Source organism: Mycolicibacterium llatzerense (genome assembly GCF_025331195.1).
Lineage (GTDB): Bacteria > Actinomycetota > Actinomycetes > Mycobacteriales > Mycobacteriaceae > Mycobacterium > Mycobacterium llatzerense.
In genome coordinates this window covers 1-57,671 of sequence record NZ_LXOV01000013.1, presented here as the reverse complement: position 1 = coordinate 57,671, position 57,671 = coordinate 1, and the positions used below count along the sequence as shown (strand labels likewise).

At 62.5% G+C, this 57,671-nt stretch carries 47 protein-coding genes and 7 pseudogenes (1 of these 54 running past the window's edge); 30 read left to right on the top strand and 24 right to left on the bottom strand.

All coding sequences use genetic code 11. The annotated features are described in order from the left end of the window. The 8 genes from A7G45_RS20210 to A7G45_RS20175 form a co-directional block, all read left to right on the top strand. Positions 1-938, top strand: partial view of a cytochrome P450 gene (locus tag A7G45_RS20210; protein WP_061001200.1) — the 3' portion only. It extends 517 nt beyond the left edge of the window; 938 of the gene's 1,455 nt are visible here — the last part of the coding sequence; the start codon falls outside the window, past its left edge; the stop codon is at positions 936-938. Continuing rightward, entirely contained in the window at positions 935-1,588 is a 654-nt protein-coding gene (locus A7G45_RS20205; RefSeq protein ID WP_071289743.1) for a transglutaminase-like domain-containing protein, read from the top strand. The genes A7G45_RS20210 and A7G45_RS20205 overlap by 4 nt, the downstream gene beginning before the upstream one ends. A gap of 26 nt (positions 1,589-1,614) precedes the next feature. Further along, entirely contained in the window at positions 1,615-3,228 is a 1,614-nt protein-coding gene (locus A7G45_RS20200) for a fatty acid--CoA ligase (protein ID WP_110797519.1), read from the top strand. Between the two features lie 66 nt (positions 3,229-3,294). Next, complete coding sequence (locus A7G45_RS20195) at positions 3,295-4,416, top strand: acyl-CoA dehydrogenase family protein (RefSeq protein WP_204354881.1); 1,122 nt, start codon at positions 3,295-3,297, stop codon at positions 4,414-4,416. Positions 4,417-4,458: 42 nt separating this feature from the next. Further along, a complete protein-coding gene (locus A7G45_RS20190; protein ID WP_071289740.1) occupies positions 4,459-5,538 on the top strand; it encodes a BtrH N-terminal domain-containing protein in 1,080 nt (359 codons plus the stop codon). Between the two features lie 76 nt (positions 5,539-5,614). Next, on the top strand, positions 5,615-6,025 hold the full coding sequence (locus A7G45_RS20185; protein ID WP_071289739.1) for a sterol carrier protein: 411 nt from the start codon (positions 5,615-5,617) through the stop codon (positions 6,023-6,025). Positions 6,026-6,180: 155 nt separating this feature from the next. After that, a complete protein-coding gene (locus A7G45_RS20180) occupies positions 6,181-7,287 on the top strand; it encodes an NDMA-dependent alcohol dehydrogenase (RefSeq protein WP_071289738.1) in 1,107 nt (368 codons plus the stop codon). Positions 7,288-7,317: 30 nt separating this feature from the next. Next, the gene (locus A7G45_RS20175) at positions 7,318-8,376 is read left to right on the top strand and encodes an acyl-CoA dehydrogenase family protein (RefSeq protein ID WP_260939861.1); all 1,059 of its coding nucleotides are present in this window, start codon (positions 7,318-7,320) and stop codon (positions 8,374-8,376) included. Positions 8,377-8,478: 102 nt separating this feature from the next. On the opposite strand, the gene A7G45_RS20170 is transcribed toward A7G45_RS20175, so the two are convergent. The 3 genes from A7G45_RS20170 to A7G45_RS20160 all read right to left on the bottom strand — a co-directional run bounded on the left by A7G45_RS20170 (position 8,479) and on the right by A7G45_RS20160 (position 11,121). Beyond that, positions 8,479-9,759, bottom strand: a complete 1,281-nt coding sequence (locus tag A7G45_RS20170) for a PucR family transcriptional regulator (RefSeq protein WP_260939860.1) — start codon at positions 9,757-9,759, stop codon at positions 8,479-8,481. Positions 9,760-10,814: 1,055 nt separating this feature from the next. Further along, positions 10,815-11,024: a TetR-type transcription factor C-terminal domain-containing protein gene (locus A7G45_RS20165; protein WP_061002722.1), complete on the bottom strand. Its 210-nt coding sequence runs from the start codon at positions 11,022-11,024 to the stop codon at positions 10,815-10,817. Further along, positions 10,972-11,121, bottom strand: coding sequence for a TetR family transcriptional regulator (locus A7G45_RS20160; RefSeq protein ID WP_260940101.1), 150 nt, complete (start codon positions 11,119-11,121; stop codon positions 10,972-10,974). Before A7G45_RS20160 ends, A7G45_RS20165 begins: the two co-directional genes overlap by 53 nt. Before the next feature lie 313 nt (positions 11,122-11,434). On the opposite strand from A7G45_RS20160, the pseudogene A7G45_RS20155 reads away from it, so the two are divergent. Further along, positions 11,435-11,751 (top strand): annotated as a pseudogene (locus A7G45_RS20155) (IS481 family transposase); the annotation flags it as partial. A 74-nt stretch (positions 11,752-11,825) separates the two neighbouring features. Here A7G45_RS20155 and A7G45_RS20150 read toward each other — a convergent pair. From A7G45_RS20150 to A7G45_RS20140, 3 genes are read right to left on the bottom strand one after another with little or no spacing between them, the layout of a single operon-like run. Then, positions 11,826-13,025: an NAD(P)/FAD-dependent oxidoreductase gene (locus A7G45_RS20150; protein WP_260939859.1), complete on the bottom strand. Its 1,200-nt coding sequence runs from the start codon at positions 13,023-13,025 to the stop codon at positions 11,826-11,828. Next, complete coding sequence (locus A7G45_RS20145; protein ID WP_061004584.1) at positions 13,022-14,410, bottom strand: cytochrome P450; 1,389 nt, start codon at positions 14,408-14,410, stop codon at positions 13,022-13,024. Before A7G45_RS20145 ends, A7G45_RS20150 begins: the two co-directional genes overlap by 4 nt. Before the next feature lie 21 nt (positions 14,411-14,431). Then, on the bottom strand, positions 14,432-14,752 hold the full coding sequence (locus A7G45_RS20140) for a 2Fe-2S iron-sulfur cluster-binding protein (protein ID WP_061004586.1): 321 nt from the start codon (positions 14,750-14,752) through the stop codon (positions 14,432-14,434). A 130-nt stretch (positions 14,753-14,882) separates the two neighbouring features. Here A7G45_RS20140 and A7G45_RS20135 point away from each other — a divergent pair, with 130 nt between their 5' ends. From A7G45_RS20135 to A7G45_RS20080, 12 genes and pseudogenes are all read left to right on the top strand, one after another. Next, on the top strand, positions 14,883-15,860 hold the full coding sequence (locus tag A7G45_RS20135; protein ID WP_276555457.1) for a helix-turn-helix domain-containing protein: 978 nt from the start codon (positions 14,883-14,885) through the stop codon (positions 15,858-15,860). 1,418 nt (positions 15,861-17,278) lie between these two features. Then, positions 17,279-18,445 carry a thiolase family protein gene (locus tag A7G45_RS20130; RefSeq protein WP_260939856.1) on the top strand — a complete coding sequence of 389 codons (1,167 nt, stop codon included), beginning with the start codon at positions 17,279-17,281 and terminating at the stop codon, positions 18,443-18,445. Beyond that, entirely contained in the window at positions 18,442-18,879 is a 438-nt protein-coding gene (locus A7G45_RS20125; protein WP_061003883.1) for a Zn-ribbon domain-containing OB-fold protein, read from the top strand. Before A7G45_RS20130 ends, A7G45_RS20125 begins: the two co-directional genes overlap by 4 nt. Then, positions 18,876-19,919, top strand: a complete 1,044-nt coding sequence (locus A7G45_RS20120) for an LLM class flavin-dependent oxidoreductase (RefSeq protein WP_061003881.1) — start codon at positions 18,876-18,878, stop codon at positions 19,917-19,919. The genes A7G45_RS20125 and A7G45_RS20120 overlap by 4 nt, the downstream gene beginning before the upstream one ends. After that, a complete protein-coding gene (locus tag A7G45_RS20115; protein ID WP_061003879.1) occupies positions 19,912-20,367 on the top strand; it encodes a MaoC family dehydratase N-terminal domain-containing protein in 456 nt (151 codons plus the stop codon). Before A7G45_RS20120 ends, A7G45_RS20115 begins: the two co-directional genes overlap by 8 nt. Then, on the top strand, positions 20,364-20,795 hold the full coding sequence (locus tag A7G45_RS20110) for a MaoC/PaaZ C-terminal domain-containing protein (RefSeq protein ID WP_061003876.1): 432 nt from the start codon (positions 20,364-20,366) through the stop codon (positions 20,793-20,795). The genes A7G45_RS20115 and A7G45_RS20110 overlap by 4 nt, the downstream gene beginning before the upstream one ends. 32 nt (positions 20,796-20,827) lie before the next feature. Continuing rightward, positions 20,828-21,319: an FAS1-like dehydratase domain-containing protein gene (locus tag A7G45_RS20105; protein ID WP_204158393.1), complete on the top strand. Its 492-nt coding sequence runs from the start codon at positions 20,828-20,830 to the stop codon at positions 21,317-21,319. Beyond that, the gene (locus A7G45_RS20100) at positions 21,316-21,786 is read left to right on the top strand and encodes a hotdog family protein (protein WP_061003872.1); all 471 of its coding nucleotides are present in this window, start codon (positions 21,316-21,318) and stop codon (positions 21,784-21,786) included. Before A7G45_RS20105 ends, A7G45_RS20100 begins: the two co-directional genes overlap by 4 nt. A 45-nt stretch (positions 21,787-21,831) precedes the next feature. Then, on the top strand, positions 21,832-22,599 hold the full coding sequence (locus A7G45_RS20095) for an enoyl-CoA hydratase/isomerase family protein (RefSeq protein ID WP_061003870.1): 768 nt from the start codon (positions 21,832-21,834) through the stop codon (positions 22,597-22,599). A gap of 1 nt (position 22,600) precedes the next feature. Next, complete coding sequence (locus A7G45_RS20090) at positions 22,601-23,413, top strand: TIGR03084 family metal-binding protein (RefSeq protein ID WP_061003868.1); 813 nt, start codon at positions 22,601-22,603, stop codon at positions 23,411-23,413. Beyond that, a complete protein-coding gene (locus tag A7G45_RS20085; protein WP_061003866.1) occupies positions 23,410-25,041 on the top strand; it encodes an acyclic terpene utilization AtuA family protein in 1,632 nt (543 codons plus the stop codon). Before A7G45_RS20090 ends, A7G45_RS20085 begins: the two co-directional genes overlap by 4 nt. Positions 25,042-25,091: 50 nt before the next feature. Further along, positions 25,092-25,917, top strand: a pseudogene (locus A7G45_RS20080) (SDR family NAD(P)-dependent oxidoreductase). Between the two features lie 6 nt (positions 25,918-25,923). Here A7G45_RS20080 and A7G45_RS20075 read toward each other — a convergent pair. From A7G45_RS20075 to A7G45_RS20055, 5 genes and pseudogenes are all read right to left on the bottom strand, one after another. Beyond that, positions 25,924-26,517 (bottom strand): annotated as a pseudogene (locus A7G45_RS20075) (TetR/AcrR family transcriptional regulator). Between the two features lie 202 nt (positions 26,518-26,719). Next, a complete protein-coding gene (locus tag A7G45_RS20070; protein WP_061003864.1) occupies positions 26,720-28,273 on the bottom strand; it encodes an acyl-CoA synthetase in 1,554 nt (517 codons plus the stop codon). 25 nt (positions 28,274-28,298) lie between these two features. Further along, entirely contained in the window at positions 28,299-29,453 is a 1,155-nt protein-coding gene (locus A7G45_RS20065) for an acyl-CoA dehydrogenase family protein (protein ID WP_061003862.1), read from the bottom strand. Positions 29,454-29,509: 56 nt separating this feature from the next. Next, positions 29,510-31,540 carry an acetyl/propionyl/methylcrotonyl-CoA carboxylase subunit alpha gene (locus A7G45_RS20060; RefSeq protein WP_260939851.1) on the bottom strand — a complete coding sequence of 677 codons (2,031 nt, stop codon included), beginning with the start codon at positions 31,538-31,540 and terminating at the stop codon, positions 29,510-29,512. Between the two features lie 5 nt (positions 31,541-31,545). Then, positions 31,546-33,147, bottom strand: a complete 1,602-nt coding sequence (locus A7G45_RS20055) for an acyl-CoA carboxylase subunit beta (protein WP_082763686.1) — start codon at positions 33,145-33,147, stop codon at positions 31,546-31,548. Between the two features lie 118 nt (positions 33,148-33,265). Here A7G45_RS20055 and A7G45_RS20050 point away from each other — a divergent pair, with 118 nt between their 5' ends. From A7G45_RS20050 to A7G45_RS20040, 3 genes and pseudogenes are all read left to right on the top strand, one after another. Next, positions 33,266-34,441, top strand: coding sequence for an acyl-CoA dehydrogenase family protein (locus A7G45_RS20050; protein WP_260939849.1), 1,176 nt, complete (start codon positions 33,266-33,268; stop codon positions 34,439-34,441). A gap of 777 nt (positions 34,442-35,218) precedes the next feature. Then, positions 35,219-36,575, top strand: a pseudogene (locus A7G45_RS20045) (IS481 family transposase); the annotation flags it as partial. A gap of 387 nt (positions 36,576-36,962) precedes the next feature. Further along, positions 36,963-37,322 carry a DUF732 domain-containing protein gene (locus A7G45_RS20040; RefSeq protein ID WP_234785398.1) on the top strand — a complete coding sequence of 120 codons (360 nt, stop codon included), beginning with the start codon at positions 36,963-36,965 and terminating at the stop codon, positions 37,320-37,322. 508 nt (positions 37,323-37,830) lie between these two features. Here A7G45_RS20040 and A7G45_RS20035 read toward each other — a convergent pair. Next, positions 37,831-38,061 carry a hypothetical protein gene (locus tag A7G45_RS20035; protein WP_162563499.1) on the bottom strand — a complete coding sequence of 77 codons (231 nt, stop codon included), beginning with the start codon at positions 38,059-38,061 and terminating at the stop codon, positions 37,831-37,833. A gap of 327 nt (positions 38,062-38,388) precedes the next feature. Between A7G45_RS20035 and A7G45_RS20030 the strand changes: the two genes are divergently transcribed. Then, on the top strand, positions 38,389-39,888 hold the full coding sequence (locus A7G45_RS20030; protein WP_260939844.1) for an FAD-dependent oxidoreductase: 1,500 nt from the start codon (positions 38,389-38,391) through the stop codon (positions 39,886-39,888). A 553-nt stretch (positions 39,889-40,441) separates the two neighbouring features. On the opposite strand, the gene A7G45_RS20025 is transcribed toward A7G45_RS20030, so the two are convergent. From A7G45_RS20025 to A7G45_RS20015, 3 genes are all read right to left on the bottom strand, one after another. Next, on the bottom strand, positions 40,442-41,548 hold the full coding sequence (locus A7G45_RS20025) for an NDMA-dependent alcohol dehydrogenase (protein WP_260939843.1): 1,107 nt from the start codon (positions 41,546-41,548) through the stop codon (positions 40,442-40,444). A gap of 118 nt (positions 41,549-41,666) precedes the next feature. Continuing rightward, positions 41,667-42,077 carry an SCP2 sterol-binding domain-containing protein gene (locus A7G45_RS20020; RefSeq protein WP_061003262.1) on the bottom strand — a complete coding sequence of 137 codons (411 nt, stop codon included), beginning with the start codon at positions 42,075-42,077 and terminating at the stop codon, positions 41,667-41,669. Between the two features lie 504 nt (positions 42,078-42,581). Further along, positions 42,582-43,991 (bottom strand): aldehyde dehydrogenase family protein, encoded by a 1,410-nt coding sequence (locus A7G45_RS20015; protein ID WP_061003261.1) that lies wholly within the window; start codon positions 43,989-43,991, stop codon positions 42,582-42,584. Between the two features lie 720 nt (positions 43,992-44,711). On the opposite strand from A7G45_RS20015, the gene A7G45_RS20010 reads away from it, so the two are divergent. The 3 genes and pseudogenes from A7G45_RS20010 to A7G45_RS20000 form a co-directional block, all read left to right on the top strand. Beyond that, a complete protein-coding gene (locus A7G45_RS20010) occupies positions 44,712-45,395 on the top strand; it encodes an Rv1363c family protein (protein ID WP_061003258.1) in 684 nt (227 codons plus the stop codon). Between the two features lie 362 nt (positions 45,396-45,757). Continuing rightward, complete coding sequence (locus tag A7G45_RS20005; RefSeq protein ID WP_234785556.1) at positions 45,758-46,087, top strand: hypothetical protein; 330 nt, start codon at positions 45,758-45,760, stop codon at positions 46,085-46,087. A gap of 4 nt (positions 46,088-46,091) precedes the next feature. Further along, a pseudogene (locus A7G45_RS20000) lies at positions 46,092-46,571 on the top strand (CAP domain-containing protein); the annotation flags it as partial. A gap of 314 nt (positions 46,572-46,885) precedes the next feature. Here the strand turns inward: A7G45_RS20000 and A7G45_RS19995 are convergent. From A7G45_RS19995 to A7G45_RS19990, 3 genes are read right to left on the bottom strand one after another with little or no spacing between them, the layout of a single operon-like run. Continuing rightward, positions 46,886-48,118, bottom strand: a complete 1,233-nt coding sequence (locus A7G45_RS19995; protein WP_082762236.1) for an IS110 family RNA-guided transposase — start codon at positions 48,116-48,118, stop codon at positions 46,886-46,888. A 51-nt stretch (positions 48,119-48,169) separates the two neighbouring features. Beyond that, a complete protein-coding gene (locus A7G45_RS32735; protein ID WP_407667541.1) occupies positions 48,170-48,475 on the bottom strand; it encodes a hypothetical protein in 306 nt (101 codons plus the stop codon). Next, complete coding sequence (locus tag A7G45_RS19990) at positions 48,366-48,908, bottom strand: IS3 family transposase (protein WP_260939838.1); 543 nt, start codon at positions 48,906-48,908, stop codon at positions 48,366-48,368. Before A7G45_RS19990 ends, A7G45_RS32735 begins: the two co-directional genes overlap by 110 nt. 335 nt (positions 48,909-49,243) lie before the next feature. Between A7G45_RS19990 and A7G45_RS19985 the strand changes: the two genes are divergently transcribed. Next, positions 49,244-49,774, top strand: a complete 531-nt coding sequence (locus A7G45_RS19985; RefSeq protein ID WP_061010137.1) for a PaaI family thioesterase — start codon at positions 49,244-49,246, stop codon at positions 49,772-49,774. A gap of 473 nt (positions 49,775-50,247) precedes the next feature. On the opposite strand, the pseudogene istA reads toward A7G45_RS19985, so the two are convergent. Then, positions 50,248-51,667: pseudogene (gene istA, locus A7G45_RS19980) on the bottom strand (IS21 family transposase); the annotation flags it as partial. A 42-nt stretch (positions 51,668-51,709) separates the two neighbouring features. Here istA and A7G45_RS19975 point away from each other — a divergent pair. Next, positions 51,710-51,974: pseudogene (locus tag A7G45_RS19975) on the top strand (ATP-binding protein); the annotation flags it as partial. 569 nt (positions 51,975-52,543) lie between these two features. On the opposite strand, the gene A7G45_RS19970 reads toward A7G45_RS19975, so the two are convergent. The 5 genes from A7G45_RS19970 to A7G45_RS32730 all read right to left on the bottom strand — a co-directional run. Then, positions 52,544-54,148: a class I adenylate-forming enzyme family protein gene (locus tag A7G45_RS19970; RefSeq protein ID WP_061001026.1), complete on the bottom strand. Its 1,605-nt coding sequence runs from the start codon at positions 54,146-54,148 to the stop codon at positions 52,544-52,546. 31 nt (positions 54,149-54,179) lie between these two features. Next, positions 54,180-55,073 carry an SDR family oxidoreductase gene (locus A7G45_RS19965; RefSeq protein WP_061001030.1) on the bottom strand — a complete coding sequence of 298 codons (894 nt, stop codon included), beginning with the start codon at positions 55,071-55,073 and terminating at the stop codon, positions 54,180-54,182. 298 nt (positions 55,074-55,371) lie between these two features. Then, entirely contained in the window at positions 55,372-56,514 is a 1,143-nt protein-coding gene (locus tag A7G45_RS19960) for a thiolase family protein (RefSeq protein ID WP_110917514.1), read from the bottom strand. Next, positions 56,514-56,939, bottom strand: coding sequence for a Zn-ribbon domain-containing OB-fold protein (locus tag A7G45_RS19955; RefSeq protein ID WP_061009849.1), 426 nt, complete (start codon positions 56,937-56,939; stop codon positions 56,514-56,516). The genes A7G45_RS19960 and A7G45_RS19955 overlap by 1 nt, the downstream gene beginning before the upstream one ends. A 600-nt stretch (positions 56,940-57,539) precedes the next feature. Then, on the bottom strand, positions 57,540-57,671 hold a 132-nt coding region (locus A7G45_RS32730), incomplete at its 5' end, for an IS3 family transposase (protein WP_407667540.1).

The following is a 57,671-nucleotide window of genomic DNA, read 5'->3' as shown; positions in this document are numbered from 1 at the left end:
CAGTGCCCGCGTGGCCGACGGGCTCGTCGACTCGAATCTATCCACTGCTGAAGGAACTCACCCTCGATGTAGCCACCGACGTTTTCATGGGTGGCCGCGGCAAGGAGGAGAGTGATGCTGTCAACAAGGCGTTCGTCGCTGCGGTGCGTGCAGCGAGCTCCCTTGTGCGTGTTCCGCTTCCGGGAACTAGATTCCGCGCTGGTGTGCGAGGCCGGCGCGTCTTGGAGGACTACTTTTTCCGGCATCTGTCGGCCGCGCGAGCCGGTGAAACGGACGATCTGTTCGCTGCTCTTTGTCAAGCCACCACCGAAGACGGGGAGCGGTTCTCCGACGAGGATGTGGTGAGTCACATGATCTTCTTGATGATGGCGGCTCACGACACATCGACGATCACCACTACTGCGGTCGCCTATTTCCTCGCCAAGAATCCGGTGTGGCAGGAGGCGGCGGCGGCGGAAGCCGAGGCCGTCGGTGACGGGTTGCCAGACATCGAGGCCCTAGAGAAGATGGCGGTTATCGACCTTGTGATCAAGGAAGCGCTCAGATTGGTTGCACCTGTTCCGCTGGTGATGCGCAAGACGGTTCGAGATGTCGCCATCGACGGATATCACATCCCAGTGGGCACCGTTTGTGCCATAACAGCTGCGGTGAATCACTTCGATCGAACGATCTGGAGTGATCCTGAGCGGTTCGATCCTTCACGTTTTGACGAGCCTCGGCGCGAGGATCAACACCACCGATTCGCCTGGGTACCTTTCGGGGGAGGAGCGCATAAGTGTATCGGCATGCAATTCGGAACTCTTGAGGTCAAAGCGATCCTGCACCGGATGCTGCGGTCGTTCATCTGGACGGTTCCGGAGAACTATCAGGTCCGGTGGGACAACACCTCGCTTCCTATTCCGGTGGACGGACTTCCGTTGGAGATGAGACGCCGATGACTGACGATTACAGGCGTTATCTCGAAACCACGGAATTTCTAGATTGGCAACATGATGCGGTACGTGGCTTCGTGTCGTCGGCGATCCGGGGCGCCGCTGACGACATTACGAAAGCGATAGGCATCTTTACCGCGGTCCGTGACTCCATTTGGTATGACCCCTACACAGTCACCGATAACCCGGACGCGTATCGCGCCAGTACCGTCGCGACATCCGGACGCGCCTACTGCGTCCCGAAGGCCGTGCTGTTGACGGCAGCGTGCCGAGCGGCTGGAATTCCGGCGCGGCTGGGGTTCGCCGACGTTCGAAACCACCTCCAAACCAAGACATTGCGCGAGCGGATGGGTGGTACAGACGTCTTTGTCTATCACGGTTACAGTCTCATGTTTCTCAACGGTGCCTGGGTGAAGGCCACTCCGGCGTTCAATCGTGAGTTGTGCGCGCGTTTCGGTGTCTCGCCGATAGATTTCGATGGTCGTAGTGACGCACTGCTACATGGGTTTACGGGTGACGGCACCCAGCACATGGAGTATCTGTGCGATCGGGGAGCCTACGACGATCTACCCCTAGCAGACATCCTGCAAGCACTGAAATCGCATTATGGCAGTTTCATCGACCAGCCGAACAGCAGTCCCGACCTCTTCGCCTGAAAGGGCACTACACGATGCAAAGCACTATGCAAGATGTTCCCCTCACGGTCTCGGCAATCGTTCAGCATGCGGCAGCCATACACGGTGATAGCGAGGTCATAACTCAAACCGGAGCTGGCTATCGCAGGACTTCCTATCGCGGAATGCTGCCGCGAGTAGCTCAACTCGCCAACGCTCTGCGCAGCCTTGGCGTCACTGCAGATCAACGCGTGGCCACCTTCCAATGGAGCAACCAGGAACATTTGGAGGCCTACTGTGCGGTTCCCTCCATGGGTGCGGTCCTGCATACCTTGAACATTCGTTTGGCCCCAGAGCAACTCGCGTACATCGCCAATCATGCGAACGACCAGATTGTGATAGTAGACGCGTCGGTCGCGCCGTTGCTGGCTGCCGCGCTCCCTGCAATGACGTCGGTGCACACCGTCATCGTTACAGGACAGGGCGACCTTGCCCCGTTGCAGGGAAGCGGAAAAACAGTTCTGTGTTACGAGGAAGTGCTTGCCGGCCAGGAAGAGTCATTTGAGTGGCCGGTTCTCGACGAGTTGTCTGCCGCGGCCATGTGTTACACCAGCGGCACCACGGGAGATCCCAAAGGCGTCGTCTACAGTCATCGTTCCACCTACTTGCACTCCCTGACCGCGTGCACCGCTAATGCGTTGTCGATCAGCGAGGCCGACCGTCTGTTGGCCATCGTCCCAATGTTTCACGCCAATGCGTGGGGGCTTGTCTATGCAGCGTTGATGTCCGGTGCGGATCTGGTGCTGCCTGACCGGTATCTCCAAGCCGAACCATTGGTATCGCTCATCGAAAACACCGGGCCGACCGTCGCTGGTGCGGTGCCGACGATCTGGAATGATGTCGACCGATATCTGGATTCGCATCCTGGGCGGGATATATCTTCGCTACGTTTGGTCGCTTGCGGAGGATCGGCTGTTCCGATTTCCCTGATTCGTGGGTTTGAAGAAAAGTACAACGTGCCCATCGTGCAGGCATGGGGCATGACCGAAACGTCTCCGCTGGCTACCGTTGCACGTCCGAATCGCGACGCTGACGAGACGAGACGATGGGAGATGCGGGCCAGTCAAGGTCGGCCGATCTGCGGTGTCGAAATCCGTCTGCGGGACGACGACGGTAAAAACGTGCCGTGGGACGGACAATCAGTTGGGGAGATTCAGGCGCGTGGGCCGTGGATAACCGGCTCATATTTCGGTGACTTCGACTCGGACAAATTTGACGAAGGATGGTTGCGTACCGGTGACGTCGGCCGCATCGATCCGGACGGATGTCTCACCCTGACGGACCGTTCAAAGGACGTGATCAAATCTGGCGGCGAATGGATCTCGTCGGTAGAACTGGAAAACGCGCTTATCGGTCATCCCTCAATCTACGAAGCAGCGGTCATCGGAGTTCCTGACGACAAATGGCAGGAGAGGCCCTTGGCTCTTGTGGTAGTTCACCCGGGCTCTGAGGTGAACATTGACCAACTCCAGGTCTTTATCTCGCAGAAGGTTGCAAAGTGGTGGATTCCGGAGCGATGGTGTTTCGTTGCTGACATACCACGTACAAGTGTTGGAAAGTATGACAAAAAAGCGATCCGTGCGAAACATGCGTCTGGACATTACAAAGTTCAGTACGTTTGATTCCTCTGAATAGTTGCAAACTCGAGTTGTTGAAAGGAAATTGTGTCCATCTCAATGTCCCCATGGATGAATGCCGAATTGGTAGAGCTTCGTGACCTCGCAGCGAAGTTCTTCTCGGCCGAATTGGCGCCGCATGCGCAGCGCTTTGCCGACCAGCACCACGTCGACCGAGAACTGTGGAACCGGGCGGGTGAGCTGGGCTTGCTCTGCATGTCTATACCTGAGGAATACGGCGGGGGCGGTGGCACGTTCGCGCACGAAGCGGTCGTGCTCGAAGAGCAGGCCCGCATCGGTGACAGTTCATGGGGCGCTGGGCTGCACAGCGGAATCGTCGCGCACTACATCCTGCAGTACGCGACTGAAGAGCTGCGACGAGAATGGTTGCCCAAGATGGCATCCGGCGAACTCGTTGGAGCCATAGCCATGACTGAACCAGGTACCGGCTCGGATTTGCAGGGTGTCAAAACCAAAGCTGTACTGGACGGAGACGAGTACGTCATCTCGGGCTCGAAGACCTTTATCACCAACGGCCAGCAAGCCGATCTGATAATTGTCGTTGCCAAAACCGACTCCAGTAAGGGCGCGGCCGGAATATCTCTCTTCGTAGTCGAAGCTGACCGGGCGGGGTTCCGGCGTGGCAAGGTTCTCGACAAGATCGGCCAACGCGGTCAGGACACCTCTGAGTTGTTCTTCGACGAAGTGAGGGTTCCGCGCTCGCATCTACTGGGCCAGACCGAGGGTCAGGGCTTCATTCAGCTCATGAACCAGTTGCCCCAAGAACGACTTATCGTGGCGGTGGGTGCAGTCGCGGCGATGGAGCTTGCCCTGGAGCAGACGCTTAAGTACACGCGTGAGCGCGAGGCGTTTGGTCGGCCGGTCTTTGGCTTTCAGAACACCAAGTTCGTCCTGGCTGAAGCTGCGACCGAAACGCGCATCGCAAGAGTGTTCCTCGACTACTGCATCGACCTGCACCTTGCGGGTCAACTCGACGTGCAGACCGTCGCTATGGCGAAGTGGTGGACCACGGAACGGGCTATGAAGGTCCTTGATGACTGTATGCAGCTGCACGGCGGCTATGGCTACATGACTGAGTACCCCATCTCGAGATTGTGGGTGGATCAGCGCGTGCAAAAAATCTATGCCGGCACGAACGAGGTTATGAAGGAAATCATCTCTCGATCGCTGTGATCGACCGATAATTGACTTTTCTAAACAAATCTAGGAGCTCGAATGGCAACGGTGATTCTGCCCTATCGACATGAAGTTGCGGGCCATTGTGGTTCGGGTGCGCTACGTGACTTGACTGAGTGGGCGGGTATTCGTTTCGCCGGACACGTACCGGATGAAGGATTGGTTTTTGTGCTTGGCGGCGCATTGGACTTCTCCTACATCCGATCAGCGAAACTTCAACCGCCGGTCTATCTCGTTGGGCGTAGCGCCGATCTTGAAGACGAATACTTGAACCGATTGGGTGCGCAGTTGGAGACTCGCGCGACCGACGACGCTGACCTTGGATGGAAATGGGTGACCGAGCAGCTCGACGCGGGCACGCCAGTCATGGTGTGGACGGACATCGCCGAATTGCCTTATCTGCGCGCGCGGCTGAACATGAGTCGGCATGACGTCGTGGTCGTCGGGTATGATGATGCCCGGGAAGTCGCTTATGTCGTAGATAATGATCGCGATACTGTCCAGGCGGTTCCGTATGCAAATCTACGGCGCGCCCGTGCTTCGACTGGATTTCCAGTCCCGACCCGCAATACGACTTACATCGTCGAGTGGCCGGAGTCTGCACCCGACCTCAGGGTAGCTGCGTGCTCGGCGTTTCTTCGCAGCGCTGAAGCCATGGAAGGCGCCTACATTGGCGCGCCCATTGCGTCGCTTTCCAGTTCCGAAATGCAGGTGAACGGACTGGCTGGAATTTCTTCTTTCGTTGAGGATTTGAACCGGTGGTCGGACCTTTTCGATGATGATTGCCTCGAAGCGGCATTGTTTGCGCTAAGCGCCCTTATTCAAAAGGCTGGAACGGGAGGCGGCCTGTTCCGGAGCCTCCAGGCGCAGGGTTGCCAAAAGGTGGCGGAACTACTCGATTTCGAACCTGCACAAGAAGCTGCCGACGCCGCTGCGGCCGCATCCCGACTTTGGACGGGCTTGGCGGCGATCGCTTATGACCCGGAGACCGACCCCCGCCGTAGGGCCGCAGATGCTGCTTCTTTGGCGGCGCAGCTGCCGAGTGCCGAATGGGAGTTGGCGACCGCGCTGAGGGCTGCGGGAAATTCGCTTCGTCGAAGACGAATCACGAGCGGATAAGGCTGCGGCAAATATGGTCGCGTGAGGATTCGCGGAACAACCATTTAGTCAATATGTCAATAGATGGAGGAAAGCAATGTCCGTTTTCGCTGATGAGGATGAGGTCTACCGCTACTTGGGTGGAATTTTCCGGCGAGGTTTAGAAAACGCAGAGCTTGCGACAAAGCTTGCTCGGTCCGGGGTGGTATTGCGCATTCACTACACCGATCCTGATGCGATAGTAACCGTGGATATGCCAAACAAATTGATCGAGACTGGAGCCACCAGCGCCGCTACGCCGAACGTCGAACTATTCATGACTGCCGACACTGGCAATAGGTTTTGGCTGGGCAAGGTGAATCTGACGGTGGCCATGGCTAAAGGGAATGTCAGGGCTAAAGGCCCTGTAGCCAAGTTGGTGAGACTAATACCGCAGGCCAAGAATCTCTTTCCGGAGTACCGTGCAATGCTGGAGGCGGAGAGACGTCGAGATCTTTTAAGTGCTTGATATGGCAAGTCAATCGGCGCTGTCGTAGCTTCAACCGTATTCCTCGGTGAGATTCGCCGTGATCGCCGTCGCATAGTAACCCCGCTTTAGGGTAGTGCTCAACGTTAAATTCTGTATTTACTAAGCATTTTTACCACCGAAAGGACATATTCAACGTGAAGACACGTGCTGCGGTTTTGTGGGGTCTGGGTCAGAAATGGGAGGTCGAAGAGATTGAGCTCGACCCTCCGGGTGCTGGCGAGGTACTTGTGCGCCTTGCGGCCACGGGACTGTGCCATTCTGATGAGCATCTCGTAACCGGTGATCTGCCAATCCCGCTGCCGGTTGTCGGTGGCCACGAAGGTGCCGGCACAGTTATTGAGTGTGGCGTGGGCGTTGATGAGTTCGCCGAAGGCGATTCCGTCATCTTGACCTTCCTGCCCTCGTGCGGTCGGTGTTCCTACTGTGCCCGCGGTATGGGGAATCTCTGCGAACTCGGAGCAGCGCTGATGATGGGGCCGCAACTTGATGGCACCTACCGGTTCCATGCTCGAGGCGAAGATGTCGGACAAATGTGCTTGCTGGGGACGTTTTCCGAGTACACCGTGGTGCCGAAATCGTCACTGGTAAAAATAGACAGTGGAATTCCCCTTGACAAGGCAGCATTGATCGGTTGCGGCGTTACGACCGGCTATGGCTCGGCTGTACGGACCGGAGAGGTGCGCGCCGGCGATACGGTTGTGGTCGTTGGTGCAGGCGGTATCGGAATGAATGCGATTCAGGGTGCGCGCATCGCTGGAGCGCTCACGATCGTGGCGGTCGATCCCGTGGAATTTAAGCGGCAGCAGGCCCGGGATTTCGGCGCGACACACACCGCAGCTTCAATGGACGAAGCGTGGTCAGTCGTTAGTGACATCACGTTCGGCAAATTGGCCGATGTATGTATTCTCACCACGGACATCGCCGAAGTATCCTACACGGGCGAGGCGCTCGCTTTGGTTGGAAAGCGCGGGCGCGTTGTGGTTACGGCCATCGGGCACCCTGACGACACGTCGATAAGTGGATCCCTGCTTGAGATCACGCTCTACGAGAAGCAAATTCGTGGTGCGCTCTATGGTTCATCAAACGCGCCCCACGATATTCCGCAGTTGGTTGAACTTTATGCCGCCGGGCAGCTGAAGCTTGATGAGCTGATTACCCGGGAATACTCATTGGATCAAATTAACGATGGGTACGATGACATGCGATCAGGAACAAATATTCGCGGACTGATCCGATTTTGACATCTGACCGTACGGGATTGGGTCACGTCGTTGCCGCTGCGGATTTTCACGCAAGGGCTTGGTCTCGGGCTCGGTGAAGATCGCCACGACTGGCCTGGTGAAGCCGCAGCGGGTAAACACTCACGCAACCCACCGTTCGCGGGAGGCATGTCTGCGCACCATTTCGGAGCGCAAGGTGAAATTCCGCGCAACCTGCACGTAAAGGCGCAGAAGCTGGGCTATCTGGAGCCGGGTTTTCGAAGTCACGTCCTGGACTGGAAGGTCCACGCCACCCCGACCGAAGTCGGTGGCTATCGCTTCGATGGCATAAAACACTTCAGCAGCGGGGCCAAGGGGTCCGACCTGCTCCTCGTGTTCGGCGTCGTTCAGGACGACTCCGACCAAAAGGGGGCGATCATCACCGCGGTTATCCCCACCGACCGGGCCGGTGTCGTCATCAACGATGACTGGCAAGCATTGGGCATGCGCCGAACCGACAGCGGCACCACCGAATTCCATGACGTCGAAGTACGCCCAGACGAGGTGCTCGGCGGTCCGAACGCCGTGCTGAGCGCCTTATTCCAGTTTCAGCGAGGCAGTCTGTTTGGACCGCTCGTCCAGCTCGTCTTCGTCAACGTCTATCTCTGCATCGCGAGAGGGGCTCTCGACGCAGCCGCTGAGTACACGCGCACACAGGCCAGGCCGTGGACGCCGGCGGGCGTGACCCAAGCCGTTGAGGATCCATACGTTATCCGCACCTACGGCGAGTTCGGCATCGCATTGCAAGGCGCCGATGCCGCCGCGCGCGAGGCCGCGCGAGTTTTTGAGACGGTGTGGAACAAGGGCGATCAACTGTCGGCGGAGGATCGAGGAGAACTGATGGTTCTGGCGGTGGGCGCCAAAGCGCTGGCATCGCAAGCCGCACTTGACATCACCAGCCGGATCTTCGAGGTCATCGGAGCCAGGGGGACGCATCCGCGTTACGGCTTCGATCGCTTCTGGCGCAACATCAGGACCCACACCCTGCACGATCCGGTGGCGTACAAGATCGCCGAGGTGGGGAATCATGTGTTGAACGGCGCCCATCCGTTACCGGGATTTACATCATAGGTGCGGCCACCGCGTCGCGATGTTTGCCGGGCAGACAAACGTGATTCCACGCGGTTGTAGCTTGGAGACAGATGACCTCAAGGGAATCGCGTGACTCCCAAGCTAATGGGTATGACCATCCGAGTTGAGCACCGCTGCTCCGAACAACTCGCACATTTCTAAGGCGATCTCGACATCGAGCCGGTCGTCGGTTAGGGGTCGGCCCCGTCGCTGGGCTGCACGCCCTACTCGGTACTTGACCGTATTGCTGTGCAGGTGCAGTTCTTCTCCCGCTGACTTAAGGCTAGCTCCCGAACGGAGAAAGACTTTGGCTGTTTCACGGAGTTTTAGGTCGGCTACAGAGTTGCAAGCGAGGGGCCCGAGGGTATCGCGGACGAACATGCTCATCGCATCAATGTCATTGACGAGCAGAGAGCCAAGCGCAACCCCCGGATCGGCCGCGCTAATGAAGCGGTGCTCCGCACCTTCGGCCGCAATAGCGACTAGACGAGCCCGTTCCGCCTGGCGATGTGATCGCCGAAATCCGTCGATACCGGCGAGCGGTGTTCCTACGGCGACGTTGGGCACGTCCTGCTCTGACTCTATGAACCTGCGGAGGTGGGCCACCGCAGTCTCGTCGTTCACCGCAATCCAGGCCCACCCCACCAAACGGTCCACGGACAGATGCAGGGCGGACACGGCCCCCACCGCACGTGATGCACGTTTCAGGAGTCTCTTGGTCGTCTCCGGTTGTGCATCGTGGTCCTCTCGCGGGCGATCCCACCACAGGACGATCGCGGTATGCAGGGCGTCCAGTGGATACTGGATCATCTCGGACGTCGTGGCGATGTTGACGTCCATGCCTGCGAGAACGTCGCGTACTACCTGTGTGCGAGCTCCGCGACGATGCTCTTCCCACACCGTGTGCTCTTCTTGATACGTGCTCAGTAGCTGTTCGGAAACGCAGTCAATGTAGCCGAACGACACTCGCGTGATGTGTTCGTAGAGATCGAGCTTCAGTTCTGGTGACAGATTCGACCGTCTGATCTCGTCGATCACGAATCGCAGTCCTTGCTGATGACCCAGTCGATAAGCCCGCAGCAGGGAATTGGCCGGTACTCCACGCTGTGCCATCCTGCGGGCATGTTCAAGCGCCGCTGCGGGTGGTTCCACAATTGCGATCGGGATGTCGTAACGGAGGGTCGAAAACCAGGTTTCGACGTTCGCCGCGACAGTCTCGATGAGAAGATCTTCGAGCTGACCGTCCCCACTTAGCTCTGCGACCTCGGCCGCCAGAAGCCTCTGGATCAGATCCGGTAGATCGCGCAATTGCTGCCCCAGGCCACCGAGTACCTCGGCGACGTGAACGGGCATCGCCCTGTCAGAAGCGGGGTGAACCACCATGGGTCCATGGTAGGCGCTACCTTTGTCTACTGGCGACAAACATTTCCTCGGCATTCATCGATAACCTACGTAGCTCTAGTTGAGCCACCGCGTTAATGTGGAAATCGCTGTTCCCGGCGGTGACCGGCGGATTTCAGTAATCGATATCGTGCGGCTCGCCTCATCGTAGGAGGACCTTTATGTCATTCATCGCAGCTTTCACTGTGTTGGCATGCGTTGCCGGCATAAGTCGGCCTGTTGTTGCCTATGTTGGCTCGCGTCCGGATGTCGGGCGAGCACTCGCTTCGATCGATGACGACTGGTTGGCAGTCGACCATGCTCGGGACAACCCACCGTTGTAGACGGAGACTGCCCACTGATCAACGGCCGGCAATCGGCTTGTAGTAGTCAGCTCTTGCGCAGCGTCAAGCGAGTGCGCCTTCGCCACCATCTGAGCCGTGCGCCGGGCTACTTGCAGTGCCAGGTGGTCTCTGACATGCGTTGAATCTGAAATCGAATTAGTGCCAGTGATGACCCGACGTGCGGTCACGGCCGAGTATGCGGCAGCTGGTGCACGGCGTTCCCGCGCCGACTCGCATCGCTATAATTTACGGCCGCACGGTTCAGCCAATGATTTCACGCAAAGCAACGCTCTGGCTCGCCCACCTGGTGCAGCTGGCACTGACCGGTCTGGCCATGCTCATCAACTATGTCGCGCGACATCGCTTTTCGCACCCGCAGCCTACCAGCGGGTGATCGATCAACTGACATAAACTCATTTGGTGAAGTAGACCCTCGTTGCTTCGCCGACGATCGCCGCTGTTGCAAGAACTTCCGGCGGGTCGGGAAAATTGAGCATCACGGTTCGGGCACGCAGTAATGGCTTTCATCATCTAAACTTGAGCGACACCAAGAACGGCATGCCCCAAATCGGCGAGTAGAACCGAAATGCGTTCGGCGGCCATACCGGTTTCGCGGTATGGCAACGTCGACTGAATCGCTCCAATTGCGCCGTGGACTACAGCGCGTAATCCTGTCTCGTCAAGTTCGGGGCGGAGCTCACTGAGGACGTGCACCTACTCCTCGAGATATAGACGCTGTTTGCGACGTAACTGACTGCGCTGCTGCGCGGCCAGATTGTGAAATTCGCGGTAGTAGACGATGGCGAGCTCGCGTTGGTCCAAAACGAGCGCTACATGGTCCGCGACGAGGGCGGTCAGTGCCTCGGCGTCGTCACGGCTCTGTTCGACGATCGAGGAAGCACGCTGCAGCAGCGTGTCGATCACTTTGCTCGAATAGCGCCGCCAGCAAGCCTGCCTTGCTTTCGAAGTGTCGGTAAATCGCTGGACCGACGACGCTGGCGGAATCGCGGATATCGGCCAGCGATGGGGAATGATATCCGCGGTCCGCGATAATCTGCGCGGCCGCCGTCAGAATCCGCGCTCGACGTTCACCGCCTCTTCTGCGACCGTCGGACTCATAGCCGACCTTCCTTTCGCGGAAAAGGGTGGTTGTCTGGACCGTGCACGACGCCTGCGGAGTCGAAGCACAGCCCGTGATGTTAGCGTTGACTCACTTACTCAAGCTGAATCTCCCGACATCAGCACCGAACGTGAATTGTGCTCCGAAAGACTGGCCTGCGAGTCTTTCTCGTCTGTCAGAAGCGCGCTACTTGCAATTCGCGGACGGGCCAGCGCGAATCATCAAGGTGCGTTTCAGATGTCGCTGGGACCGCATCACATCGCCGTAACATCTAGGCATGTAGCGCTCGACGGTCGAAGCGGTCCTTGGCCGCTACCGGATGGCTCCGGACCAGAACACCAGGTTTGGTGGTGCGCCGAACCACACCACATCGCTATGAGCACTCCGAGCCCGGGACCTGGTGCATCTCGATGATCAAAAAGCCGGCCGCCAGGTCAGCGCAACCACAGCGGCGTGGAATACGCCAACATCAATCACGCGGTCGATGACCACTCGCGGGTGACGTATAAGGAGACCGGGACCGCCCCCCGGATTGGTTGACTCCCCATCTGTGAGGAGTCGTCCTTGCTGAGCTGATCAACCCCCGTTCCGAGACGTTTGGCGGTTCAGGCTGAACCGGCGAGCAGTTCGGCGCGGTCGGTGGGAAGACATTTGGTGATGGCCCGTTTAGCAAGCATGAAATCGCGTGGTCGATTGACGCAGTCGGCGGCGATGAGTTCGCCATCACGGAAGTAAAAGCAACTGAATTCTCTATGGCGCGACGGATCGCCGCTGAGCACGACTTCGTCGTATCCGGTGTTCAGACCGGCGATCTGGAGTTTGAGATCGTACTGGTCGGACCAGAACCACGGTAGCGCAGCGATGGCGCTGCGCTTCCCGCAGATGGTCGCCGCGGCGATCTTGGCCTGCTCGCCGGCGCTCGGCACCGATTCCAGCCGAATGCGTGAACCGTATCGGGCCATCACGTGGCTGGTGCAGTCGCCGGCGGCCACGATGTCCGGATCGCTGGTGCGGGCCTGGTCATCGATCACGATGCCATTATCGACGGATAATCCTGCGGCTGAAGCGAGTTCGGTGTTGGGTACCACGCCGACACCGACGATCACCACATCGGCAGGAAGTAATGCGCCGTCCGCCAGCACTACCTCTCGCACGTTGCCGTTGCCGGTGAAGGCTTCGACGAGGGCCTGAGTCCTAATGTCCACGCCCGCGTCGCGGTGGATCCGCGTGAAGAACGCCGACACCTCCGGCGCGGTAACCCGTTCAAGTACACGATCCGTCGCCTCCAGCACGGTGACCTGCATGCCCAGCGAATACAACGAGGCCGCTGTCTCCAACCCGATGTAGCCGCCCCCCACGATTACGACCCGACGGCCGGGTACAGCAGCTGCTCGGATCGATTCGACGTCAGCCGCGGTGCGCAAGTAGTGAATCCCGCGAAGGTCCGCCCCCGGAATCGGCAGTTGCCTAGCCCTCGCGCCGACACACAACGCGAGCTTGGTATAGCTCACCGTGTCGCCGGTATCCAATAACACGCGCCCCGCAGCCCGGTCGATCGAATCCACGGTCGAGTGCACAAGCTTAATGTCCTGCTTGGGGTAAAAATCGGCACTGCGGATCAGGAGTTCGTCGAGGTTGCTCTTGCCGGCCAGGTAGGCCTTCGACAACGGCGGACGGTGATACGGCAGTTTCCCCTCATCCCCGATCAGGACGATCTCGCCGGCCCAGCCGTCACGCCGGAGATTGCCCGCCAGCTGCGCGCCGGCGTGGCTGGCCCCGACGATCACCGCCCGTTCGGTCGTCATGCACTCTCTTTGGGGGTGAGGCGGACCATCAACTTGCTGATGCCCCGAATGAAATTCGATTGCACGTACTCAGGCTCGCCGATGACCTCGATGTTCTCGAAGCGTGGGAGCAGTTCCTCCCACAGGATCCGCAGCTGAAGCTCGGCGAGCCGGTTGCCCATGCACCGGTGCACGCCGAACCCGAAGGCGATGTGATTGCGGGCGTTGCTTCGATCGATGATCAACTCGTCGGGCCGCTCGAAGACACGCTCATCCCGATTGCCTGAGGCGTACCACATCACCAGCTTGTCGCCCTTGCGGATGAACTGCCCGTTCAGCATGGTGTCCTTCTTCGCGACTCGCCGCATGTACGCCAAGGGGGTCTGCCACCGGATGATCTCGGGAACCATTCCGGGGATCAGGTCGGGGTTCGCCTTCAGTTTCTCGAACTGGTCGGGGAACTCGTTGAGGGCCAGCACCCCTCCACTCATCGAGTTACGCGTGGTGTCATTGCCCCCGATGATCAGCAGCAGCAGGTTGCCCAGAAACTCCATCGGGCGGTCGATGAGATCTTTCGTTTCGTCGTTGCTCTGCAGCATCGTGATCAGATCGAATCCGGGCTCTTCCCCGCTGGCCGTTCGAGCTGCCTTGTCGCGCCAGAGCGCACCGAGCCCCTGCGCCATATCAACCATGCCGCGGAAAATCTCGTCGTTGTCGGACGGACCACCGTTGGCCTGCTCCATGGAGCCGGCCAGATCCGACCACTCCACCAGCTTGCGGCGCCGCTCGTACGGGAAGTCCAACAGCGTCGCCAGCATGCGTGCGGTCAGCTCGACAGAGACGTTCTGTACCCACTCGAACGGCTCGTTCACCGGCAGGTCGTCCAACACCTCCCGAACGCGTGAGCGGATCAACCCCTCCATCTCACGCAGGTTCTTCGGCGCCACAACTCCCTGGACGGTGGCGCGCTGGCGGTCGTGGCGCGGCGGGTCCATCGCGATGAACATCGCGACGTCCATGAAGCGGGGCGGAGTGCCAATGATGATGAACGGTTCCGCCGAGAACACCTCGTGGTTCTTGTCCACGGCGATGATGTCCTCATGCCGGGTCACCGACCAAAACGGACCGAACGGACTCTTCGCCTGGTAATGCACCGGAGCCTCGTTGCGCACCCGCTCGAAGTAGGACTGCCAGCGACCCTGACGGTAGAGGAACGGGTTGCTGAGATCGATATCAGCCAAGTCGACGTCCTCGACCGGCGGGATGGGGGTCTCGGTGAACATCTTCTGGCCGTTCGTCCCGGTGATCAACCGGCGCATCTTGTCGTAGCCGTGAGCGCCCCTCAGTTGCATCTTCACGGGCAGCGTGGACTGTACTTTCGCGGTGACTGCTGAGGAAATACTCATCTTTTATTCCGCTCTCGTGGTTTACAGTTGGAATTCGGGCAGTTCGACGGTCAAGCCGTCCCAAACCTCAGACGCGGCCATCTGGCACGACAGTCTCGAAGTTGGTTGACGCTCGGGATGCATGCTGAGCATGTCTTCTTCGATCGCTCCCGAGCTACCCACCTTGTCTGACCACTCGTGGTCCACGATCACGTGGCACGTGCCGCAGGCGGCTTCCCCGCCGCAATCGCCGTCGATTCCGGGTACCGCGTTGTTCAGCGCGATCTGCATTAACGATTGACCCTCGACAAGGGTCGCTTCGTACGACTCACCATCGTGAGAGACAAAGGTTACGACTGCCATGATCAGCTCTCCTCCATATCGGACCTCTCCGAGTGTTGTCGGCAAAAACCGGGGTCGCTAGGATCGGACGAGTCAAAGAGTTGTGTTTTTGGCTCATGTAAGGGGACACGTGGAGTTCGGTGACGCAGGTATGCCGGCACTGGCCTTCCTGCAGATGCTCGACGGTGAGGCGCTGGGGCGCGACGCGGTCGATGCTCTCCGTGACATCATGGTTCGAGAGCACGTCAACGAGTCGATGTTGGTCGGACCCGACGCGCAGGTCCCCTTAAGATGGTTTAAAGAGATTTATCCCGATTTCAACGTTGATCACGGCACCCGTCTGGGTTTCGCATTCGCTGAACACGCCAAACTGACGTCATTCGGGGCACTCAGCGTTCCACTGGTCAGTGCGGGCTCCGTAGCCGAGGTCGTCGAGTTGCTGGCCTATCTGCCGGTGATCACAACAGCCCTGAGCCCGTCGTTCCACTCGAATCAACGCGGACTCACAATCGGGCTCACGGGCCGCACAGGTGACGTTGGCCTGAATTGTCTGGCCGTCACCTACGGCGGACTCGCATTGCTGCGCATGCTCGACATGCTAGCCGGTGTTGTACCGAGTGTTGAACTGCATCTAAGTCATTCAGCCCCGGCTGGGCGGGTGTTGGACGCGGAAACGCTGACTGGGCGCCTCTTCTTCGGCGCCCCTACCTCGTTTATTCACGTACCCGTGGATACGCTTGACGAGGTCTGTCGCTTCTCGGATCCTGTTGCGTATCGGATTGCCGTCGCCGATCTGCGGCGAGTTCTAGAGCGGCGACGTGACGCGTCGTTCACCGAGCAAATAAGGCAGCTTCTGGAGAAGGATCCCGCACAGGCGAGCAGCAGCCGTGCCGCAGGCGAGTTCTCGATGTCCACGAGCACCTTGAAACGGCGCCTCTCGGAGGAGGGGACCACCTTCCGCGAGTTGCGTCAGACCTTCATGCAGGAGCGGGCGATCGTGCGACTCCTCGACCGATCGGTCTCTATCAGCGAGGTCGCTGCAGAGCTCGGCTATAACGACCTCACAAACTTCACACACGCCTTCAAACGCTGGACCGGTCGGTCTCCGAGCTATTTCAGACGCCCTTGAATTGTTTGGCTTCCACATGCTCGCCGATCCCGACGGGAACGCGGCTCTCAGCGACTTCCCTTTCATCGCAACGGTTTCGAGGCAATGGTCCGTTTTGCGGGACAGCTGCCTCACCCAGGCAAACGACTCGGACGAGCCAGTGGACATCTGGTGCACTCCTGATGCCCAGTTCGTTGTGTCCGGCCCGTTCGTCGACCACGGCCGCATCGGCGAGTCACGGCCCCCTTTTCCGCCGCGGCAGGAAACGCCGCGTAACCAACGACGGAATGGCCGAGTCCGGAGGCGTTCCGAAGTACTAGAACCACGGTGGGCGCAAACAGGCGGGAGACTTCACCGAACTGACCAATGGCTTATGCCTGTCAATGGGATTCAGCGATGTTGACGGCTATCTGGCCCCCTTCGGCGGCGGTTCGCGCTGCGCCTTGTGAGTCGCGGCGTGAACTCGTTTCACCCGAAAATGGCCATTGAGTGCTCGTCACCCAAGTAGCGGGCGCACCTCGGAAACAACGGCGCCGCAAGGTCGAAAGTGGTGACGAGTCCCGGCCTATCCACGCCGGCCGGGACACCCGTGCCCTGTGCGTGAGCATCCGCTCCCGTTTCGATTTTCAGCGTCAAACCGCCCTAGTTTAGATCGGCGTCCCGGCAGATGTCTTCGATGACTGACGCGAGGAGGAGTGCACCTGGTCGGCTTCTGCGCCGCCGCCGCCGTACGAGTGCGTGAGGATTTCGAGCTTGTGGCCGTACAGTCGTCGAAGTAGCCGCCCTTCAGTTGTCGCAGCGATCGGTCAAATTCGGATCGTCGTGCATCGGCTCGGACCGGTAGGGTTGGTCGCGAGCCTGGACGAGAGATAAGGATCTCGTAGAACTGCTCTTTGGTCACGAGGAACCCATCGTGTTGCCCGTTGAAATCGATACTCGCGTCGACCAAGTCGAGCGTGGTGTCGCCACCTACTTTGACGACCGCGAAATGTCCCAATTTCATCTGGCTCGGAACTGAGTACGCGGCAGTAGTAGCGCTCTCGACTCGCTGTCAGTCGCGAAGCGATGTGCTGGTTCAGCATCGGCATGGGTATTGCGTTTCCCCGCACCTGGGCGCAGCTAAACGCAGCTCACATTCTGGGGAATCTCTCGCTAGCTAGCCGGCACTTCCGGCAGTTTCGGGCCCCGCACTTGTCCGCGTCGATCTGAAAGATGGCTGACCACGGACCCGGGCCGCGCACGTTTTCAGACACACTGAACCCGCGCGTGAGCCGAGTCCTCATCGAGCCCCTTAGTTAAGGGGCGCAACAATTTTCGCAAAAATCCGCTGCTGGGCATGCGAGAGGCGAGAAGGGTTTACCTGGACGACTTGAGAACGCTATGCTAACCATTGTTAACATTGGGACCGTCGCTGAGTGCGGGGGTTGAGAGGAGTGCGGGTGTCTTACGATCAGCCGGCCATCATCGGCGCCGCCGAGCTCACTCCGGGCAGGAAAGTCCCTTACACATCCACCGAAATGCACGTGCGCGCCGCGGTGGCGGCGCTTGCCGATGCGGGTGTTTCGGCGGATGAGGTCGACGGACTCGTGTGCGCTGGGCCGATGACGAACGAAGGCTCGATCTTCCTGTCCGAGGACCTTATGGACTACCTTGGTCTGCACAATCTGAAGCTCCAGATGACTTGTCAACTCGGCGGCGGGACCCATCTCGCCATGACCCGTGTGGCGAGTAACGTCATCGCCCGAGGCGAGGCTGAAACGGTACTCGTCGTATCGGCGGGCAAGTTCCCGCCGATACGCGACGGCGGACGCGAACTCATGTCGCTGGTGTGCGACCACGCGTTCGAAATGCCCTACGGGCCATCAGTTCCCGCGCTCTACGGCCTGATCGCGCAGGCGTGGATGCACGAAACCGGCCAGGGCAAGGCCGACATCGCCGAGGTAACCGTGTCGCAAGACCGTTGGGCTGCGTTGAACCCCGCGGCGATCGCTCATGACGCTGAGCGCCTCAGCGTCGACGACGTGATGTCGTCCCGGCCGATCGCAGGACCGTTTCACTTCTACCACTGTTCGATTCCCTGCGAGGGTGGTGGCGCGCTGGTGCTGGGCTCTGCCCGTCGAGCCCGCGAGGGCAAGCACCGGCCCGTCCATGTTTTGGGCTTTGGAGAGGGCCACACTCACGGCTTCCTGACGTCGTTGGCCCGGCCGGGTCGCACCGGGGCCGCTAGGTCGGGTCCGATGGCGTTCGAGCGCTCCGGACGGGCGCCGGCCGACGTCGACATCGCTCTGCTCTACGACGCCTTCGCCTCCAACCCGGCGATGATCCTGGAGGAGGCGGGCTTCGTGAAGCCCGGCGGGGCGGGCGGTTTCTACCGTGACGGGCGCGCCGATCCGGGCGGCGACCTGCCGGTGAACACCGACGGGGGTCTGATCCGGTTCGGGCACACCGGGACCTCCTCTGGCATTTCGCAGATCCTTGAGGGTTACTGGCAGTTGTCCGGTCGCGCCGAGGGCCGTCAGGTGCTCGGCGCGGATACTGCGTTCGTACACAGCTACGGCTCGATGCTGTGCAGTCACGTCAGCATGGTGATGGAGGGGGCGTCATGACCACGGTTTCGAGTTTCCTCGACGGTCTGCACGATCCGGAGGCATTGCCGCCGCTGACCGACGTCAACCGACGCTATTTCGCCGCGGCGGCCTGCGGGGTACTTGTCTTCCAGCGGTGCGCGAACGGTCACCCGTTCCTGTACCCGCGGCTGGTGTGTCCGGTCTGCTATGAAGCCGAGTTGGCCTGGGAGACTGCGGCGGGCACCGGCGAGATCATCAGTTTCGCGCCGGTGTACCGCCGTCCGTGGGATTCGTTTCCGCGGAGCGAGCCGTACGTGGTCGTGCTCGTCCGACTCGACGAGGGGCCGCAGTTGTTGGCAAGTCTCGAGGGCGTGGCACCCGACGACGTCGTCATCGGCGCGCGAGTGCGCGCAGTGTTCGAGCGCGTGAGCGAGGACCTAGGGCTGGTGCGATTCCGGCCGGCGGCGTCTTGAGTACGTACGGCGTCTCCGTGCTCGGCGCGGAGTTGGCGACCCTCGTCGATACAGCCGTGGCCGCCGACCGCGCCGGATTCGACGCCGCCTGGGCATCCGAGTTCTACTCGCGCTCCGGCTCTATCTCGATGGCCGCGATGGCCGCGCGAACACGGCACTGCCGCCTGGGGTCGTCGATCCTGTACGGCGTTGGGCGTAGTCCAATGGTGCTGGCCACCGAAGCGCGCGACCTCGACGAGCTTTCAGACGGGCGTGTTGTCCTCGGCCTCGGTAACGGCACACGCCGCATGATGAGCGACTGGCATGGTGTCGCGGACACCTCGTCACCCGCCGTGCGCATGGAGGAGCTGGTCCCGCTGATCCGACGGATCTGGAACCTGCACGAAGGCCCAGTGAACCACGAGGGGCGCTTCTACCGGCTCAACCTTGTTCCCACGGGAGACCTCACGCCGCCGAAGCGAGCGATCCCGATCATCACTGCGGGCGTGCGTCCGCGGATGTGCGAGGTGGCCGGACGCGTCGCCGACGGCTTGGCCGGTCATCCGCTATTCACCACGGCCTACGTCGAGGAGGTCGCCCGCCCCGCTGTCATCCGCGGTGCCGAACGCGCCGGACGCGATCCCGCCGACGTGGAGATCGTCTCCATGGTCATCTGCTCGGTGCACGACGACGCTCAGATCGCACGTCGTGAGGCCGCGCAGCAGATCGCGTTCTACTCGTCCGTGAAAAGCTACCAGCACGTGCTTGACGTGAGCGGCTTCGCTAGGCAGGGGGCGGCGATCCGCGAGGCGTTCGCACAGCGCGACCTGCCCGCCATGTTCGCCGCCGTCACAGACGACATGATCGACGCGATGGCCGTCGCCGGCACCGCAGCCGAGGTGCGCGACGGGTTGCGCCGGTACGAAGGCGTGTTGGACCACATCATTCTCTACTCACCCTCGATCGGGCTCGCACCCGAACGGATCGCCGAGAACCTCGGCAGCCTGATCCGCGATTGCGCGCCGGCCATCGCCGGCGGGAAAGGCGAACACAATGGCTGACCCCTCGCTCATAGGGACGCACCTGGGCACCACCAAGTTCCCGGTCGACCGTTCCAAAGTGCGCGAGTTCGCGCTGTCCCTCGACGACCACGACCCGGTGTATCAGGATGCCGCGGCCGCGCGCACCGCCGGCTTCGGCGCGATCCCCGCGCCCGCGACCTTCGTCGTCTCCTCTGCCCACTGGCGCACAGACGATGACATGATCGCCGCCCTCGGCCTCGATCTCCGACGCGTGCTGCACGGCGAGTGTCGTTGGGAGTACTTCGAGCCGGTACTCGTCGGCGACGAGCTCACCGAGACACGCAGAGTCTCGGATGTGACCCGTCGCGAAGGCAAGCGCGGCGGCACCATGACGATGATCACGATCGAGACCGACTTCACCAATCAGCGCGACGAACTCGTCGTACGCCAGACCGACGTGCTGATCGAGACGGGAGCCTCCCAGTGACGACGTCCATGCCCTCCATGCCGGTGGCGTTGGCCGACGGCGACGAGCTTCCGACCTCACGATTCGGTCCGCTGACGCGCTCACACATCGTCCGCTACGCCGGTGCCGGCGGCGACTTCAACCCGATCCACCACGACGAGGAGTTCGCCCGTGCCGCCGGCATGCCCGGAGTGTTCGGCATGGGACTGCTGCACGGCGGCATGCTGGCCCAACGGCTGACTGACTGGGTGGGACTGGCTAACATCCGATCGTTCCGGATCCGTTTCACCGGGCAGGTGTGGCCCGGCGACGTGCTCACCTTCGCCGGCAAGGTGACCGGCGTGCGAGAAGCCCAAGGCCAGCAGTTAGCGGACGTCGAACTCGACGTCACGCGCCAGACCGGCGACACCGCGATACGGGCGAACGCCGTTGTGGTGGTGGGCTTGTGAGCGCGCCGACGACCGACGTCACCGGCCTGGGCATGACGTTCGGGACCGTCGAAGAGGGCCGGGCATGGGTCGGTCATCGCACGGAACCGCGACGTGCATGGTTCCCGATCGACCGCTCGATGGTGCTGTACTACTGCTCGCTCGTCGAAGATGCCAACCCCAGCTACTGGGAGGGGGAAGACTGCCCGCCAGGGCTGCTGATGACCCTCGGCTTCGCGCCGCAGTGGGTGCCGGAGCATCTCACGCGCACGGACATGCTGCTGGCGCTCAGCGTGCCGTTGCCCGGCCACCACATCATCAACGCCTCGACGACGACGGAATTCGAACGACGGCCCCGCGTCGGCGATCACGTCTCGATCGTGGAGGAGGTGGCCTCGATCTCCGAACCGAAGACAACGCGGGTAGGAATCGGCGTTTTCATCACGACGGTGAGCACCTTCTCCGATCAGCACGGCGAGATCATCGGGCGCAACACCAACGTGCTGTTCCGATACGACACCGACGCAGTGGGGGAGCCGTCGTGACCTCGAGCGATGCGGGAGCGGCCGCGCGTCCCGCCTTGCGGTTCGACGACGTCTCCGTCGGCGACTCGCTGCCCGCGGTGTCCATCGAGGTGACCTACAAGCGGATCTGCATGAACGCGGCCTCGACGTGGGACTGGTTCCCCGGCCACCACAACCCCGAATACGCCCGAAGTCAGGGCCAGCGCACGATTTACCTGTCGACCCTCTTCTTTCACGGTTTCGTCGACCGCGGCCTCAACGAGTGGGCCGGTCCCGACGCTCTGATCCGGCGTCGCACGATCTCGATGATCCGGTCGATCTATCCCGGCCAAACCGCAATCCTGAGCGGGAAGGTCGTCGGCAAACGGGAGGACGGGGGGCGGTGCCTTGTCGACCTCGAGTTGGTGGTCTCCAGCGAGGACGGCCCCTGCGTGCCCAGCGAAGCCACCGTCGAACTGAGCGCCGAATCCGATGCGGCGCCGACGTGAACCACCGAACGCGTCCGCAGCAACGTTAAGAGAAGCGGAGGACCAGTGGGCGAGCAACCGATTCGCTACGAGGTCGTCGACGGGGTGGCTTGGGTGACGATTGACCGTCCCGAGGCGCGCAACGCGCTCAACAATGCCGTACGCACAGGTCTGTTCGACGCGGTGCGCCGCTTCAACGACGACGACGCGGCGAAGGTGCTCGTCCTCACGGGCGCGGGTGAGAAGGCGTTCTGCGCGGGCGGCGACCTGAAGGAGATGGCGCACAACGCGCTCAGAGTGCCGCCGAAGGACTTCGCTCCGCAGTTCGGCCGCAACATCGACGTCGAGAAGCCGACGATCGCGGCGGTCAACGGTATCGCGTTCGCCGGCGGCTTCCTGCTCGCACAACAGTGCGACCTGGTGGTGGCCGCCGAACACGCCACGTTCGCGGTCAGCGAGGTCAAAGTGGGCCGCGGGTCGCCCTGGGCGGCGCCCCTGTCGTGGCTGGTGCCGCCCCGCATCGCCATGCAGATACTGCTGACCGGCGACCCGATCACCGCCGAACGCGCCCACCAGGTCGGCCTGGTCAATGAGGTGGTACCGGCCGAGCAGTTGTGTGAGCGTGCTCAGCAGTTGGCACTTGGGATCGCCGCGAACGCTCCGCTGTCGGTGCTCGCATCCAAGCGGACCGTGTACCTCTCGGCACAGCATCACCTCGCTGCGGCCTACGACCTGGCAGACGAGATCTGGGAGCCGGTCTACCTGAGCGACGATGCGCAGGAGGGCCCGACCGCGTTCCGAGAGAAGCGCGCACCACAATGGAAGGGACGCTGACATGGCGGTGACCATGCAGTCGGTTATCACCGACATCGAAGCGGAGACGGCCGCCATACGCGAGTTGGTCGCGCCGCTGCCCGAAGGTCTGCAGGGCTGGGACGCGCCGACTCCGGCCGTTGGGTGGACCATCCGCGACCAGATCAGTCATCTGGCCTTCTTCGACGACGTGGCGGTGCGCTCGGCGATCGACCCCGAGGGTTTCAGCACTGAGTACCTCCCGATGATGGCCGACGACAGCATCTCTCCCGACGTCATCGCGGCGCGCTACCAATTCATGCCGGCAGCGGACGTCCTCGCCTGGTTCGACGCGTCGCGTGCCGCACTGGTCAGCACTTTCGCAGGCATCGAACCGGCGACGCGCCTGCCGTGGTTCGGCCCGCCGATGAGCGCGGTCTCGTCGCTCACCGCGCGGCTGATGGAAACCTGGGCGCACGGCCAGGACGTCGCCGACGCGCTCGGCGCGACTAGGGAGGTCACGGCACGGCTGCGGCACGTGGCCCACATCGGGGTGGGTGCGCGCGCGTTCAGCTACCTGGCCAACGGTCTGGATCCCCTCACCGACCCGATACGCGTCGAGCTGGCAGCCCCTGACGGCACCGTCTGGACGTGGGGGCCGGCTGACGCCCACGATCGGGTGCGCGGACCCGCACTGGACTTCTGCCTGTTGGTGACTCAGCGCCGCCACCGCGATGACATGTCCCTGATCGCCGACGGTTCCATCGCCGATCAATGGCTCTCCATCGCGCAGGCCTTCGCCGGGCCCCCTGGCGGAGGGCGCTCCGCAGGCCAGTTCGCAGGGGTGTCGCGGTGAGCGGCCCGATCCGCATCGGCAACTGTTCCGGCTTCTACGGCGACCGCATGGCCGCGGCCCGAGAGATGGTCGAGGGCGGCCCGATCGACGTTCTGTGCGGAGATTACCTGGCCGAACTGACCATGCTCATCTTGGCCAAGGCCCAGGCCAAGGACCCGAACGGCGGATACGCTCGCACGTTCCTCACCCAGATGGAACAGGTGCTGGGCACCTGCCTGGACCGTCGCATCAAGGTCGTCGCGAACGCGGGCGGGCTGAATCCCGCTGGCCTGGCCACCGCGTTGCGGGAGCTGGCCGCACGTCTCGGCCTCACCGCGCGCGTCGCACACGTCGAGGGCGACGACCTGCGCGGCAGCCTCGACGCGATCACGCCGCCCGTCGGCGAGACCAAACCGGTGTCGGCCAACGCCTACCTCGGCGCCTGGGGCATCACCGAGGCGCTGCGCTCGGGCGCCGACGTCGTCGTGACTGGCCGCGTCACTGACGCCTCACTGGTGGTCGGTCCTGCCGCCTGGTGGCACAGCTGGGCACCAGGTGACTGGGATCGGCTCGCGGGTGCCGTGGTCGCCGGGCACGTGATCGAGTGTGGCCCGCAGGCGACAGGTGGCAACTACGCGTTCCTGGGCGAGGTCACCGACCGCCGCTATCCGGGGTTTCCGATCGCCGAGATCGCCGAACCGGCCTATCTCGGCCCCGACGTCGTGACCCACTTCGACACCATCCGCCTGAGCCAACGGGGTGAGCACCGTGTCGCCATCAGCGGCACCAAAGGCAGCCACCCACCCGACACGCTCAAAGTCGCGCTGAACGAGCTGGGCGGATTCCGTAACTCGATGACCATGGTGCTCACCGGCCTCGACATCGAGGAGAAGGCGGCCTTCGCCGAACAGCAGCTTTTCGACGTTCTCGGCGGACGCGACGCCTTCGACGAAGTCGATGTGCGGCTGCTGCGTTTCGACGTCGCCGATGCACCGACGAACGAGCAGGCGTGCGCGCACCTGCGTGTCACGGTCAAGGACGCGGACCCGCGCAAGGTCGGCCGGGCGTTCTCCGGCGGAATCATGGAGATCGCACTGGCCGGTTTCGCTGGCTTTCACACGACCACGCCGCCGTCCTCGGAGACCGCGTTCGGCATCTACCGACCGGCACTCGTGCCGCGCACGGCCCTGACGCACGTCCTCGTCGATGCTGCTGGAAATCGGCACGCGATCGCCGACCCGCCCACCGGCGTAGCGCCTTCGGCTGTGCCCGCCGCGCCCGCCACTCCACCCGCACCCACCGGGCCGACGCGGCGTGCGCCACTCGGGAGTGTCCTCGGCGCGCGGTCCGGGGACAAGGGCGGCAACGCGAACCTAGGACTGTGGGCCCGCGACGACCGCGGCTACGCCTGGGCACGGGAGTATCTCAGCGTCGAGCGTCTGCGCACGCTGCTCGGGCCAGAAGCGGCGAACCTGCGAATCGAGCGCTTCGAGCTGCCGAACCTGCGCGCCCTCAACGTGGTGGTGTTCGGCCTGCTCGGCGATGGTGTCGCATCATCGACCCGGCCGGACGCGCAAGCCAAGGGATTCGGGGAGTACGTGCGGTCCCGCGTGGTGGACATTCCCGAATCGCTGCTCGACGCACGCTGAACGCCCGGCACGACGCCGGTGGTACCCACGAAGAAAACGTCGAACCCAGCATGGGAAAGCTGGACGGCAAGATCGCGCTCGTCTCCGGGTCGGGGCGCGGCATCGGACGTGCCATCGCCAAGAAGCTGGCAGGCGACGGCGCCAAGGTGGTCGTGAACGACCTCGACGCCGGGCCGGCGAAGGAGACGGTGGCTGCGATCGAAGCTGCCGGTGGCACTGCGGTCGTGTGCGCGGGCAGTGTCACCGAGGACGGTTTCGCCGAACGTTTCGTGCAGACGGCCGTCGATGAGTACGGCGGAGTGGACATCATCGTCAACAATGCCGGCTACAGCTGGGACTCGGTGGTGCAGAAGATGAGCGACGAACAGTGGGATGCGATCCTCGACGTGCACCTGAAAGCGCCGTTCCGGACCTTGCGCGCGGCCCAGCCGGTGATCAGCGCGGCGGTGAAGAACGAGCGAGGCCGGTGACGTCGCGTGCCGCAAGGTCGTCAACATCTCCTCGATCGCGGGTACAGGGGGCAACGCCGGTCAGGCGAACTACTCCTCGGGAAAGGCCGGCGTCCTCGGGCTCACGAAGGCCATGTCGAAGGAGTGGGGCCGCTATAACGTGACGCTCGACGCGGTCGCGTTCGGGCTCATCCGCACCCGCCTTACCGAGGCTCCCGCCGGTGGCGACGGGACGATCGACATCCAGGGTCGCGAACTAGCGGTCGGCGTCAACCCCGATCTTCTCGCGACCATGGAATGCGCCATCCCACTTGGTAGGGCCGGAACGCCAGCCGACGGCGCGGGTGCCGTCTACCTCCTGTGCTTTCCCGAGTCGGACTACATCAGCGGCCAGGTCTTGATCTGCGGGGGCGGCTTCAACACCTGAGCAATCTCAGCCGGCCGTCGAGCGTAACCGGTCATTGCTCGCGCTGAACAGCGCGGCAGCTGCCGCGCTGTTCAGCATTGCCTCGACTGTCGCGTCGTCCAGCGACGCGGGCATGTGCGCGGCCGCGTTCAGCAAAGACAGCACGGCGACAACTAGGCCCTGTGCGCGTACGTCGTCCAGATCGTCGCGCGCCAGTACCAGCGCGTCGACCCAGATGGCCTCGTAGCTGCGCTGTCGGCACCCGAAGGGCACGGGTGGCAAGCGGCGATAGTGAGCGGTGCCCGCGGGCGTAGACGGCCAGCAGGCCACGGTGCCGAGCGCCGAAAGCCGCATGCAGCTCGACCAGGGTGCGCAGGACCTCCGACGGCGTCTTGGCCGTCGTGGCGCGTCGCGCGCCGGCTAACAGCTCAGTCATTGCGGAGTCGCACAGTTCGCGCAGGATTGCATCCTTATTCTGGAAGTGGCCGCTGGCCCGCTCACCCCCGCTGCGGCACCGATGTCATCAATACCCACCGAGTGGAAGCCTTGGCGCGCGAACAGGTCGGCGGCGGCCTCAAGAAGCAATTTGCGGCGCAAGCCAGACGCGTTCGTGCCTCCTATCAGTTCGTCGCGATCATTACGTGTGGAGTGCTCCGCAGAACGATAGTCCTATCGACGCCCGGGTTTCCTGCGTCGACACCCACCGCACCGTCTTCGAAAAGGACAACGCAACTGCTGAACTCGGCCGTTGTTGCCAAATTCTCGCATCAGCACGTCGATTGAGAGACCCTGCCCCGAACCCGCGAGGCGCTGCGCAGGCCACTCAGCGCAGAACGACTCCGGCCTCGATGCCTGTGAACTGCGTACGCAGCTCGGTCTTGAGCAGCTTGCCGGTGGCGTTGCGTGGCAGTTCGTCGACGAAGTGCACGTCGCGCGGGCACTTGAAATGTGCCAGCCGCTCACGACACCAGTCCACTATCTCTTGGGCGCTCGGCGCTTCCACCGCGGGTTGGGCGACGACGACCGCGACGACGCGTTCCCCCCACTTCGCGTCCGCGCCTCCGATCACAGCGGCGTCGAGTACCGCCGGGTGACGGAACAGAACCTGCTCGACCTCGATCGGGTAGACGTTCTCGCCGCCGGAGATGATCATGTCCTTCTTGCGGTCGACGAGGGTGATGTATCCCTCGGCGTCCATGCGTCCGAGGTCGCCCGTGTGGAACCAGCCTCCGCGGAACGCCTCAGCGCTCGCCTCGGGCTTCATCCAGTAGCCTGTAAACACGTTGGGGCCACGCACAATCAACTCACCCACAGTGTCGATCGCGACTTCGCGATCGTGGTCGTCGACGATGCGAGCGTCGACGTGCATCGCCACGCGGCCAATCGACCCCGCCCGAGTGCTGGTGTTCTCGGCGTCCAGGACGGTCACCAACGGGGCGGTCTCGGTCATGCCGAAGCCCTCGGTGAAGGGCACACCACGCTCGCGCATGAAATCGATCACCGTCAGGGGAACGGGTGACCCGCCGCCCATAGCGAAACGCAGCGCGGACAGGTCGAAGGAGTCGAAGTCGGGCACCTTCATGAGCGCGGCCCACATGGCCGGCACCATGAACTGAATCGTTACTTGGTGGTCGGCCATCGCTTGCAGCGTTGCTCGCGGGTCGAAGGCGGGCATGATGACGCTGGTGCCGCCGACGTAGAGCAGCGGCAGTGTGTGCACACCCAAGCCACCGATGTGGAACATCGGCGCCACCGCGGCCGTGACGTCGTCGCCCCGCACGCCGATATCGGTGCCGAGGACGTTGATCGCGTTCCACAGCAGGTTGTCGTGGGTGAGGATCGCGCCCTTGGGTCGGCCGGTCGTCCCCGACGTATACATGATGAACGCCGGGTCGCGGCCCTCGACATCGCCGTTAATCGCGTCGAGCGTTCCGCCTGAGACGAGGTCGTCGTAACTGAGCTCACCCGTCGCCGGCACCCCACCGGCGCGCACGATATGGCGCACGCGGGCTCCGGATTCGGTGACGGCTGTCGTGGCTTGTGCGGCCAACGGCTCGTGGAAGATGAGGACGTCGGCCCCGGAGTCGGCCAGGATGTACCCGATCTCGGGTGCAGCAAGCCGCACGTTGAGCGGTACGGTGATAGCGCCGATCTTGGCGCAGCCCAGCAGCACCTCGATGAACTCGGCCGAATTGACCAGCAGCACTGCGACCCTGTCGCCTTTTCGCACGCCGAGCGCGATCAAGGCGGCGGCGAGCTGGTTGGTGCGCCGATCCAAGTCGGCGTAGGTGATGTGCTCGCCGTTGCTGATCAGCGCGGTACGCCCGGCGTTGAGGAAGGAACGCCGGGTGACCCAATGACCGATGCCGCGTTGCATGTGATCTCTTTCCGTTTCCGCCGGCTCAGTAGGACGCTGGAAGACGCAGGCTGTGCTGCGCCACGAAATTGAGGATCATCTCGCGGCTGATGGGGGCGGTGCGCATGAGTCGGGCCGGGCCCCAGAGCGTGGCGAGGCCGTACTCGGTGGCCATGCCGTTGCCGCCGTGGGTCTGAATCGCCTGGTCGAGCGCCAGGATGCCTGCCTCGGCCGCGGCGTACTTCGCCATGTTGGACGCCTCACCCGACCCGGGGTCGCCTGCGTCGTGCAGGGAGGCGGCGCGCTGGGTCATCAAGCGCGCCAGTTCGACCTGGATCTTGGCGTGGGCGAGCGGGTGCGATACACCCTGGTGCGAGCCAATTGGCGCTCCCCATACGTGCCGCTCACGTGCGTAGTTGGCGGCTTTGTCGAGCGCGTAAAGGCCGATGCCGTTGCCTAGTGCTGCGCCCATGATCCGCTCAGGGTTCAAGCCCATGAAGACCTGGCGCAGCCCTTCGTTCTCTGCGCCGATCAGGTTGGCGGCTGGCACACGAACGTTATCGAAGAATAGGGTGAATTGCTTCTCCGGAGTGACGGCCTGCACCGGGATGAGGGACTTGGTCAATCCAGGTGCATCGGTGGGCACGACGAGCAGGCTCAAAAGGCCGCGACCACGGTCGTTGGTGGACGTCCGGGTGACGACCAGAATGGCTTCGGCCTCGTCGACGCCGGAGATGTAGTACTTGGTGCCGTTGACGACCCAGTCGTCACCGTCGCGTTTGGCGGTCGTGGAGATGTTGTGCGAGTTCGAGCCCGCATCCGGCTCGGTGATCGCGAAGGCCATGATCGTTTCGCCGCTCGCGATGCCGGGCAGCCATCGTTGCTTGAGTTCCTCACTGCCGAAGGCCTGAATGATGGTGCCGCAAATGGTCGGCGAAACGACGGTCATCAGCAGCGGGCATCCGGCCGCGGCGAGTTCCTCACCGACGATCTGCATGTCGTAGATGCCGCCGCCGCCGCCGCCGTACTCCTCGGACAGGTTCACGCCGAGGAAGCCCTGCTTGCCTACGGCCCGCCACAGTTCGGTGGTCTTCTCGCCGGCGAGTGACTTCTCGAGGTAGTACTTGTGGCCGAAGTCCTTGGCCATCTCGGCGACCGCCTTGCGCAGGTCTTGGCGTTCCTCAGTCTCGTGTAATTCCATGACATTCCTGACGTCGTGCGGTAGCACGCGGCCGGTCGGCAGCGCGCTGGCTTTACCTAGGGCTGTATGGCGCAGGCCGCCTCGCCGCCGTCCACCGCCTCGACCACGGCGAGTACATCGCCGGTGGAAACCTGCTGGCCGACCTCGACCGGCAGGGCGCTCAACACGCCGTCGATCGGGCTGGCGACGGTGTGCTCCATCTTCATCGCCTCGAGGACGACGAGCGTCTGTCCGGCTGACACCGTCTCGCCCTCGGCGATTGGTAGTCGGACCACCGAGCCGGGCATCGGTGCCGTGAGGGAACCCGGCGGGGTCAACGTGCTCGGGTCGACGAAGCGCGGCACCACTCGTAAGGCGGTATAGCCCAGGACCGAGTCGACATGGGCGAGATCGCCGTCGATGAGCACGTGGAACGTTCGGCGCACTCCGCCCACGCTCAACACGACGGATTCGGTGCTCCCCACCACGACCGCGAGGTCGGCCGACGGTTGGTGATCGACGCTCAACGACGTTCCCGTCGGATGCAGGGTGTATCCGATGCGTATGTCGCGCCCGGTTTGCGTTTGCCAGGTTGTGGTCTGCGCTTGCGAGGGGTTGTTGCGCCAACCGGCGGGCAGTGACGCTTGCAGGGGCGCGACGGCACGCCGAGCGGCCACACCGGCCACGGTCGCCGCGATGGCGTGCAGACTCTCGGCGTGTGAGTCAGCCAGGGGCGCGCCGAGTTCGGCCACGTCGTGTCGTTGCAGGAATCCGGTGTCGGTGCCGCACCCGGCGAACTCGTCGTGGCGCAGGGTTCGCACCAACAGGTCGCGATTGGTGGTGACGCCGTGAATACGGGCGCCGGCCAGCGCCGCCGAGAGACTGGAGAGGGCCTCGTCGCGCGTTGGTGCCCACGCGATGACCTTGGCGAGCAGCGAATCGTAGTGGTGACCGACGACTGAACCGGCGCGGAATCCCGAATCGACCCGCACGCCGGTAAGCGCTGGAACATCCATGGTGCGCAGGGTGCCCGTGCAGGGCCGGTAGTCGTCGGTTGGATCCTCGGCGCACAAACGGGCCTCGATCGCGTGACCGCGAATTCGCGGGTTGTGCATCTCGTCGGGCAGAGGGCGGCCCATCGCAACCAGCAGCTGGGCCCGCACCAGGTCGAGGCCCGTGATCAGCTCCGTGACGGGGTGCTCGACCTGCAGCCGGGTGTTCATCTCGAGGAAGGCGAAGGAGCCGCCCATGCCGTCCCGGCCCACGTCGTAGACGAACTCAACCGTGCCGGCGCCTACGTACCCGACCGCGCGCGCGGCAGCGACGGCGGCCTCGCTCATCCGTGCACGCAACTCCTCGTCGACGACCGGGGACGGCGCTTCTTCGATGACTTTCTGGTGTCGACGCTGCACGGAGCACTCGCGCTCGAACAGAGAGACGACGTTTCCGTGCGTGTCGGCCATGACCTGGATCTCGACGTGTCGCGGGCGCTGGATGTATCGCTCGAGGAAGACGGTGCCGTCGGCGAACGCGGCAGCAGCCTCACGCGAGGCGGAGGCCACCGCCTCCTCGAGTTCATCCGGCGAGGTGACCACGCGCATACCCCGGCCGCCGCCACCAGCGCTGGCCTTCACCAGAACCGGGTAGCCGACGTCGGACGCCAACTTCGCGAGGTGTTCGGCAGACAACCCCGTCGTGTCGCCACCGGGGAGTACGGGAACGCCTGCGTCGGAGATCATCTTCTTGGCCGCTAACTTCGAGCCCATTGCGTCGATCGCCTCGGCCGGTGGGCCGACGAAGACCAGGCCGGCCGCGGCACAGGCCCGCGCGAACGCGGCGTTCTCGGACAGGAAGCCGTAACCGGGGTGAACGGCGTCGGCGCCGGTGAGCGAGGCCGCGGCGATGATCCGTCGCATGTCGAGGTAGGTCTCGGCGGGGGACGAGCCGGGGAGGCGCACCGCCTCGTCCGCGTCGGCGACATGCCACGCGTCGGCGTCTGCGTCGGAATAGACGGCCACCGTGGCGATCCCGAGGTCGCGGCAAGTGCGGAACACTCGCCGTGCGATTTCACCACGGTTGGCCACCAGTACCTTGGAGATCTTGGGCATCGTCATCACATCCGGAAGACGCCGTAGCCGCGCTGGCCACGAACTTCGCCGTTGTGGATGACCGACAGACAGAAACCGAGAACCGTCCGCGTGTCGCGAGGATCGATGATTCCGTCGTCATAGAGGCGACCGCTGTTGGCCAGGGCGACGGATTCCCGCTCGATTTGTTCCTCGACCGCGGTGCGCATCTGGGCGTCGGCGTCCTCGTCGAAGGGCAGCCCGCGGTCGGCGGCGGACTCGCGCGCCACGATGGACAGCACTCCGGCCAGTTGCGCCGGACCCATGACCGCCGACTTCGAGTTGGGCCAGGCGAACAGGAACCGCGGCGAGTACGACCGACCGCACATGCCGTAGTTCCCGGCACCGTACGACGCACCCATGGTGATGGTCACGTGCGGGACAGCGCTATTCGACACGGCGTTGATCATCTTCGCGCCGTCTTTGATGATGCCTCCCTGCTCGTACTCGGCGCCGACCATGAATCCGGTTGTGTTCTGCAGGAAGATCAGGGGCGTGTCGATCTGATTCGCCAGCTGAATGAACTGCGAGCCCTTCTCGGCCTCCTCACTGAACAAGATGCCCCGCGCATTGGCGAGGATCCCGACCGGAAAGCCGTGGATCGAGGCCCAGCCGGTGACCAGCGACGTGCCGTACAGCGGTTTGAACTCGTCGAAGGCCGATCCGTCGACCACTCGGGCGATGACGTCGCGGGGGTCGAAGGGAACCTTCGGATCAACCGACGCGATGCCGAGCAGCTGATCGGGGTCGTACACCGGCGGGTGCGGCGGCAATGTGGGCCCGGTGCCACACTTCCGCCAGTTGAGCCGCGCCATGATGCGCCGGCCGATGCGGATCGCATCCTGCTCGTCCTCGGCCATGAAATCGGCCAACCCCGAAGTGCGCGCGTGCATATCGGCGCCGCCGAGCGATTCGTCGTCGGAGACCTCTCCGGTGGCCATCTTCACCAACGGCGGACCGCCGAGGAACACCTTGGAGCGATTGCGCACCATCACGACGTAGTCGCACATGCCAGGGATGTAGGCACCGCCAGCGGTCGAATTACCGAAGACCAACGCCACGGTCGGCAACCCTGCTGCGCTGTGCTGTGTCAGGTCGTGGAACAGCTGCCCGCCGGGCACGAAGATCTCCGCTTGTGTGGGCAGGTCGGCACCGCCGGACTCGACGATGTTGATGATGGGCAGTCGGTTCTCCCGCGCGATAGCCATGCCGCGGAACACTTTTCGGAACGTGTACGGGTTCGATGCGCCCCCACGAACAGTGGGGTCGTGAGCGATGATCATCGACTCGATTCCCTCGACGATGCCGATGCCGACCACCACACTGCCTCCGACGGGGAACCGGGTGCCCCATGCGGCGAAGGGGCACAGTTCCAGGAACGCCGTGTCGGGATCGAGCAGGAGTTCAATGCGTTCTCGGACGAGCAACTTGCCCCGTTTACGATGCCGCGCAACGTACTTCGGTCCGCCACCGGCATTGGCCTGCGCCAGCTGCTCCGCGATGGCGTCGAGTTGAGCGCTCAGGCCGTCGCGGTTCTCGAGGTAGCCGGGCGCCGTTGCATCGACGTGATCGGGTAGGACGTGAACCAAGGTATTCCTCCGAGCGAGCATCGACGCCGATCTGCTTACGCGGTAATGTTAGCCACAATTAACGTCGGGTGACAACCGTGGCAGAACATGCCTCGGGTCGAGCAGGAGGAGCATCACGATGACCCAGTTGGACGAGCAGTCGGGCACCGCGGTGGTCAGCCCGTGGGAGACCCCTGAGCGCCGCGCCCTGACCGATCTCGCGCAGGCCTTCACACACAAGGAGATCGCCCCGTACGTCACCGAATGGGAGGAGGCCGGAGAACTACCACGCGAATTGCACCGCAGCGCGGCTAAGGCGGGCCTGCTCGGTATCGGCTTCGCCGAAGAAGTCGGCGGCGCCGGCGGCGACCTGCGCGACCTCGTCCTTCTCACCGAGGGCGTGATGGAGGCCGGCGGCTCGTCGGGGGTGCTGGCGAGCCTGTTGACACACAACATCGCCTTGCCGCACATGGCCGCCCACCGAGATCCGGACCAGGTCCGCCGGTTCGTCGCGCCCACTCTCGCCGGCGAGAAGATCGGCAGCCTCGGCGTGACCGAACCCGACACCGGTTCCGACGTCGCGGGGATCCGCACGACCGCAGTTCGCGACGGCGATCATTACGTCGTCAACGGAGCGAAGATGTTCATCACATCGGCGGTGCGCGCCGACTTCGTGACGACGGCCGTGCGCACCGGCGGCCCTGGCGCAGGCGGAATTTCGCTGCTCGTCGTCGAGCGCGACACACCCGGATTCACCGTGTCGACCAAGCTGAAGAAGATGGGCTGGTGGTGCTCGGACACCGCCGAACTGGGCTACGCCGACGTGCGTGTCCCCGCAGGCAACCTCGTCGGCCCCGAGAACAGCGGCTTCATCCAGATCATGCAGCAGTTTCAAGTTGAGCGTGCCTTCATTGCGGTGCAGTGCTACGCCACGGCGCAGCGCTGCCTCGACCTCACCCTGCAGTGGGTGAAGAAGCGCGAGACGTTCGGGCGAGCACTGTCAACCCGTCAGGTCATTCGCCACAAGGTCGTCGACATGGCTACCGCCGTTGACGTGGCACGCACCTACACCCGTGCCGCCGTCGACCGCATCGTTGCGGGCGACACCGATGTGCGTATGGTGTCAATGGCCAAGAATGCGGCCGTCGCCGCATGCAACCTCGCGGTCGATACCGCCGTTCAGTTGCACGGCGGTATGGGCTACCTGCGTGAGACCGAAGTCGAACGCCACTACCGCGATTCGCGCATTCTCGGCATCGGCGGCGGCACCACCGAGATCATGAAGGAGATCATCGCCAAGCAGATCGGTCTTTGAACCGCCCAGGGTTCGATGCACACCATCGTGTGTCTGAGGGGTCTTGAAGGTTCGGTTGACGCCTGATATCTGAGGATCGTGGGGTTCTCGGTGGAAGGATGCCGATCATGGCGAAGGCGTATCCGGAGGAGTTCTGGGACGATGTGGAACCGAAATTAGCTGCTCAATCGGAATGAACCACTGTCGCAACGGGATTGCGAAGAATGATGGCCAGATGCAAACGCGTTGACCGCCAACTGCGATTTCATCGGCAATCGATCGAGTAACCAACTATACGATTAGAAAACACGCCGTTGACCGCACAGATGTAGCTTGCCCTCGGTCGTAACGTGTTAAGTGATATCGATGAGCCACAACTGATTTGGCCGATCGGCGGTGAACACACGGTGCACGAACCCGGGATCATCAAAATGGGGTTGCGACCGCCCCTAGAAACCACCCCGGAGCAGGCTGCGCAGAATTCAACCGGAGCTGACACTCCGGTGCACACCGTGCTTGTCGGCCAGCGCCCTAATCGATAGCCCCTCCACCCGATGATCCAGGCGGATCGCCACGAACTGCTCCACTTTTGATCGCACCCTTTCGAACCCTCACCTTCGAGATCACCAATCCAGACCATCCGGATCCGTGATCACCGTCAGATGAAGCCACTTCGAGCCGTCCTCCCGTCACCTCCCTGTCAATGGAAAGGTTCAAGAACATGTTGGACGCCATGGGTTCTAGACATCTTTGACGGGTTCAGGACTTGCTTGACGGGTCTGGTTTGATCTTGATTTTGTGACTGATGAGCTGCCGGGTAGTCCCGGCGACTGGGTGACCGAACACCGATACCGCGCCGTTCTGCAGGTTCTTGAATGCGCGCCGAAAGCTCAGGTTGCTCGGGAGTTTGGAACCTCGCGCCAATCGGTGCACTCCTGGGTCGCCCGGTACCGGGTCGGCGGGCTGGCTGGGTTGGTAGACGGTTCACGCCGGCCTCATAGCTCGCCGAATGAGCTCGCGCCCGGCATGGTGGCGATGATCTGCGAGCTGCGCAGGACCTACCCACGGTGGGGCCGCAACGGATCGCCCATGAGATCGGACTCCGTGACATTGAGTCTTCACCCTCGCGATCAAGCGTGCATCGGGTTCTGGTACGTCACGGCTTCGTGGCCGCCCAGCAGCAGAACCACAAGCGCAAGTACCGGCGCTGGCAGCGCGATGCCGCTGTGGTAGCTCGACATCATGGGCGGGGTATTTCTGGCCGATGGAGGTGAGTGCAAGTTGGTGACCGGGATCGACGATCACTCCCGGTTCGTGGTGATTGCCACGGTGGTGACCAAGCCCTCGGCGCGCGCGGTGTGCCAAGCCTTACCGCAGCGATGACACGTCATGGTGTTCCGTCGGAAGTGTTGACCGACAACGGGAAACAGTTCACCGGCAGGTTCACCAAGCCCTATCCCGCCGAAGTGTTGTTCGAACGGATCTGCCGGGAGAACGGGATCACCACCGGGCTGACCAAACCACGCTCACCGACAAGGACGGGCAAGATCGAACGCTGGCACAAGACCCTGTGCCGTGAACTGCTCGACGCCGCCGGAGCGTTCTCCGACGTCGAGACCGCACAAGCATCGATCGACGCGTGGGTAAACGGCTTCAACCACACCCCGGCCGCATCAGTCACTGGCCATGGCCGCCCCGGCGACGCTGTTTTGGCCCGCTCCCATCGCACCCGTCGCTGCGCTGCCGACGCTGGTGGACCCACTGACGTCTTCAGTGGTCGATCGTGTGATCCACCCCAGCCGGTGCCGGCACCGGCGTCGGTGGTGCACTCAGACAGTCTGGTCGACAACGATATTCACGCTGTCGAATGGGAAGCCGACCTCACCCCACGCGCGCGATTGGTGTTGCCCGGCAACCAACAGATGAAGTTCACAGCAGCCCTGGCGCGGCGCACCGTCACCATCTGGGCCAACGACCGGAGCATCCACGTGATGCTCGACGGACGCTGATCCGGAACGGCCCCTCGCGATTGTCCGAACACGACCTGCGTGAGCCCGTACGCCGCGGTGCACATCTCGCCGGAGCCGAACCTGCCCGAGGCGCCGTCTCCATGGCCATGCTCACCACCAGTACAGCCATCGAAGTGCACCGCACGTTCCGTGGAGGTCGATTTCGTGGAAGACATTTCGGGGAAGACGAGGCCTGTCTGTACCGCGGCTACCAGGTGCGGAGCCCTGACAGCAGACTAGTAGTCGCGGTCGTAAGTTCGTCGGGGGTTAGGTCCAGGCGGCCCTGCCGGCATCACACCCGCCGAGACGGCCGAATCAACCGGCCATTCGGCGTATGCTTTCCCGATGACTTCCGTCGTGATGGGCGGCGTCGCGCAGAAGAGCCATCCGCGACGAACCCGAAGGTGGCCTGTCGCCCCGACACTACAGGACGGGTGTCCAGCCAAGCTGCATATGCAGCGGCCACGTTCGGATAATTGGACGGGTCACGAAGGCTACTAAGTCAGGATCACGAGTGAAAGGGCGATGCGGTGGTGACGGGAACGGTGCAGAGATCGATCGGCGCGGCAGTCCTTGCGGCCCTAGCGTTTTTGGCGTTTGCTCAGCCGGCTGCCGCTAAACCGGCACCGGAGATCGAGTTCACGTACAACGTTGCGTTTCGACGCCACTATCAGTTCCCGAACAACGATGCAGTTGGATATGGACGCACAATTTGTGATGCTATGCAACGAGGCGATACCTACGGTGTGGTCGTCGCCGATGTGCGGAATGAGATCACACCCAATGACGAGGAATCGGTGAACTACCTTGTAAGTAACGCAGTCGATATTCTTTGCCCAGCCCAGATCTGGGAGCTGCGTCAATCAGCGGCCGGCTATCGGCCGGAGCGGTAGCGCCCGACGAGAAGCCCCATCGCGTCAGATGGACAGTCCAGAGCGTCGCCGAACGGTCGAGAAGCTCGACTTTCTCGGCTTCACTCCCGCCAGGGTCAGTTGTGTCAGACCGAGGCCGATTCTGCATTGTTGTCACGTTCTCGGGCAAAATGCGTGATCTCTCACAGCCGGAGCAGCCGTCGGTGAGACGCTTCATCTCAGACACACGGGCCTACGTCGAACGGTGTCGCGCCGAAGGGCGCACCACCAAGGAGATCCGACGTTGCCTCAGGCGCTGTCCTGCCCATCACCTCTACCAACCTTGCGGAGACTTGCACCGAGCCCGCGACCACACCGCACCCAGCGGTCAGCCACCAGCCATCTGTGTTCCCAACTTCTCAGGTCAGCACTTGGGGTTGACCCCGCGTGCCCGGCAGCGCGATCCTGGAGTCAGGAAGTGAAGGGGTATCGGGTGGCGCTCTACCGGGCCAGTCACGACGACTACAAGACTCGTTTCTGCCCACCTCAATCATGAGCGGCTCAGCAGAAGACGGATGGCGAAGCCCCAGTTTCGTGCTGAGCCGCCGTAGCGCAATCGGCACAGTCGCAACACTTCTCCGTCGGGCAGGACACCGTCGATGTAGGCGAAACCGGCGCGGTAGCGCAGGTGTATCTCACGCAGTTGCGGCCACCGTCGGCGGGAATGCTCGGTCAGCCGTTGATGGAAGGAGGCCTTGGTCGAGTCGGGGATCGTCGCCATCTGCTCATCGTGGACCACCTGGGCGAATGGTGATGTCAACGACGACGGCGTGTCGCGTCCGGGTAGCGAACGCGATTGCGGGACAACGGAACCATGACGATAGCCAGTGCGTTCATCATCGAGTTGAGCTCGTTGGACGAGTCTGTTCTGCAGGCCAGGTCCCGGTCGGCGACCACGGCGCACCGTGAGGTGATCCGCGCACCGATGGTACTCGCGGCAGCGCAAGGGCGCCACCAACTCCGCGATCGCCGCCGGGGTAGGTGTGCACGTCGACACGGGTGCGCAAATGGCGCCGCCGGTTCACCCAGACAGGTCTGGGCGGGCTCGATGACCTGCCCCGCAGCGGACGGCGCCGAACGGTTCACACCGGTGCAGGTCGCCGAGGTCAAGGCACTAGCGTGCACGCTGCCCGCCGAGACCGGTGCGCCGTTGTCGCGGTGGTCGAGCACTGAATTAGCCGGCGAGGTGATCGGTCGTGGGATCGCCGAGACGATCTCGCCGGCTACGGTGCGCCGCTGGCTGGCCGCTGACGCGATCAAACCCTGGCAGCACAGATCCTGGACTTACCCGCGTGACCCCGACTTCGCGATCAAAGCCGCCCGGGTACTCGACCTGTACGCCCGGTCGTGGCACGGCAAACCCCTCGGACCCGGCGACTACGTGATCAGCGCCGACGAGAAATCCCATCTGCAAGCCCTACACCGGCGCCACCGCGGACAACTATCAGCACCCGGGCGGACCCGGCGCGTGGAATTCGAGTACCGCCGCGGCGGCACCCTGGCCTATTTCGCCGCCTACGACGTCCACCACGCCCGGGTGCTCGGCCAGATCGCCCCCAAGACCGGTATCGACCTCTTCGAGAAAGTGGTGGCCCACGTCATGACCACCGAACCCTATGCGTCGGCCCGGCGGGTGTTCTGGGTCGTGGACAACGGCTCATCGCACAACGGGACACGCTCGATCGAACGCATGCACACCACCTGGCCGACCGCGACCTGGTGCACCTACCGATCCACGCATCCTGGCTCAACCAAGTCGAAATCTACTTCTCAATCTTGCAACGAAAGGCCATCAACCCCAACGACTTCGAAGGCCTCGACCAACTCGCCGCAGGTCACTGTGCTGGAGGCGACGGATCGTGTACTTGAACGGGTTATCGCGCCGGAGGTGTCGGCGTTCTTCACGCGGATCCACCGCGACGCGGGCGTGGACATTAGGACTCAGGCCCTCGTCGAAGCCTTCACCGGCAACGGCAACGTGCGAGAGGTAGTGCTGGCGGACGGCGCATTACTTCCTGCCGATGTGGTGATCGTCGGTGTCGGCGTGGTACCCAACACCGAACTCGCTTCAGCCGCAGGATTATCCGTCGATAATGGCATCGTGATCGATGACCAGGCCCGCACCAGCGATCCGGACATCGTGGCCGCCGGCGACTGCACCAGCCACGTGATGGCCCGATACGGTTCACGCATTCGGCTGGAATCGGTGCCGAGCGCCGGCGAGCAGGCCAAGATCGCCGCGGCGACCATCTGCGGGAAGCGCAGCGCCATCGCTGCGCTACCGTGGTTCTGGTCCGACCAGTACGATCTCAAACTCCAGATCGCCGGTCTGAACACCGGATACGACGAAGTCGTGCTCAGCGGCGATCCGTCGCGCCATAGAGAATTCAGTTGCTTTTACTTCCGTGATGGCGAACTCATCGCCGCCGACTGCGTCAATCGACCACGCGATTTCATGCTTGCTAAACGGGCCATCACCAAATGTCTTCCCACCGACCGCGCCGAACTCCTGGCCGCTTCGGAAACAAGTTCGGCCAGCGGGAACTAATGAACCACATCGCGCGTAACTACCGGACCCACGTGTTCGGTGGGCATCTGCGCGCAGTCAGGTACGCTACGCGCATAGCGCGTCAGGCCGGGCTCTGTGCTTTGGCCGCCGCCGCATCGCAATGTGTGGCACAGCTGGCTGTGACGTGATCACGAAGGCAGACGTGTCAACCGGATTACACGGCGGTGACGATCAACGCGTACACCCGGCACCGACCATCACCTGTATCGGTGAGCGTACCCCGGCAGCCGAAGTCGGTCTCGCATTCCACCCCGCATCGCCGTCGGCGACGGGTGTCCTTGCGGCCAAAACCGCTATTTATGTCCGACTGGTACACCAACACCACTCGCCGGACGCAAGCGATTGGAAGGCCGACAACCGCGAAGAGTCCTCACCAGTCTGCTTGTGAGCGTGACACGTCAGATCGCCCCACAATTTCTCGAAGCGACCTGCGGCCGACCAGATTTCACCGCGCGCTGAAGCCGAGCCGACTGCCGCCGTATTCGTGCCAAAGACGAAACACAGCGCCACGACATTGGCGTCCGCTCCGTCGTCAGAACCTGACGAGACCTCGGATGTTGCGGCCCGATCGCATGTCTTCGTAGCCCTGATTGATCTGGTCGAGCGTGTAGTCGCGCGTGATTAACTCGTCCAACTTGAGCGATCCGGCGTTGTAGAGTTCGACCAGGCGGGGAATGTCGTGCGCCGCGTTCGACGAACCGTAAAGTGCGCCTCGAATTTGCTTCTCGTACAGTGTCAATTCTAGAAGAGATCCCGACATCGACGTTTCCTCGGGGTGCCCGATGGCGGTGACGACGACCCGGCCGCGCTTACCCACGAGAGCCAACGCCTCGCTGATGTATGCGGCTTCAGCGACATCCGTCGTAAGCACGCACACGTCGGCGAGCTTGCCTCTGGTGATATCACTAACGAGATCCCACGCGTCGTTCATCGACGTCGCGGTGTGCGTCGCTCCGAACGTCGTCGCTTGCTGCCGTTTGAATTCGACCGGATCGACCGCCACGATCGTGAGGGCGCCGGCGATCCGGGCACCTTGGATGGCATTCATGCCGATGCCCCCGGCTCCCACGACCACGACCGTATCGCCCGCGCGCACTTCTCCTGTTCGGACCGCCGAACCGTATCCCGTCGTTACGCCACATCCGATCAAGGCGGCCTTGTCCAAGGGGGTGCCCTGATCGATCTTGACCACTGACGACTTCGGAACCACCGTGTATTCGGAGAACGTACCGAGCAGACACATCTGGCCGACATCCTCGCCGCGCGAGTGAAATCTGTACGTACCGTCGATCTGCGGACCCATCATGAGCGCCGCGCCCATGTCGCAGAGGTTCCCCATACCGCGCGCGCAGTAAGAGCATGTGCCGCAGGCCGGTAAGAACGTGAGGATTACCGAGTCGCCTTCGGCGATATCATCGACCCCTGCGCCAACTTCGACCACCGTTCCGGCGCCCTCGTGGCCGCCGACAACTGGGAGAGGGAACGGGAGATCTCCGGTGACGAGGTGTTCGTCGGAATGGCACAATCCGGTCGCCGCCAGTTGAACTAGAACCTCACCCGCCCCGGGTGGATCGAGATCGACCTCCTCGATCTCCCATTTCTGTCCCAGGCCCCAAAGTACTGCAGCACGTGTTTTCATCCGTCGACCTCCTGTACAAGTAGATTCTTTGAAATGTAAAACCGCTTCGAAGTAAAATCGGATAGTCAGACCAATTGGTTTCAGTGACGCCCCAGAAAAGTTTGTTGCCGCACCGCTCCTACGCGTCGAGAAGATCCTGCCTGTTGGCGCCGTCCAACATCGATCGGTACTCCGGGAACAGATTCTTGGCTTGCGGAATCAGTTTGATCAACTTCGGCACCGGTCCTTTCGCGCGGACCGTGCCTTTAGCCATCGCCATCGCCAGATTGAGCTTGCCGAGCCAGAATCGGTTGCCGGTATCGGCCGTCATGAACAACTCAACGTTTGGAGTGACCGAACTGTGCGAACCGGTCTCGACAAGTTTGTTGGACATATCCACGGTGATCTTCGCGTCAGGGTCGGTGTAGTGAATCCGGAGTATTACACCCGATTCAGCGAGCTTGCTGGCGAGGGTGTCCTGTTCCATTGCACGCCGGAATATTCCACCCAGATAGGTATAGACTTCATCCTCATCGACAAAAACGGCCATCGATAAACTCCTTCTGTCGTTCGTTAAATGCGCTGTCGCGCAATGCTTCAGCACGACTTGACGTATGGGAAACCCCAGCTGACAAGGTCACGTGACCGGAGTCGTCACTCCGTCGTGGTCGATGTCAATCGGGATCTGAGATCAGAGGCGAACGCTCAAATACCAGAGCCCTCACACTTCGATCGCTACTTCTCGGATACCGCTCAAATTCAGTTAAGTCAATCACCTGCGATGCGAATATGGCAAGGGCGCAAGCACATTCGCCGTCCATGCTTTGAACGGTATCGCCGATCGCCGGCCTCAATCACGGAACCTTGCTTGCCACCAGACAGGACGCAGTGCGGCACTCTTGGAAGCCACGTGTGCGGTCGATACCATAGTTGGTCATCATCTCGCCTATTCGCTGCGCCGGGGCCGAAACTCACCTGCCGGTGCCACGGTGCGGAAACGCGGCCGTTTTATCAACACCTGTGCAGCTCAGAATCGGTGTTCGTTGCGGAAGCGTCAGAAGAGTTTGCGGGCCAGTTTCCAAGCCAAGTCCGAATACGGAGGGTAGACCAGCCTGGACAGATCTGGACGGGTCGTTTTGGTGAGGACCGACTTGCGATGGCTAAATTCCTCGAAACCGAACTTGCCGTGATAAGCCCCGATCCCAGACGGTCCAACTCCACCAAACGGCAACCGAGTAGTGGCGAAGTGAAAGAGCAGATGATTCACCACCATGCCGCCGGCGGGCACGTCCCGGATCACCCGCTCGCGGATGGACCGGGATCGCGTGAACAGATAGGCCGCAAGCGGTTTGGGCCGCGCGTTGACGAAGCGGATCGCTTCATCGAGATTACGAACGGAAACGACAGGCAATACGGGCCCGAAGATCTCCTCGGTCATTAGAGGCTCGTCCAACGCGGGATCGACGACAACGGTCGGCTCGATCTCCAACGCGTCCCTGTCGCAGCCGCCGCCTATAACCACATCGCCAGTCGTAGCGGCAATCGCGCCCGCCAACCGGTCGTAGTGACGCCCGTTGACGATCCGCTTGCCGCCGACAGATTCGGCCTGGAACGCTTCGACGGACTGTCTGATTCGATCCACCAGCTCGTCTTTGATGCTGGTTTCGGCCAGCACATAGTCCGGCGCGATGCAGACCTGGCCCGAATTAATCAGCTTGGTCCACGCGATCCGCTTAGCCGCCACGTCGAGATCGGCATCAGCAGCTACGATCACCGGGCTCTTACCACCGAGTTCGAGGGTCACCGGAGTGAGTTGGGCGGCCGCGCTTTCGTAGACCTTGCGTCCGATCTCGGTACCACCGGTGAAACAGATCTTGTCGAAACCCTGTTGGATGAGCTCCTGGCTGACTCCGCCGTCGCCCTCCACGACTGCGACCGCGCGCGGATCTAGGTAATGCGGAACCAGTTCGGCCATGAGGGTCGATGACGCCGGCGCCAATTCGGATGGCTTGAGCACGATCGTGTTGCCGGCGGCGATGGCACCGACCGCCGGCCCGAGAGTTAGCGCGAATGGGAAGTTCCACGCGCCGATGATCAGCACAGTGCCGTAGGGCTCGTACTCGATCCATCCGCGACCTGGTAGCTGCGAAAGCTCGAGGCGTCGGTATTTGCGGCGAGCCCATTTCGCCACGTTCTTTGCGGCGTCAGTCGCTTCGGCCGACACACTCGCGACATCGGCGAGCCAGGCTTCGAACGGCGGACGGCCGAGATCCTCGTCGAGCGCGGCGGAAATCGCCTGCTCGTTGTCTGCCACAAGCGCGTGAAGAGCCAGTAACTGCCGCTTGCGCCACCCCACGTCACGTGTGAGTCCGTCGGCGAAGGCCTTGCGCACCCCGGCAACGGAGAGCGAAATCCTCTCGGCCGCAGATGAAGTAGCTTCTGGAGATACCCTGATTGTTGTCACTTAGGTCCTCAACCTCCCGATCGTTATCTGTATGGTAGCCAACCGCGGTATGAACGTCGACACCAGTTTGTTAGCAGCAGTTACGGGCTGGACGGCGCGCATCGTCTTGCCGACGACCGACGATGCCGCTCGGGATGAGGAGATTGCTTGAAAACCCAGGCGTCCGCCCGACAATCAGTGCAATCAGTGACGAAGGGTGCGGATAGACGGCGGCCCATTCCGCCCTTAAACGCTGTCGCGACTCGTCAAGACGTCTACTTGTTGGGCATCGATGCTTGCTCGGGTCGAGCTTCTAGGTTAATTTGAGTTCACTCGACGCTACTGAGTCATGGCCTTCGGGCCCAGGTAGTAACTGAACCCACCTTGCGGAGATGGCCACTGTGCAACCGTCCTACATGCGACGCTGGAGGCGATACCAGCTCGTGAACTCTCGGTCGTGCGCGATGACGCTGCGCACGTTCGTCCGTATGCTGCACCACCCGGTCGCGGGCTGCGTACACCCATGCCAGACACTGCTGTCGGCGCCGGTCTCGGTGCCGCCTAAGGCGAGATTGTTCCCGTTCACGGTACGGACCGCACGCACGAACAAAGTAGGCTTCGTAAAACGGTACGTCGGTCTCGACGGAAAGCCCTACCTGCCGACCGACCTCTCGCCAAACGCAACACAACACCGAACGTGGCAGGACATTTCGCTGCCACCAATGCGATAGGGGAAACCGCGTGCTCGGCCGCACTACGAAGAGATCCGCATCGTCACTCCCCGAAGAGGACGGTCCTCTTGAAGCGGATGAACATCAGACGCTGAACGGCGACGACGAAATTGTGGAGGGTGACACCGCGACGAACGCGGCCACACAGACCGATCTCGAGCCTAGCGACGCGGAGTCGATTCCGGCCGCACCGGATGACGATGGCGCGGTGCTGCATGTGTACCGCATGGCCATCAACGTGGGAATCGCAATCGTAGTAGCCCTCGGCGCCCTCGTTGGCTGGCTCGGATTCGAGGTGAACCGCAATGACCGCGTAGCCGATCAGCGCGCGATCTTCGAGCAAACGGCTCGGCAGGGGGCAATCGATCTGACCACTCTTGACTGGCGCCAGGCGGACGCGGACGTCAAGCGCATCTTGGACGCCGCGACCGGAACCTTCCGCGACGACTTCGCTTCGCAATCTAAACCGTTCATCGATGCCGTGAAGGACTCGAAGTCTGTGACCACAGGCACAGTCACCGCGTCGGGCTTAGAGTCGGCGACAAAGGATACAGCCCAGGTAATGGTCGCTGTGAGCGTCCGAACATCTAGCGCGATGGCGCCGGAGTCGGACCCACGCACCTGGAGGATTCGGATCGCCGTTCAAAAGGTGGATAACGAAGTCAAAGTAGCGAACGTGGATTTCGTTCCGTGATCCGGCAGCGGAGAAAGCCGGCGGCCGCTAACAGTCTCGCCGTTGAAGGGGACGCCGCCGACTACGCCCACACGGTACCGGAAGCTCCTGCAGCAGACGGCGCGCCGGATATTCGAGACGAGCCCGGAGATCGAGAATGCGGTGAAGAAACTGGGAACGAACTGGATCCGGGATCGCAGACTTCAGTGGTCGAAGTTAGGCGGTGTCCGAAAAGTTTCCGAAAGCTAGTGGCGTTCGTACTTATGCCCGCTGTAATGCTGGCACTTGCTGTCACGGCTGGTTTACTGTCTTACCACTATCGGACGGCGCGGGTCACACAAAGCGCGGCCCAATCCTCAGTGCAGGCAGCGAAGGACGGAACCGTGGAACTCCTGTCCTACACTCCCGATAATGTGAAGGCGAAGCTCACTGCGGCGCGGGATCTCCTGACCGGCGACTTCCGAAACACTTACACGTCGCTCACCAACGACGTCGTCATACCTGGAGCACTACAGAAGCGAATCTCGGCGACCGCTGAGGTGCCTGCGGCATCCACGACCTCAGTCACTGCCACCCATGCAGTCGTTCTGGTTTTCATCAACCAGACCGTGGTGATCGGCCACGATGCGCCATCGGAAACCGCATCCGCAGTCGAGGTGACGTTGGACAAGTCCGGGGATCGTTGGCTGATCTCCGGTTTCGAGCCGAAATGACATTATGAGAAATACGGCGTGCGCCTACACGTCTGGGGCAATCCTAATCGCGATGTGCGCGATGCCGTTCGCGCAGCCTGCATGGGCGGACAATCAGCGCCTCAACAACGGCGTTGCGGCCAACGTCTACACCATTCAGAGACAGGCCGGCTGTACCAACGACGTGGTGATCAATCCGCAACTGCGGTTGGCCGCACAGTGGCACACCATTGACGTCCTCAACAACCGCGGTCTCGACGGTGATATCGGATCCGACGGCTCCACCGTCGCGGACCGCGCGCGGAACGCTGGCTATGCTGGTGTCGTAGCCGAAACCGTCGCGATCAATCCGGCGCTCGCAATCAGCGGACTAGAGATTCTCAACCGGTGGTACTACGATCCCACCGCGATGTCGACCATATCCAACTGCGCGAACACGGAAATCGGTGTCTGGTCGGAGAACAGCCTCGATCGAACGGTCGTCGTCGCCGTGTACGGTCAGCCCGCTGCGGCGATTAGCCGTCAATGACGGCTGCACGCGACCCTGGAGCGGACAAGACATCCGACGACGGCTTCCCGCGACCTAGCTTTCGCGCTGGCAGTCAAGGGTGAGTGTGCGCGTTGTTGATTGGCCGGGCGGGTCGCTCGGCTTTTGACGCGATGAACAGTGCGTCGGTGTTGGTTGGCGGGGGCCGTCGTGTTCCGGCAGGCTGATTAGTCGCCGTGAGCGGCAGGCTTTCGTGTGCGCCGTGATGGCGGCCCAGGGCGAGCGGGCGGCAAGCTAGTTTGCGCCGTCGTGCGGCATAGCTATCGTGGCCGTCACCGTTCGCCGCTGAGCCTTCCTTGACGATAGCGCTGTTCATCGAAGGGTTGTTGGGTTCGAAGTAGTCGGTATGCCAGGCGGCATGCATGGCGTGCGAGCGCGACGCGGGCCTGGATCGGGGCCATGCCGCGCGCTCGTAGTTCGGCGTCGCGTTCGGTGAACGACGGCGAAAATTGCGAGAGGCCCCAGGCAATACCCATCAGGGCATCGCGGTGCTCTGCCAGTCCTTGTCGAGAGATTCGGCCGCGTCGGTGCAGGGTGGCTGACTGGTAGAGAGCAGGCGCCAAACCCGTTGCCGAGTAAAGATGATCGGCATCAGGGAACCTTTCGATAGGCAAACTGTGTGCGGCGAACGCCGCCGCGCGGATCGAGGCGACGCCGGGAAGTGTGGTCAGGATCTGGCCGTCAGTTTCGGAAAGCAATGCCCCGATTTCCAGGTCGATAGCATCGATGTCCTCGCGCAGACGGCGATAACGATCCAAGTCGCGGGTCAACCGACGAGCGCGTTGTTCGGCATCGGCCGGCGGAGGCAGACATCGGTGCCATCGTTGCAGCCAGTAGCGAGCGGTCGTCGTTGTCAAGGGCCCAGGTGCCCGGCACATCAATGACCGAAGTTGCGGTGGCCGTCCGGCAAATGCGGCAGCACACGCCAGCACCGCCAAGCCAGTCGAGGTCTCCAGCGCCAGGGACCGGCCGTGGCCCGACGGCGCCGACAATCCAGGGCACAGGGCGTTGAGTTGCTCGTGCAGACGCTGTCGAGCGACCTTGCGGTCGGCCACCAACCCGCGGCGATGCCGCACGGCGGTGCGGAGCGCTTCGACCCCGAACAGCTGGCCGTATCGTCGACCACCACCTTGGCGTGCCATGTACGTCAAGGCTGCGCAGTCACGATCATCGGTCTTGAACCTGCCCGAACCCAGTTGTGTACGAGCCGATTTCGTTTCCGAGGGAGCAAACAGTCGTACCGAACCTGGATGCCGACGTTCCAGTTCAGTGACCCATGGCCGATGCAAACTGCCCGTCGCCTCGATCGCAATCACCGGCACGCCCGGACCGTGCTTGTTCAGTACCAGCTCGAGCTGGGCGATGCCATCGCGCGAGACCGACAGCGACATCGGATCGGCGAGCAACCCCGAACCGTTGCTGATCCACACCCGACTGAACACCTTGCCCGGATCTACGGCGACGATCACCGTCGATGGATCAAGCGCAACTCCTAACACCGCCATCAGTAGCCTCCTCCGAACCGAACCTCCATCGAGGATCCGCCCAGCGACTACTCATGGCCTATCAGCTGAGCGCGAGCGCGGGTCACGACCCAGGTTCAGAGTGGCGCTAACCGTCGTTGCCAGTCGCCGACTGCGAGCCTGGCAGCGTGCTTGGTGGGCCAGGCGTATCGGTGGCAGAACTCCGATTTCAGTGTGCTCCAGAAGGATTCGGCCTGGGCATTGTCCCAGGGTGTACTGCGTGCCACGGTCAGCGTGGAAGATGACCTGTGCGGGCAAGGCCCCACGCAGCGCCACTGCCATCGACGGTGCGGACTCCACCAGATCGGTGCGCATGTGGTCCTCGACTGCCCAACCCAGGACCCGCCGCGAGCACCCGTCGTCGAACCGCGCACAGGTACAGCCAGCCCTCACCGGTGGGCAAGTACGTGATGTCCGAGGTCCAGACCTTGTCGAGCTCACCGCGGTCGAATCGACGGTTGACCAGGTCGTTGGGGCGGTGTGCGTCGAGGTCGACCACGGTGGTCACCGGGGTGAACTTCCGCGGGCTGATCCCGGCCAGGCGTTGGCGGCGCATCGAGGCCGCCACCGTCTTGCGGGAGATCACCTCCCCGTCTTCACGCAGATCGGCCAGGATGCGCGGTGCGCCGTACACCTGATCGGAGGCGTCGTGGAAACCCTTGACCTTGACGTCGATCGCCTCACGGCGCTGCTGGGCCGGCGTGGGCCCCGCCGCACGGGCTGTGCGCCACTTGTAGAAGCCCGACCGGGACACCTCCAACAGTCCAGTCATCCGCACGATCGTGAAGTTGGCCTTCTCCGCTTCGATGATCCGGTACATCTCTACCAGTTCTGTTCGGAGGCGAAGAAGGCTGCGTCCTTTTCAAAAACGCACGGTCCAAACGCAATTCGGCGTTCTCTGTGCGCAACCGTTCTCACTCTTTGCGTTCATCATCGTCGAGCACCTCGGGATGATCGGATGCCGACGCCGATGTTGTCCACGGGGGTGGGGTCGGCCGGGTGGCGTTTCTGCGCATTGCGGACAGACGTTATCCGTGACTAACATCACGACGCGAATCCGCGGCTTCCGAATGGTCTGCTTGATAGCCTGCCCCAATGAGTACTCCGATGGGGCCCGATGACGACGAGCCGCTGTTCAGCCTCGAGTTCGGGAAGCTCCTTTGTGCGGGCTGCCGTGCGATGAACCGTTGTCGATTCGGCATGCGTTTGCACCGCGTCGCCGAGTGCGACGCGGTTGAAGGTACGGCGTGGTTCGCGCCAGACCACGAGGGAGCCGGGGGCGTCGTGCACGGCGGGTCAGTGATGGGCGCACTGGATGAGGCATGCGGTGCGGTGCCGATCGCTGCGGCGGTTTTGGCGGTTACCGCCGAAATGGAGGTCAAGTTCCGGCGCCCGGTTCCCCTGGAGCGTGAACTGCGTATCCACGCCTGGCCAGAATCGCGCGATGAGCGCGGCCACTGGATTATTCGTGCCGAGATCCTACTGCCCGAGACAGACACGTTGCTGTGCCACGCGCGGGCACGCTTCGTCGAACGGGACCCCGTCGAGCACTATGGTCGATTCCGGCGGTGGCTCAATGGTGAGCCCGGCCCATCTGGCGGCGAGCAGGCTGTCGTTCCTGTCACGAATCCCATGTGAACGCACCTCATGGTGCGGGAAGCTGTCGGACATGGCGCGGCGGTCGCGGGAAAGCACGTCGCCCGGCTAGATCTGCCATTCGTACCCGGATCGCAGTTCACTGCCATCCACTACGGCGAACGCATCGCCGTAGTCGCTGAGGTACCCTAGCATCGGTGCTCCGTTAGCGGCTGGCGCATATAAACCTAGAAAACCCCGAAACCCCCATCGCCCCAGGGGACTTAGCGCTAGAAGTTGTTAGTGGCCCTTTTCCGATCGCATTCGTTGGTCTATCGTCTCCATCAGTAGCGATCGACGGTTAACAACGCTGATTGGCGTCGAATGACATCAATCCGGGCCGCATCCTTACCGAAGACGCACGAAGCGCCGGAGGTGGAGAAAGTCGACGTGCTCGTTTCGGCTCGGGTTTTGCGGGGCTCTGCCAACTCCAGTGCCTCCGCACGCAGCGGCTGTCAGTGAAGGTTTACCGAGTCGGGATCGCCAGCGTCGATGGCGCGGGCGCAGGCAGCTTCCAGACGGTCCATGCCGTGCTTTTCGCGGAGCCGCGGTGTCCCCTGAGCGGCGCGCAGGCGGTGGATCGCATTGGGTGACAACAACTCACCGATCACCAGTTCGCAGGCCGGGCCGACTTCGGCGGCGATCTTGCGGCACCAGGTCGGGCCTTGCAGGTGGAAGGCGATCTTCTCCGGAGGGTAGTGCTCCAGGTTGGTTGCCCGCCTCGACAGGTGCAGCACGTGGGTGGCCACGACGTTCTGGTCACGGAAGATTTGCACGATGTCGCCGCTGGTGCGGGCGTGCCGCCGTTGCCCGATCAGCCGACATGGCACCGAATACAGGGGCTTTGCCGATTTTCATGTGGGTGTCCGAGCCCACCACCCCAATGGACCATACCGATAGCGTGAACGGCGCCGCCGGTAGCGGTGCCAGCTCACCTGCTTCGAGGCTTCGAATACCCGCACCGGCTGCCCACCATCGAGAGCCCACGAGTTCCGCATTCCGGCGACCTGCAGACTCCACCGGATCGCTTCGGCTTACATCGCCGTGATGCTGGTGAATTCCCTTCCCCGCCAGAAAGACGCGCACGTACTGCATGGGGCGTTCGACCCGGGGTTTGTTGTTGGGCTTGCTGGCCCGTGCCGGATCGATCAGCGTGCCGTAATGCGCCGCCAGTTCGGCGTAGGTGCCGTTGAGCTTCGGGTCGTAGAGATCGGGCTTGTCGACCCCGGTCTTGAGATTGTCGATCACCAACCGGGCCGGGACCCCGCCGAAGAACTCAAATGCCGCCACATGCGATGCGCACCATGATTTTTGGTCCATCTTGAGCACCGGTTGCAGGAACAGATGCCGCGAACAAGACAGCACCATCACGAACGCCCATACCGCCACCCGCCGGCCGCTGCCCGGATCGAGCCACATCCCGAGCTTGCCGTAATCGGTCTGCGCTTCGCTACCCGGATCCACCGGACCACGCGGCACCGTCACCTTCTGTCGTGCCGCTTCCTCTGCGAAATATGCTGCGACCCAACGCCGCACCGACGACTCCGACGCGGCCACGTCATGCTCGTCACGCAGCCGTTGGGCGATCCTGGCCACCGTCACCTCAGCGGCCAGCCAGTCCATAATCTGCTCGGCGTGCCCGGCGATTGCCGGCCACGTAACTGCGCGGGCGGTCGGATCTTGAAGTGCCGGAAACCATTGCGCCGCTTTGACTGCCCACTGCTCCATCGATAGCTGTCAACGACGGTCGAAAATTGACCCCGTAGCGTCGATAGGGGGTCAGTTTTCAGGCGTCGTCAACAATAGCGGTGGCCCGCCCGGTTTGATGCCCTCAGCGATCGCCGGGGCGGTGTATTTACGGATCGTTTTCCGGTCGATCCCTAGCGATGCGGCCATCTCTCACGCCCACACCTGGAGGAATTACATGACCGCTGACACATCCTCGACGAGATCAGATTCGCCCCGCTCGATGACACCGGCACCAAACTGTTGTTCAGAATCGTAGCCGCCGGCTATGAACGCCGTTCGCTGGCCGTCGCCTCACATTGGCCGTGGGAGCAGCGGGGCCGCTTCCTGCCCAAAACACACCACCGCAGCCAGCATCCTGGACCGCCTGCTGCACCACGCCAGCATCGTCATCACCTCCGGCCAGTCCTACCGGATGCGCCACGCCGACCACAGGAACGGGACCCTAAAAAGTTAGCCAATCACCGCAACTGAGTGGGGACTTTCCCCGGCCAAAAACGAAGACTTCTACATGGCCGTTGCCAGCCGGCAAGCGGTTCCGCCGCGTCAATGGCCACCTGCACCTCGCGGCACTGCGCACCGCTCGTGAGCATCAGTTCGCCGAAACTGTCGGACCCGTCGTGCACAATGACAAGCTGAGCGCAGCCTGACGCTCACCGGGCCGCAGCCGCAGTTCCACGGAACTCGGGACAACCTCGTGTGGTAACCACACCGATACCGGAGGTCCTCACCTATCTGCGCTCACCACGCCGTTCACAACCTGTATGGGAACTACATCTAGGTCAATCCCGTTGCTGTGCAATGGATTACGCAGTGTTCTATCGGGTGACCGATTCTGGTGAAATTTCTGATCACGTCACAGCCCCGATGCTTCAAGTGGCCCAGTTCCACGCCTTGCTTGATCGCCGGCCGGCTTCGCTGTCTGGCTGCACCCAGGGCTTATGGGGACAACGCCACGCCGATTGCCGCCGCTCTGTCAAGAGACTACTGAAGTTAAGACGAATCACCTGTCCGGTCTGCGGCGATTCACCGTCGGTCGAGCACGTACTCACGGAAGCGTTGTCGGAGTTCGGCCTTCATTACCTTGGCCATCGCATTCTTCGGCAGTTCGTCCACGACAACAACGTGGCGTGGGCACTTGTAATCAGCGAGGTGCTGCCGGCAGAACTGGTTGACCCGTTCGGCGCTGACATCATCTTCGCCACCGAACCCCGCCTGGGGCACGATGACCGCTAGAATATCCTCACCCAGGTCGGGGTGTGGCACCGCAATGACGGCGGCTTCCAGGACCTCGGGCATCTCAAGCAGCACGCGCTCGACCTCGATAGCGAAGATGTTGTAGCCGCCGCGTAAGACCATGTCCTTCTTGCGGTCGGTCAGATAGACGTAGCCGTCCTCAGCGACATACCCGACGTCACCGGTGTGCAGCACGTTGCCGCGCCAAAGCTCTGTGGTGGTCTGCTCACCCTTGTAGTAGCTGCGCCGCGGGGTCTCCGACCTGAAGCAGATCTCGCCCACCTCACCTTGCGGGAGCGGGTTACCGTCATCGTCGGCCACGACGACCTCGCAACCCAGAGGTCGGCCGACGGAACCCGGACGGGCAAGTATGTCTTGCGGGTCGGGACCGAGCATGCAGGCCGCACCGGCACCTGCCTCGGTGAGGCTGTAGCCGTTCAGCATCTTCACTGTCGGCCAGATCTCCAACATCTTGCGCACCGTGTCGGGTTGAATCGGTGCTGCTCCGAAGAAGACGAACTGAAGCGAGCTGTAGTCGTGATCCTTCACCTTGGGGTGTTTCATAGCCAAGTTCAGCATGGTGGGCACCCCCATGATCGACGTCGCTCGGTGTTTTTCGATCGAAGCGAGCAACTGTTCCGGATCAAAGCGGGGCAGCACGATCTGCGTGATGCCTGCACGAACGCTGAGGAGCATCAGTCCGTGGCAGCCCGTAAAGCCAAACAGGGGAACGGCGTGGAGCAGGCTGTCGCCGAAGAGCGCACCAAGAAGCGCACTGAGATTCGCCTGTCCGGGCTCATCTGCGAGATTGCCCTCGGGCACCAACACGCCCTTGGGCATCCCCGTCGTACCGGATGTGTAGAGGAGGTCTGCCGGGTCATCGGCCCCAGGGGGAGGTTCGAGGGCAGGCACGTCCGTCGACCCCTCACCCGTCACGTCGCCGAGGGGATGAAGGCCGTCCAGTGCTTCGCCGCCCGTCACGAAGAAATGTTGGAGCTTGAAGCGGCCGGGACGACCGCCGAGCTCGACCTCTCGCCCTGCGGCGAGTGGGACTAGGACGTCACGGTGGGCGGGTCCGCTGATCACCGCCACGGCGTCGCTGTGCTCGAGCACATACTGTTTCTCCGGCGCAGCCCACCTGGTATTGAGCGGCACCGGCACGGCACCTAGTTTGTGGATTCCCCAGTACGCGGCGTTGAAATGCATGGCCTGGTCGTTCGCGAGAAGCATGGCCACTTTCTGACCGCGGCTAACACCGACGGCGTGCAATCGGTGGGCGACCCGACTGCTGGCGAGATCGAGTTCTCGGAAGGTCACTGCGCCGTCATCGGCGATGACGGCGGGCTTGTCCGGTTGGAGCTCGGCGGCCCGGCTCAGCAAATCGATCACTGCCATGAGGTAGCCCCTTCTCGTCGTGCGTTCATCGTCAGCCGAGCGCCTTCATTACGAAGCCGATCTCGTCATTAGCCTGCGTCGGAGTGATGTAGCCGTCTCGGTCGCAGATCGCCTCGAGGTTGTCGTGGACTGCTTCGATATCGAGCGTCGGCGATGCGAACCCCTTCGTCACACCAATGAAAATCTCCGCTACTCGCCCGCCCCCAACGGAGAAGATCCTCGACGTGAGATCACACGACTCATGGCATAGATAGGCCACAACCGGGGCGACAAGTGCAGGATCGAGCTTCTCTGCGACCGGCCCCAGAAGTTCCTCGGTCATCCGCGTGCGCGCCATCGGTGCGATCGCGTTAACCTTGATGTTGTACTTCGCGCCCTCCTGTGCAAGCACACGCGTGAAGCCGACGATCCCCATTTTCGCGGCCCCGTAGTTTGCCTGACCGAAATTGCCGAAGATGCCGGCGGCCGACGAGGTGTTGACGATCCTCCCGTAGCCTTGATCACGCATTCTCGTGAACGCGGGTTGCGTCACCCATATGGTGCCGTAGAGGTGGACGTCTATCACCGGGTCGAGCAACTCTGGCGTCAGATGATGGAATGACTTGTCTCGCAAGATGCCGGCGTTGTTGACGAGAATGTCGACTCGCCCAAAGGCGTCGATCGCAGTCTGTACGATTGCCACCCCGCCTTCTTGGGTCGCCACGCTGTGACCGTCGGCGACCGCGACACCGCCGGCTGCTTCGATCTCCTTCACGACGGCCTCCGCGGGGGTCAAGTCGGCACCCACACCGGCGACGCTGCCGCCGACATCGTTCACGACGACGCGCGCGCCGCGTGATGCCAGCAACATCGCATGCTCTTTACCGACGCCGTTTCCAGCCCCGGTGACGATGGCGACCTTCCCGTCGTAGCTAAAACCATCCATGCCAATTCCTTTCATTTCGTTGCCCCGCGGGGCGGGTTCTCTAACGTCGTCGAACAAAGACAGCACCATTCATGCGGGTGGTCCGATCAGCGACGACAGACTTCACCCGACCGAACGCCCGTATACCCTCGCGGCTACCTGAGCGATCGAACGCGAGCCACATTCCAGTGGGAAACGCGCTGAACGGATTGCCGCGGCGGCTCCATCTGCGCTCCCGTCCCCGCTGCGAAGCTTGCGGTGTTAGTCGCAAGCATGGTGTGGCCCTCCAACTCGAAGGTCTGCGCTACCGAGCCGCCGGCTACGCGGTGGACTGCAGAATGTGAATTACGCAGACCGCGCCAGCACCCATCATGTGAGCGAGCCCGGTGCGGGCTCGTTCGACCTGCAGCGGCCCCGCCTCGGCCCGGAGCTGCCGCGTCACATCCCAGATCTGAGCCAGGCCGGTCGGACCACCGGGGTGTCCGCGACCGATTAGCCCGCCGTCGGTGGAGAACGGGATCCGACCACCCAAACTTGTCGCCCCCTCGGCGACGAGTTTGTCCCCCTCCCCTGCCTCACACACACCCAGAAGCTCGTAGTACATCAGTTCCTCGATCGGGAAAGCGTCGTGCACGTGGGCGAGATCAAGGTCAGCCGGCCCTACGCCGGCCTCCTCATAGGCGGCCTTGGCCGTGGTCTGGGTGAGTTCACCCGGACCGACGACCGCGCCCATGAAGATGTGGCCGTCGACGTACTGCTCGGACTGCTGCTGACTGGCGACCACCCGAATCAGGGGACGTGAACCGGCCAGTCGCTCTGCCACCTCTCGGGTTGCGACGATGGCGGCCGCAGCTCCTGAGCCAGCGGCACAGGCCATCTTTGAGGTGTGTGGGTAGGAGATCATGCGTGAAGCGAGAATCTCTTCCACGGTGACCTCATGATCAGCCCGCCGCTGCGCATATGGATTGAGGCGAGCGTGATTCCAGTTCTTTGCGGCGATGGCGGCATAGGTCTCGACCGTCGTACCCACGTCGTACATCCGCCGCGTCGCCCACATGGCGAAGAACGCGGCCGGAAGAATCACTTGGCCAATACCCGGCTTGTCGCCCCCGATAGCCGGCGCAGCTCGGTTGAGGTCGTCGAAACCCAGCGCCATCGCAACATCGACGCTACCCCCCGCCACCACCTGGACCGCCTCGTGGAAGGCGCACGATCCGGTTGCCGAAGCATTCTCCACGTGAGAGATGGGGATGCCGGTGAGACCGAGATCCTTGGCGAGTGTGACACCAGTGAGCAGACCGGCGCTGATGTACCCGTTGTACAGATAGCCCACGGCTTCGAAGCCGATACCTGCATCTTCGAGCGCGTTTACCGCCGCCTCAAAGCCCAGGTCAGCGGCATTGGCGTCCGGCTGGCCGAACGGCACCATCCCGACGCCGATCACATAAACATCGCGAGCCATCACTGGGGTGTCTCCTGTCCCGCCGGGCCGAATCGGAACGAACACAACTCGGTGCCGTCGGCTTCGGTGACGAGGGGATACACCTCGAGTTGCATGGGCATCCCGATCTCCCAGTCACCCATTCCGCCCCGCAGGATGGACTGCACACGGACGCCTTCAGGCAGTTCAATCTGGCCGACACCGTGGCCGTCGCCGGTGGAGCTGAAACGCGTTTTCCCCATCCACGCCGACTCTACGAAGGTCCAGGCGTACAGCTCACCGGTTGGCGACAGCAGGACATCCTCCACAGCCCCTGCCGTCAGCGGACAGCGGCGCCGACGTGGAAAGAAGTACTTGTCTGCGGTTTGGCTGTAGGAACCAATCAACCGCGGCTGTTCGTGGCCGTCGGGCATCGTGAAGTAACCGTCTTCGAATGGTCGACGCATCGTGTGGGGTCTCCGGTCGTGTGGGATTGAGGTTGGACAATTCATTTGTCTCATTTGTCGTGGCGAATGCTGGACGACCCCTCGCCTTGCGGCGTTCCGAAGGATCGATCGCCTTAACTCTTGCTTCGCGTGCAGTGGCTATAAATTGGAATCGCGTTGTTTGGTCATCCCTGAGTGTGTTGGCGTGGTCAGTAAGTGCGCCGAAGACGGTTGCCACTTGAGGGAGGACCGATGAGGCACGGCAGAAGCGGGCGAACATCAGCAATTCCGCACCGGATCAGCTACAGCGGGCTTCGACGCCGAAGGTGAGATTGCCGTTGCCACAACACCTTTGAAGTCAAGGTGGTGTCTCATGTTGTTGTCCCTGCGCCATGAGGAAGGGTACCCGCGCTCGTTTCTCCGTAAGCTCCCCGGCCGGGCCGAACGTCGAATACTCGGTCCGCGGTGCATCCGACAGCGATCGACTCACCTCCACCTCCCCACTCTCAAAGTCATCTCCGCAGCGCCCAGGTTGAGCCGAAGTTATTGGTCGTTAACATACTATCAAAATAGTTCCGTGAAGGCATAGTGTGAGGTTGCCCCCGGATGGTGGACACGGGGTCAGGCGGCTTGTGCCGTCTGATGATGGCGGTGCTCGAAGTCGATTGGGCTGATCATGCCGATCTTGGAGTGCCTTCGTCGGCGGTTGTAGATCCGTTCGATCCAGTCGCCGACTGCGAGCCTGGCAGCGTG

What these genes read in the sequence shown, in the direction of transcription:
- A7G45_RS19965 (WP_061001030.1), bottom strand. Translation starts at nt 55,073, where the DNA reads ATGGATGGTTTTAGCTACGACGGGAAGGTCGCCATCGTCACCGGGGCT.
- A7G45_RS20190 (WP_071289740.1), top strand. Translation starts at nt 4,459, where the DNA reads ATGGCAACGGTGATTCTGCCCTATCGACATGAAGTTGCGGGCCATTGT.
- A7G45_RS20185 (WP_071289739.1), top strand. Translation starts at nt 5,615, where the DNA reads ATGTCCGTTTTCGCTGATGAGGATGAGGTCTACCGCTACTTGGGTGGA.
- A7G45_RS20195 (WP_204354881.1), top strand. Translation starts at nt 3,295, where the DNA reads ATGAATGCCGAATTGGTAGAGCTTCGTGACCTCGCAGCGAAGTTCTTC.
- A7G45_RS20105 (WP_204158393.1), top strand. Translation starts at nt 20,828, where the DNA reads ATGACGTTCGGGACCGTCGAAGAGGGCCGGGCATGGGTCGGTCATCGC.
- A7G45_RS20070 (WP_061003864.1), bottom strand. Translation starts at nt 28,273, where the DNA reads ATGCAACGCGGCATCGGTCATTGGGTCACCCGGCGTTCCTTCCTCAAC.
- A7G45_RS20145 (WP_061004584.1), bottom strand. Translation starts at nt 14,410, where the DNA reads ATGAGTATTTCCTCAGCAGTCACCGCGAAAGTACAGTCCACGCTGCCC.
- A7G45_RS20150 (WP_260939859.1), bottom strand. Translation starts at nt 13,025, where the DNA reads ATGACGACCGAACGGGCGGTGATCGTCGGGGCCAGCCACGCCGGCGCG.
- A7G45_RS20030 (WP_260939844.1), top strand. Translation starts at nt 38,389, where the DNA reads ATGACCTGCCCCGCAGCGGACGGCGCCGAACGGTTCACACCGGTGCAG.
- A7G45_RS19990 (WP_260939838.1), bottom strand. Translation starts at nt 48,908, where the DNA reads ATGACTGGACTGTTGGAGGTGTCCCGGTCGGGCTTCTACAAGTGGCGC.
- A7G45_RS20025 (WP_260939843.1), bottom strand. Translation starts at nt 41,548, where the DNA reads ATGAAAACACGTGCTGCAGTACTTTGGGGCCTGGGACAGAAATGGGAG.
- A7G45_RS20170 (WP_260939860.1), bottom strand. Translation starts at nt 9,759, where the DNA reads ATGGTGGTTCACCCCGCTTCTGACAGGGCGATGCCCGTTCACGTCGCC.
- A7G45_RS20200 (WP_110797519.1), top strand. Translation starts at nt 1,615, where the DNA reads ATGCAAGATGTTCCCCTCACGGTCTCGGCAATCGTTCAGCATGCGGCA.
- A7G45_RS19995 (WP_082762236.1), bottom strand. Translation starts at nt 48,118, where the DNA reads ATGGCGGTGTTAGGAGTTGCGCTTGATCCATCGACGGTGATCGTCGCC.
- A7G45_RS20050 (WP_260939849.1), top strand. Translation starts at nt 33,266, where the DNA reads ATGACCCAGTTGGACGAGCAGTCGGGCACCGCGGTGGTCAGCCCGTGG.
- A7G45_RS19960 (WP_110917514.1), bottom strand. Translation starts at nt 56,514, where the DNA reads ATGGCTCGCGATGTTTATGTGATCGGCGTCGGGATGGTGCCGTTCGGC.
- A7G45_RS20140 (WP_061004586.1), bottom strand. Translation starts at nt 14,752, where the DNA reads ATGGCAGTCGTAACCTTTGTCTCTCACGATGGTGAGTCGTACGAAGCG.
- A7G45_RS20035 (WP_162563499.1), bottom strand. Translation starts at nt 38,061, where the DNA reads ATGGCGACGATCCCCGACTCGACCAAGGCCTCCTTCCATCAACGGCTG.
- A7G45_RS19970 (WP_061001026.1), bottom strand. Translation starts at nt 54,148, where the DNA reads ATGGCAGTGATCGATTTGCTGAGCCGGGCCGCCGAGCTCCAACCGGAC.
- A7G45_RS20125 (WP_061003883.1), top strand. Translation starts at nt 18,442, where the DNA reads ATGACCACGGTTTCGAGTTTCCTCGACGGTCTGCACGATCCGGAGGCA.
- A7G45_RS20135 (WP_276555457.1), top strand. Translation starts at nt 14,883, where the DNA reads ATGCCGGCACTGGCCTTCCTGCAGATGCTCGACGGTGAGGCGCTGGGG.
- A7G45_RS20115 (WP_061003879.1), top strand. Translation starts at nt 19,912, where the DNA reads ATGGCTGACCCCTCGCTCATAGGGACGCACCTGGGCACCACCAAGTTC.
- A7G45_RS20020 (WP_061003262.1), bottom strand. Translation starts at nt 42,077, where the DNA reads ATGGCCGTTTTTGTCGATGAGGATGAAGTCTATACCTATCTGGGTGGA.
- A7G45_RS19985 (WP_061010137.1), top strand. Translation starts at nt 49,244, where the DNA reads ATGGGGCCCGATGACGACGAGCCGCTGTTCAGCCTCGAGTTCGGGAAG.
- A7G45_RS20205 (WP_071289743.1), top strand. Translation starts at nt 935, where the DNA reads ATGACTGACGATTACAGGCGTTATCTCGAAACCACGGAATTTCTAGAT.
- A7G45_RS20090 (WP_061003868.1), top strand. Translation starts at nt 22,601, where the DNA reads ATGGCGGTGACCATGCAGTCGGTTATCACCGACATCGAAGCGGAGACG.
- A7G45_RS20065 (WP_061003862.1), bottom strand. Translation starts at nt 29,453, where the DNA reads ATGGAATTACACGAGACTGAGGAACGCCAAGACCTGCGCAAGGCGGTC.
- A7G45_RS20060 (WP_260939851.1), bottom strand. Translation starts at nt 31,540, where the DNA reads ATGCCCAAGATCTCCAAGGTACTGGTGGCCAACCGTGGTGAAATCGCA.
- A7G45_RS19955 (WP_061009849.1), bottom strand. Translation starts at nt 56,939, where the DNA reads ATGCGTCGACCATTCGAAGACGGTTACTTCACGATGCCCGACGGCCAC.